The following is a 57,671-nucleotide window of genomic DNA, read 5'->3' on the forward strand; positions in this document are numbered from 1 at the left end:
AACGTACCTGCCGCCAACAACACATTGCCGGAAGCATCCAGCACCGACGCAGCCAATACAGTGCCAGACGGCAGCACCAGGTCTTGGGTCAGGGTCGAGCGCACCGGCAAGCGGGTACCGGCAGCCATGGTCATGCCCTTGATCGGCAGGTCGTAATTGAGCACCGTACCCGCCGGGAACGCAGTGCCGTCCGCCAGGGTTACACCATGACCCGGCACCACAATATCGCCGCCGGTAAAGTCGATACCCGGCAACAGCACCCAGCCTTTGTCATCAACGGTCTCGGGCGGTGGCGCGAAGCCATCGTTGATACTGCCGTAGATATTCAGGTCGCCACCGGCGCGCAAGGTCAAGCTGCCCGACTCACCGGAACCGTAAACATCGTCTGTCTTCTTGATGTGTGGGTTGAGGCTGGCATACCGGAAGCCAGAGAGATCGAGATCGCCCTGCACCACCAGATCACCGTCCGGCGTTTTGCTAACGATTTCCACCCCTGGCCGCAAGTGGAAGGCATCGGCGTAGGTCGCGTTATTCAGACCGGCGAGTTTGTTTTGCCGCAGATTATTGTTGAGCAGTGCAGCGTCGATAAACTTGACGCTCAAATCATGCTTTTTCTCCAGGTAGTTCTGATCGATCACCTGGTATGGCCGACCGCTGGCGGTAGGGTCGGTTTTCACCTCGGCATCGTCATAGCTGATCATGCCGTTGAGGGTGATCGAGCGGGCGCCCTGGATATTTAGCTGGCCATGTGCGTCGATGGCGATGTCATTGCTGGTGCCATCGGGGTTGATCAGCCGTGGCGCATTCAGCTCCAGGGTGCCGCGATTGCGACCGTCGTGACCCTTCACCACGTCGGTGCCGTGGCGCAGGTCGATGCGTACACCGTCGGCCAAGGTCAACAGGCCGGTGCCGGAGCCGAGGATTACCATCGCCCGGTTGGGTGAGTCGATGATTTTGCCGTAGCTGTCCACCCGCAACTTGCTGCCATGGGCGTCCAGTACCGCACTGCCATCCAGGGTCAGGCCATGTTTGCCCGCCAGGTTGATGCTGCCAACGCGCTCACCACTCGCGTCCACCCTGCCTGTAACCAACAGGCTGCCGTTGTCCACGGACACGTTGATGGTGCCGGCCTTGAGGCCGTTGCCGATGGTCAAGTCGCCCTGTTTGAGCTGGAAGCTGCGCGAGCCAAACACCTGGCCCTCGTTCAGGCGCTGGTTAAGGTCGGCGAACTGTTGGTCCAGGTTGTCGCCGCTGCCCAGACGTTGGGCCTGGATTTCCACGGTACCGGCCTGATAAGGCATCAAGGTGCCGCCGGCATCGTAATAGCCGCTGCTGCCGCCAAGGATCTTGCCTTGCAGGTCGACAATCCCCCCCGCCGCATCTACCGCCATAGCCCGCAGCTTGCCGGCCCGATTGTGTCTGGCCGACAGGTCGATGGTTGACCCCACCGCCTGGAAGATATTGTTGGTGCGACTGTCCAGCAGCACATCGCCGCCCCAGCTGTATTGGGTGACGTCGTTGAACGCGATGGCGCGACCGGCGACGTCGATCAAGGCGTCGCCGGTAAGGATCACGTCGCCACGGGCGCCCAGGCTGACCTTGCCGCTAGGCAGCACCACCGCAGTGGCCAGGCGAATGCTGTCACCTTGCAAGGACAGTTCGGCGCCCAGGCCGTTAACCGTGCCACGCACACCAGCCGAGGCTGCCACGTCAATCGCACCGCCCGCCGTGATGCGGTTCACCGAGCCGGCTTCACCGGTCATCAGCGGGGTGAGAATATTGAGGTTGCCACCGATGTACTGGAAGCCCTTGACCGGGTCATACCCAGCCTGGCGCTGATACACCGAGAGGCTGCCCTTGTGGTTCGCAGTGATGCGTTCACTGGCGTTGAGGTTGATGTTGGCAAAGCCCAGGGCCAGGCGGTCGAAGGTCTTGGTGGTGCTCTTCTGAGCGAAGGCACCATAGCCAAACTCAATACGCTCGGCGTTGATATCCAGACGCCCTCTACCGATACCGGCACCGCCGGCGATGACCGCTCCGGGTGCTGCCTCGGAGCCCTGCCAGATCAAATGGGCGGTGTGGATAGTGGCCACATCGTTGGCATCACCAGAACCATAAATCGCCGGGGTGGACAACAGAAAATTGTCCAGGCGCGACTTGCCAGTCTGTGGGTCGTAAGTGTCGAGAGTCGTGGTGCCGTAGAAGTTGAAGGCCTTGCTGGCCGACAGTTGCAGGGTTTCCAGGGTCGGCGCACCGAACTGGGTATCACCACGCAACAAGCGATCGAGCACATGCTGGTTGAGGGTTAGGCCGGCCGGCAACACGTTGCGTGCTGCGGCATCGGCCAGGCCCGTGGTGCTGCCGACGTTGATATTGCTCAAGGCCAGCGCCAGGTGACGAGTGCCATAGCGCACCTGGTCGCCCAGCTCCAAGGCTGTGTCGGTTGCCGCGACGATGCTGCCCTGCGAATAGAGCGAGGTTTGTCCCGAGCAACTGCCAGTGGCACAGACACCAATCTGAATACCGCCGGTCTTGATATTCCCCGCATTAACGTAGGGCAGCACATTGAGTAGGCCGTTGGACACCGCCAGCATGTTGGGCACGCCTTTGTAGACAAAACCATCACGGGCATCATAGGACGCCGCCCCCTGGCCGATGGTATTGATTGACGCGCCCTGCTCGATCAGGATATCGCCGCTACCGGCTACCAAAATCACCTCCGGCGCCGCCAGGGTCACACCTGCTCGCAGCAGGATCGAACCACCCGGGGCGTTTTCCCCCCGTGCAAATTCGACGGTGTTGCCACCCTGGCCATAAAGCACCATCGATAGGCCACCCACCAGCAGGCGCTTGGCCCCCAGGGCGTTGAGGCTTTGGGCATCCACGGTCAAGCCGGTGAACCCTGGATCAAGCGGTTTGCTGGCATCGACGATCTGCATATCGCCAAGTGACCGGTTGATCAGCGCCACCGTACCGCCAAAGCCTCCTGGCGCTGCATCAAAGCGGCCAATGCCCTTGAACGAAAACGTATCGCTGCCGCCCCCGACATTCATCGCCAGCTTGAGGGTCTTGGCATCCATCGGCAGCAAAGGTCGTGGCACACCGAGCTTGGCGGCATCGGCGATGGCGAATTGGGTGTAACCGGTTTCGTTGTACTGGGAATAACGTCGCAAGGTGTCGGCCGACGTCAGGATCACTTGGCTGACCAGGCCGTTCTGGATACCGGTGTTAATAATCGACAAACGCCCTACCGTGGACCATGAGCCGTTGCGCATTGGCGTGGCACCAGCGTCACTGCCCAGCCCGGCCAAGCCATTGATCTCAACACGGAACGCGCCCGGCATCAGCGCATAAGTGGATGGCATCAAGGTGTAAGTACCGGCCGGCAGCCCCGAAACCCCGGCACCGATGGTGATCTGCTGACCGACCAGTGGTGCCACCGCACCGCCCTCGGCGGCCACCGGCGCATACCCCGGCTGAGCGCCAGGCACGATGGCGTACACCGGGTTGGTGTTCAGCCCAGGCAGCGCAAACCCGCCATTGGCCCCGAACTGTACCAGCGGGTTGTAGCGCGCATCGGTGGAACCGCCGCGCCCGGAAATAAACCCGGCCCCTAACAGTTCACCACCGCCGGAAAGGTCCAGGACAGCCTCGGGCAATACCGCCACGGACTTGCCGCCCAGGATCACCCCGACCGTCAGGTCGCCGCTGCCAATCACCACCCCACCCTGCCCCACGAAATTCACAGTCTTGCCGTTGTAGCGATAGGTCTGGCCATCCACCGTACCGCCATACGGCAATACCAGGCCCCGGCCACTGACCGAGGTCAGACTGCCGGGTAACAGCTCGACCCTGGTACTGCCCAGGTTGCCGAGTTCGATCACCCCCAAGGGCGCACGCAGCACGCCGCCTTGCTTGATAGTAGCGGCGCCCAGTTGCAGGCGCCCGAACACCGAGTACGGCGCGACACCTGTATCGCTGCCAACTTTCTCAATAGTCAGGGTGCGCGCTGGGTCGAACTCTTTTTTCTGGTTATTGCCGCCCAGAGAGCCTACCAAGACCTGAGCGCTGATCCCGCTGCCAGGGTAGATTCGGGCCGCGCGCAAGGTCAGGTCGCCCGCCGATTCCAGTATCGTGCTGAAGCCTTCTGTCACCGCGCCATCGCGACCAGCGAGGAACCGCAGATCACCACGGCTGTTGAGGTGTACCTGATCAAAACCTGAATTGAGTGCGAAAAACACCTCACCACGAATATCCAGCAAGTCGCTGTCGAGCGTGAACAGGCCTTGGCCTGGTATCGCGGGCTTCTGCGCTGATGACGGCGAAATCAGAAAGTTTTCGTTTCTGAGCGGCGAGAGTATTCCGCTGAGCACTACATGGGGCGCATTAAGGCTAACCTGCGAGGTGTTCGAAGCTCCTAGGGCCAAGTCCATACCACCGGAATACAGTTCCAGGCTTTGTCCCATGTTAAGTGATACATCACCGGCGAATGACAGTGTTCGGCTCAACAAGGCGAGATTGTCGAAACCACCGGCTATCACTTGATCTGCCCCGAGCCGCCCATGACCATAAATCAGCGAGTCGGCAGCTGACTCGGCAGTATCGGGTAAGATATTGGCCCGGTGGACCTGGCTGAGAATCATCTCGCGGGGGGCCAGAACCCGATCGTTGGCATAGGCTCTTTGGTAATACACAGACTCCAGCGCCAGCGCCAGGCGCCCACCCGCGGCTCCCTTGCCACCGGCCTTGGCCACAATGCTGCCGTCCAGGTACAGGCCATTGTTGGAAGCAAAGGCAATACTGCCGCCATTGCTCGCCACCAGCGTGCGTCCCTGCCCCGGAATATCCAACAGCGCCTGAGTGCCGGAAGCATCCAGCCGCGCGCCTTCGCGTACCACTACAAACAAGTCGCTGGCCTTGGCGATGCCGGTGGCCGGGTTGATATCACCGCCGATGGTGATCTGGCCGCCGTTGCGCACTTGACCGTAAAGCCCGCCGCGATTGTTCACCGCGGTTACGGAGCGGGCTGCCACATCAATCAATGCCTGCTCGCCGATCCAAATCGAGCGACCGTGGCCGATGGCATCGACCTTTTCGGAGTCAGGCGTACTTATGCCCGCGAGGCTGACGCTACCACCCCAGGCGTTGAGCGTGCCATTGACGGTCAGTTGGCCGATGCTGCGCAGGTTGATCGCCTGGCCAGGATCGACACTAATCACTGCGCCCTGACCCACTGTCAGGGCGGTGGTCGCCATCTGCGCGGCCGTGGAGTCCTGATACCCGGCGGCCAGGTTCAGGCTGGCACCACGGCGTTGGGTCAGCACACCCTTGGTCGCATCTTCCTGATACAGCTGCGGGGTCCAGCGTTCCAGGGTCGTGGCAGGGTCGCTACCGCTCGGCGTAGTCGCCGCCTGTTCGCCTAAACGGTAGACCGGCATGCTGACGTCGACCTTCGCGCCATCGGCGACGATCAAACCTTCATTGCCGGTGATGTCATAGGCCGAGAAACCCTTATTGAAGAAGTCACCGGCCAGTTGCAAGGTACCGGCCTGCGGCACGCTGGGGTTATTACCAACCAGCACCTTTTGGGCTTGCAGGGCCAGAGTGCCGCCGCCACTGACGCCATAGCCGCGAATATCACCGCCCAACTCCAGTGCACCGAAGGCGCCCAGGGTAACGCTGCCGCCCTTGCCGCCGCTGACCGTACCGTCCAGGCCGATGGTTGCGCCGGAGGACACACTCACCAGGCTACCGGCCGCCAGTTTCACGTCACCGGTACTGCGCAGCGACACGTTGCCGCCGTTTATATAGGCCACACCGTCGGTGATCGAAGGCTCCAGCGCCAGGTTGTTCCAGCGCCCGGAGGCATCCAGCTTGACCCCATCGGCGACACTGACTCCCGCCAAGCCCGGCAGGATCACATCGGTGACAACGTTGTTGCCATTGAGATAAATCTGACTGAGCACGTTCCCGGCATTGATACTGCCACCGTGGGCAGTCAGGTTGGCGTTGACCTTGACCCCGGGTGCATACAGGGTGATATCGCCACCGTCCGCCACCTTGAGCGCACCGTTGACCTCAATCTGCTGCTTGGCCCCCACCTTGATGGCGCCCAACTGGTAGCCGTTGAGTTGGTCACTGTCGAGCACCAGCTTGCCCTGACGCTCGGCTGGTAACGCAGTACTCAGATCCAGGCCATCGGCAATCTTTTGCGAGTTGCCCTCGATCAGCACCTGGTTCGTGGTCGGGGTCAAGGCGTAACGCAAGGTGCCGGTGCTTTTATTGAAGATCGGCGTGTACTGGCCAATGATCAGCTGCGCGCGCTGGGCCATTGCCTTCTGCGACTGCTGATAACCATCGAGGTTGATATTAGGCGCCAGGGTCTGGCGATCACCCTGGAACACGTCGCTGATCAACTGCCCTTCCAGCACCGCATTGGTCGTGCCCACCACCAGTTTGCCGGCATCGCGGCCCACGGTATAACCGGCCTCATAGCGGCGTTGCGAGGCGATCAGCGGATTGAAATAAAGATCGGTGCGGCCCCAACGTGTACTGCTGTCTTCAAAGCCCTTGTAGAACCCGGTGTACAGAATGTCCCCCGGTGCTTTCGACAGTTCATAGAGCCGACCATCAGGGCCCTTGAGCCAGGTGTGCTGGATATAACCGGCCTGCACGTCGACGGTACCGCCCGACAGATTGATCTGGGCACCCTGCTGGGTCACCACGTCCTTGCCGGTAAAGGTCACGGTGCCGCCCTGGGCCATCCACTCGCCCACCGAGTGGCCTTGAGTGCCGAGGTAACCGCCCACTTCCAACAGACCGCCTGCGGTGTACCAACGATCCGTGGCATAGCCGTTGGTGCCCGCGGGGACGAACACCAGCTCCCGCAAGTCGACCCACACATCATTGTTGATCAACTTGCCACTTTCCCGGTTGACCGGCGCGTCGCGCTGCTCGTTGCCCTGGACGTTGATCTTGATGTTGTTGGATTCCATCGACACCTTGACGCCGATAGCACCAGACACATCGATCATCGCGCCATCGCGCACCAGGCTGCGCTGGCTGGCGCTGACTACCACCTGACCGCCGGTGGCCAGGGTAATCGAGCCTTTCTGGAAGTCCACGGTGCTGCCGCTGACGATCTCGATCCGCGACTGGTCGGTGCGATCGGCGACGCTGCTCAGATTATTGAACTGCCCGGTGATCAGGTTGGCCGCATGGCCGTCGAGCTTGATCAGGCCGTTGTCCTTCTGGCTGTTGAGGGCGGTGCTGCCACTGCTGTCCAGCAGAATCGCGCTGGTGCTGCCCTGGCCCAGGGTCACGCTACCGGTGCTGTCGCTGGCCGAGTTGAGCAGATGGATGGTACCGCGAGTGTCCACCGAGGTACTGGCCAGGACCACGCCGTTCTGCTCTACCTGGTGCCCGGTGAGGGTGATATCGCCGGTGGAGGCCATGATCAAGCCGCTGTTGCTGACCTTGCCCGAAGTACTGCCGGCCTTGAGGCTGGTGGCCACTTCATTGCCACGGGTGGTGGAACGGTCATTGCCCGCCGTGCCGACACCGCGCCGGATATAAAAACTGTCGCCCGCCGCCAGGGTGGCCTGGCCCTTGGCCGTAATGATGGTGCCGGCGTTTTCCACTTCCGAGCCCAGCAGCAAGGCGTAGCCGCCGGAGTCGGTGGACGTGGCCGGGGCATGAGTTTGGATCAACGCCCCGCGCTGCACCTCGACCTTGCCCGCCGCATCGGTAAAGGTTGGCTGGGTGCCATTGGCATCGACATAAATTCCGCGCAAGGTGAACTGGTCATCGGTGATGGTGGCCGCAGCCGCCACCAGGTTGCGCACGTTGACCTGGCTGCTGCCGCTGAAGACCACACCGTTACGGTTCATGATCATCACCGTGCCGGCACCCTTGATCTGGCCCTGGATCTCACTGGGGCGAGCATTAGGGTCATTGACCCGGTTGAGCAGCGCCCAGTTGGACTGCTGCTGGAAGTCGACGGTGGTGTTGCGCCCGACGTTGAAGGTCTCCCAGTTGAGGATCGCCTTGTCAGCGGTCTGCTCGATGGCCACCGTGGTCTTGCCGCCGGCCTGGCTCTGGGTCGGGCCCTTGGCATTGATCCAGCCCTGAGTCAGGCTGTTATCGACCTGCAACCCGCCCTTGCCAAGACCATCGGGGATGGTCGAGATTTGCCCCATCGCTGCCTGCCGCCCCGCTGCCTGGGCTGCCTGTTGCGCGGCAATCGCCGCGACGCTGGTGTTGAGGGTGCTCAGGGAGCGCTGCAACTGCTGGTTGACGCGGGCCTGCTGGGACAACGGCGGCGGCATCCCCGGTACCTGCGCCCCGGGACGCGCCGCCGTCGCCGCCTGGGACGCGCCCTTGTCGGCGAACCAGCCGGAACTGAAGGCCGTGGCACCATGGGCACTGCCCGCCACCAGCAGCAAGGCAATGGCATGGGCCAGGGGCTTGAGGCGCAGGATCGTCTGGCCGTTGCCAGGGCCTTGGGCATTCACGTTAACCGGTGGTTTGCAGCGGACCATCTGGAATCATCCTTCTTTGTTATTGCTCATGGGCGACTGGCGACGCGCGTCACGTATGGGAGTTAGGCGGTTGGCGAGGGGCGGGACTGAACATCTGTCATCGAAAATTCATATAAGGCTGATACTTGACGCAGGATTTCACGGAGGTCCGTCAATCGACTGTGGGAGTCCTAGATCTTTGAAGGCAAACCCTGGCTACGGAAAATAAAGAGCCACCCGCAAAAAAATCAGCAACGGCGCAGGCCGTTGCTGATTGGGTGTTGCGGGTCGGAGAAAGCGTGGGTTACAGCGGACGACCGATGGCGTTGCAGGTGTTGGACTTGCCAATGCTCAGGTCGCTGGCAGCAGTGATGAAAGTTTCACGAATTGCATCTTTCCAAACCTTCGGCAGTGGCACGAAGCGATTGTTGTTGATGGCGGCGTCGTTGTTGACCGCGTTGCCGTAGTGACGGGTGAAGAACGCGCGCACTTGCGAGGTCTGAGTGGCGTCGGCGTAGCACTGGCTGAACACCAGGTTGGTGAAGCCGAGGATTGGATAGCCGCTGTCTGGATAGGCCACTACGCTTGGATCAGTAGTGCTGGTGGTAGCAGCGAACACCGGTACCCAGGCGTTCGGGTTGGCGCGGTTGATTACGGCAGGTACTGCTACTACAGAGATAGCGGTAGAAACGTTACCTGGAGCAGGCGAAACACCGGCAACGGTAGCGACTTTGGTAGCGTCATCAAGGCCAGCCAAGGTAGGCGCAGCGTAATCAGGGCTCATGTACGTGATTCGGCCTTCGGCGAAATTCAGCGTGCTCATCACACCTTCGCTGGTGTCTTTATAGGTTTCTGGTGGAGTGGTAGTGCTGCCCGGAATCGGCTGTTGCAGGGGGTTGAGGGCAGTCGTCGGCAGACCGCCGGAGAAGCTGCTGCCGAACGCCTGAGTCACAGCGAAGGTGCCGCCTTCCAGGGATGGTTTGCACTTGGCGTTGAGGAAGCGAGTGAACAGTTCAGTGGTACCGCTGTTCTCTTTGCGATAAACCAGGGTGATTGGGCCGGTACGACCGGCACCGCTGATCTGGCTCCAGTCGGTCCGACGCCCCGAGAACACACCGCACAAATCGTCAACGCTGAGGTTGACCGCATTGGCGCCAGACTTGTTGAAGGCAATGGCAACCGAAGTAGCCACCGAGGGCACCTGAATCAGCGGGCCCCAGGTAGGTTGCTTGTTAGTGCCATAGGTGGTCAGTTCAGCAGCTGTCAGCTTGGAATCGCTACCCGCCCAGTGCACGTTTTTATTGGTAACACCGGCTACGAACTTGCGGTAGTCGTTGGTCAGGAACGCTGCCTTGCCGTTGCCGCTGCCCACACCGATGTAGGGGGCGAAACCGGCAGTCAGTACGCCAGAAGTCTGGTACAGCGGTTGTGGCAAGGTAGCACCGCCGCCGTTGATGTCAGCCAGTGCAGCCTGGGCCGAGCAGAGGGCCGCGAGGGTCATGGATACCGCGAGAACGTTGCGCTTAAACATGAAGAAGCTCCTTTCATCGTGTTTGTACGTTGGGTAGTGGGTTCTTGCATGACGCCATGGCGCTCGGGTTTCAAGCCTTGATCCAGAGGGCTCTAGGGGTGAGGCCATAGCGAAGAAGTTCGCAGTTTCCGATGACAGATGTAGGAAAAAACCTCGGGAGGAAAGGCTTGATTTTTAAAAAGATTCTCGGGTGTTTTGGCAACAATTCCGGGCTGTTTCAACCCAGGTGACAGCGAGGTTTCAAGAGGGTTTTTCGGCCCTGGGCTGGAGGCAGCGCGGGCCGTGTCGAGGGGTAGGCAGATGACAGAATGAGGAACCCGAGGTTGGGTACTCGGTATCGAGGGCTTGAGGGTGGTAGTGCGGCCGACGCAGCCTCGCTGTGGCTCGACAACGGCTATGTGACCAATTGGTTGATCTCGATGATGGGCAACAGCACCGCCATGACGATCACCAGCACCACCGCCCCCATCACCACGATCATCAGCGGTTCAAGCAAGGCCGTCATGCCCATGGCCCGCCGTTCAATATCCCGCGACAGGGTTTGCGCGGCACGCTCCAGCATCGGCGGCAAGGACCCTGTTTTCTCACCGCTGGCAATCAAGTGGATCAGCACCGGCGGGAACACCTTCTCCACTGCCAGCGCAGTGGCCAGGTTGACGCCTTCGCGAACCTTGGCGGTGGCGTCTGTGACGCACAGGCTCAAGCGGTCGTTGGACAGGGTCTGGCGCGCCGCTTCCAACGCCCGCAACAGCGGCACACCGGCGCCACCGAGGATCGCCAGTGTCGAGGCAAACCGTGCGGTGTTAAGCCCCAGCACAAAGCGCCCGATCAGCGGCAGGCGCAGGACGCGACTGTGCCAGTTCAAGCGCGCCACGGGGTTACGCAGGTACAGGCGCCAGCTCCAGAAGCCTCCCACCAGACCGACAAAACACAGCCAGCCCCAGGCGCGAATAAAGTCACTGGCATTGAGCATCGCCAAGGTCAGCCCCGGCAGGTCCTGGCGCGCCTGGGAAAACGCGCTGACCACCTGCGGCACCACATAACTGAGCAGGAAAATCACGATGCCGATGGACACCAGCCCCACCACGCCCGGATAGATAAATGCAGTGAGAATCTTGCCCCGCAGGTTGTTGCGCTCTTCGATGTAGTCGGCCAGGCGCTCCATGACCTGGGCCAGGTCGCCAGACTCCTCCCCTGCCGCGATCAGCGCACGGTAGATCGACGGAAAGTCCCGGGGCCGCGCCGCCAGCGCATCGGCCAGACGCATACCACTGCGCACATCGGCGCGCACTGCGCTGAGGGTCTGGGCGATGTGCTTGCGCTCGGCCTGCTCCACCGTCGCACTGAGGGCCGCTTCCAACGGCAGGCTCGCACCGAGCAAGCTGGCCAACTGACGAGTGGCCCAGGCCAGGTCGTTATCCGAGAGTTTGGCGGTGAACAGACTGCTGCCGGCGGCGGCACTCTGGTTGCCCTCGACCTGCACCAGCAAGGCGGTCAGGCCACGGCTGCGCAGGTTGGCAAAGGCCGCGCTCTGGCTGTCGGCTTCCAGGTGCCCAGACTCCAGCTTGCCGGTGGCGTCGGCGGCTTCGTATCGGTATCGGTTCATCAGGCGTCCCGGGTTACACGCAGGATTTCTTCGGCCGCAGTGGCGCCGCTGCGCACCCAGCGCTCGCCGTCTTCGCGCATGCTCAACATCCCGGCGCAGCGTGCGGCGGCGCGCAGCTCCTGCTCGCCAGCGCCTTGGTGGATCAGGCCGCGCAGGTCATCGTCGATGCAGAATAATTCATGGATGCCAGTACGGCCGCTGTAGCCAATCTGGTTGCAGTGAGCACAACCCACAGGGCGCCATGTGCCGGGTGCCGACGGATCTTCTTGCTTGCAGTGCTGACACAGCCGCCGCACCAACCGCTGGGCCAGTACGCCGAGCAAGGATGAAGCCAGCAGGAACGGTTCAACGCCCATATCGATCAAGCGATTCACCGCTGACACCGCATCGTTGGTGTGCAGGGTCGCGAGCACCAGGTGCCCGGTCAGCGAGGCCTGCACAGCGATTTGTGCAGTCTCCAGGTCGCGGATCTCGCCGATCATGATGATGTCCGGGTCCTGGCGCAGAATCGCCCGCAGGGCCAGGGCGAAGGTCATGTCGATCTTGGCATTGACCTGGATCTGGCTGATGCCTGGCAGGTCGTATTCCACCGGGTCTTCGACAGTGAGGATATTGCTGGTGCTGGCGTCCAGCCGCGCCAGGGCCGCATAGAGGCTGGTGGTCTTGCCGCTGCCAGTCGGCCCGGTGACCAGTACGATACCGTGGGGCTGGCGGATCAGCGTGTCGAGGTGGGCCAGCAATTGCGGGGCCATGCCGAGGGTTTCCAGCTGCAGGCGCCCGGCCTGTTTGTCCAGCAAGCGCATCACCACCCGCTCGCCGTGGCCGGTGGGTACGGTGGACACGCGAATATCAATGGGCCGCCCGGCAACGCGCAGGGCGATGCGACCGTCCTGGGGCAAGCGCTTTTCAGCAATGTCGAGTTGGGCCATGATCTTGATACGCGACACCAGCGCGCCGTGCAGCGCCTTGCGTGGCGACACCACATCACGCAGGGTGCCGTCGACGCGGTAACGCACCACGGAATGGCTTTCGTAGGGTTCGATGTGGATGTCGCTGGCTTCGTCGCGAGCGGCCTGGGTCAGCAAGGCGTTGATCATGCGAATCACCGGGGCGCCGTCCTGGGTGTCGAGCAGGTCGGTGATTTCGGGGATGTCTTGCATGAGGCGGTCGAGGTCGACTTCGTTTTCGGCGGCGCCGACCACGGCGGCGGCGCTGCCGGTGTCGGCGTAGGCGCTGGCCAGGAGGCCGTCGAGTTGGTCGTCGCGGACCTGCTCCAGACGGGCTTGGCCAAACTGGCGGTGGACTTCGCCGATGGACCAGCCCGGGGTTGAGGGGCAGATGGTCAGGGTGGGGCCTTCTTCACCTGGGTGGAGGAGGATGCGTTGGGATTTGGCCCAGACGTAGGGAAGCAGGCTCATGGCCGCGCGCCCCCCTGAACCGGCACCGCCCGAATCACCGCCCGAGGCCCCTGCCCCAGCTCAGGAATCGCCTTGTGCACCGAAGGCAACTGCGGCGCCTGCACATCCGGCATCGCCCAACTACGCTCTGGCTGCAACTCACCCTGAGCCCTGCGCATAAACTCATAGCGATTGAGCGTAATACTGCGCCCCGCCCCACTGTCGCGAATAATGTAAGGCCGCAAAAACACCATCAAATTGGTCTTCGTCACACTGCGTTTCTCATTACGAAACAACGCCCCCAACCCCGGAATATCCGACAACCAAGGCACCGCATCATTACTCTGGCTATAGCCATCCTGCAGCAACCCACCCAGCACCATGATCTGCCCGTCATCGAGCAAAATACTGGTATCAATCGCCCGCTTGTTGGTCACCGTCCCTGCCGCCAGCGAAGCCCGCGCATCCACGCTGCTGACCTCCTGGTAAATATCCAGTTTCACCGTGCCGCCCTCGGAAATCTGCGGCCGCACATTGAGCTTGAGCCCCACCTCTTCGCGCTGCACCGTCTGGAACGGATTGTTACTGGTGCCACCACCTCCCGTCACATAACTGCCCGTGACAAACGGAATCGTCTGCCCGACAAAAATGCTCGCCGCCTCGTTATCCAGGGTCAACAGATTGGGCGTCGACAACACGTTGGTGCCGCCCTTGCTCTTCAACGCCCTGGCCAACACCTTGAGATCCAGCACCTTGCCGATCCCCGGAATATCCACCGTGCCGTCCACCAGCCCGATGTTCAAACCCTTGGGCAATACGTCGATGCTGGTCTTGCTGTCGGGCGTACCGTTAAGCCCACTACCGCCGAGGTTGACCCCGCCAAAACCACCCTTGCCCCCCAGATTCCCGGCCTGCCACTGCACACCGAACTCACTGGCGTCGTCCTCACCGACTTCGACGATCAGGCTTTCAATCACCACCTGGGCGCGGCGCTGATCAAGCATATCGATGACTTCCCGCAGGTTGCGGTACAGCGGTTCGGGCGCAGAGATCAGCAAGGTGTTGGTGGTGGCGTCCGCCTGGATCGTCACGCCGCCAGCGCTGAAGGCAGTGCTCTGATCGCTGGGCGAATGGCTGGCGCTGCTGGTGGAACCGGCATCCTGGCCGTAACCAACATTGGCGGATTGAACGCCACTGCCGGTGGGCGTGCCGCTGCTGTTCTGGGTGCTGCCTTGGCCGTTCTGGCCCGAGCCGCCCATGGTGCTCAACTTAGAACGGGCGTTATCGCTGGTGCCGCTCTCACTCTCACCAGTGAGCAAACCGCGCAGGGACTGCGCCAACTTCCCCGCCTGGGCGTTGCGCAGGTACACCACGTGCATATTGCTGGGGTTGCTCTGGGCGTTGTCCAGTTTGTAGATCAGGTTGCGCGCCAGTTCAGTACGTTCTGGGCTACCGGCGCGGATGATGATCGAGTTGGAGCGCGGGTCGCCGATCACGTTGATCTTCTGGGTCTGGTCGCTGCCCTGGGTTTCCAAAAGCTGCGAGACCATCGCCGCAATGTCCACGGCAATGCCGTTTTGCACCGCCACCACGTCAGTGTCGATGGCGCTCGGGGTGTCGATGCCATCGATGATCTGCGCCACCCGCGCCAGGTTTTCTGCGTAGTCGGTGATGACGATGCTGTTGTTGCCGGGGTAGGCGTTGATCGGGTTGTTGGGTGAAACGATCGGCCGCAGCACCGGGATCAGGTTCACCGCGTTTTCGTATTGCAGGCGAAAGGTGCGCGTCTGCATGCCGTTGCCGCCTGGGTTGCTGGCGTTGTAGATCGGCCCGCCCAACAGCTTGGCATCGGCTTCGGGCACCACCTGGGCGACGCCGCCGACGTCCACCACGCTGAAGCCTTGCATGCGCAATGCCGCCAGGAGCATGTCGTAGGCCTGGTGCGCCGGCACCTGGCCTTCGCTGACCAGGGTCAGGTTGCCCTTGACCCGAGGGTCCACCAGAAACTGCTGGCCAGTGGCACGGGACAAGGCACGCACCACCGCCTGGATATCGGCGTCGACAAAGTTCAGTTGCACCGGCTGATCGCCCAAGGGGTTGCGGCCTTTGGCAGGCGCGGCGGCATGGCTACGGGCACTGTTGGTCACCGGGTGTTGCACGCGGGGCCGCTGTGCCGGCTCGCGCTGGCGGTCCAGCAGTGCATCGCCGCTGCGCCGGGTGTCAGCCAGCGGCTGGCCGAGTTCGCTGTCCACCAGTAACGGTGGCGGAGTAGGCGATTGGGTGTTGCTGCACGCACTCAGCGCCAGCAACAACAAGGGCGCGACCTTGCGATAAGGCGCCGAATTGGGGACTGACCACTTCATGAAGCTTCCTTAGCGCCAAGCGCCTGATCCATGCGAACGGTCCCGGACAACGTGCCGGACGGGTTTTCGGTGGCGTCGCCTGCACGTTGCAAGCGCGCCTCGGACACTTCCAGGGAAAATGACCGGATACTGCCCAGCAACCAACCCACCACGGTATCCGCCGGGGCGTCTTGAAAGGTCAGGCGCCAACTGCCAGGGGCAGTGTTTTCCAATTGATAACGGCCCTGGAGCCCAGCGCTATCGAGGGCCTGGCGCAAGGCCAAATCCAGATCCTGCCCGGCGCCAGGCGCTGGGGCGAGGCCCTGCAACAGCACTTGCAAGGTCTCGGCTTGAGCTCGCAGCCTGGGGGTTTCGGCTTGCCAGTAATCAATCTTCTTCAGCGGCGGCTGAATCAACATCAGCCAGATCAACAGCCCCGAGAGCACCAGAGCGGCCCCGCCGAGCAGGCGTTTTTCCCGCAGGGCCAGGCCGTTCCAGAACACTTCGCTCTGGCTGCGCAGGTGCTGCCAGCGGGCAATCAGGGGATTACTCATCGTCGCCTCCCGTGCCGGTTTCGGGAGTAGTCGGCTCAGCGAGCGGACCCAGGGTCCAGCCATGGTCATCGCGACGGGCAGTGAAACCGGCCTTGGCCAGCACCGCTTGCCAGTCACCTTCGGCGCCAGGGTTGCGGCTGTCGGCGAGCAGGTTCAGGTGCAGGCGGCCTTGCTCGAAGACCAGGGAATCGACGCTGGCAACCATGAACGGCATGCTGCTGCCGGCCAGTTGCAACAGGCTGTTAAAACGCTGGCCTGGGTCGCTGCCGTTCTGACGGGCAGCCAATTGCTGGCGGGCCTGTTGCAACGGGTTGAGGATCACCGGTAGCTCGGGAAAAGCCTGGCGCACCTGCTGACTCATCCGCGCCTTGAGCTGTTGACCCGCGTCCACTTGACGCGCCGCGTACAGGTTCAAGCCCAGGGTCCAGATCGCCACGGCCACCGCCGTAAAACCCAGCGCCCTGCCCCAGCCGGCCGTTCCGTTGGCCCGTTTGAGCCGACCGTGCAAGCCCCAGCTCGGGGTTGCGCCGCTCCAGCGTTGCGGCGCGTCTTCACTGATACGGCTCAGGTCGACACCGCTGCCCAGCAGATCATCCAGCGCCTGCTGCCCGAGGGGATGCACCGCGCCCTGCTGCAGGCTGTGGCGCAACAGCAACTGGCCGTAGGCAAACGCCGCTGTCAGTTGTCCCGCAGCCGGTACCGGCAAGGCATAGGGCGCCGGGTACAGGCCGCGTACTTTCAGTTGTACTTGGTTCATTACCTGGCTCAACTGCTCCAGGTGGGCCTTGGGCAACCAGCCCACCTGCACCAGGCCATTGCTCTCCCGTGGGCCGTGGGCGACGTGTATCTGTTCCACCGGGCCAAGTATCAGCGCCTGGGCTGCGCAGGCCACTGCCGCCGCCACCTTGGCGGCTGGCAATTGCGGCAGCTCCAGGCTGGTCAGCAGGCTGTCCCGAGGATGCAGGAAGCACTGGGCCGCCGCCGTTTTATGAGCCAGCCCCAACTGCGCCAGGCTACTCTGGCCCTGGCGGCTGACCTGCCCGGCGCGGTCGAGCCAGGCGAACTGCACCGGGCTCTCGGCGCTCAGTTGATCCAGCGGCGGCAAGGCAATACGCAGGCGGCTCATGCGCCCACCCGCGACCAGATTATCTGGGGCTGGCGGTCTTCAGGCCGGAACAGCAGCGCCTCTATCGTCACCCGACGCTGTTCGCGGCGGGCCTGGCCGTGCAGGCGAAACCACTCACTGGTAATCCCCACCTGCACCGTGTCCACCGCCACCTGTGGCATGCGCAGGCGATTGACGAAATCACCACGATTGATAAACCAGCGGCCACCGTCACGCTCGGCCACCAGCGCCTGTGCCCGTGGCAAGCCCAGCCCCGGCACAACCGCGCTGAGCACTTCGGCACTGGCGGTATTGCCGTTGACCCAAGTGTTGCCGGGCAGCACGCTGACATACACCGCCATACGCCGAAGCAGGCGCGGCTCAAGGCCCTCGATGCCCGCCAGATCGTCCAGGCTGCGCAACATCGCACGCTTGGCCGGCCGCAGGTCGCTCACTGCGCCAGGCGAGATGTCACGGCCGCTGTTAAAACCCGTGCTCGATGACGATGCCGCCAACCGTTGATCATAGGAAGCGATCACCCGCTGGCTGATGCGCCGGCTCACCGCGGGGTCGACGCCGATCAACTGGCACAGCCGCTCGAAGCTCTGCAGTTGCGCGGCATCCGGCTGCTGATGGGCCACCAGGTTGCGCAGGTTGAACTTGCCCTGTTCGTCTTCCAGTTGCCCCTCAAAGGCTCCCCCCAACGGCCGCGCCCAGGGCTGGTCGAGTCGAGTCAGCACATCTTTCTGACGCGCCTCCCATAGCAACTGGCGACTGACTTCCAGCCCACCCTGTAACGCCCACTGACCCTGGACGCGCAGTTGCTCGGCTTCCAGGCTGCGGGTGAAGACAGTTTGTCGGGTCAACATAGCGCCGGCGATCACCGCCACCACGGCGGCGATCAATAAGGCGCTGATAATCGCCATGCCGCACTGCTTCGCCGCTGTGGGCAAATGCCTGTTCATGACGGGACTTATAGCTGCCAGGAGCCGATATCGGCATTGACGCCGTCGCCGTCCGGTTGCCCATCGGCGCCCAGGGAGAAAATATCGACTTCACCGTTGGCACCCGGATTGAGGTAGTTGTAAGGGTGGCCCCACGGGTCGTTGGGCAAGCGCTCAAGATAGGCGCGCCAGTTGCTGTTTTTCGCATCCGCCGGGCGCTCCACCAACACCTTCAGGCCCTGGGTCATGTTCGGATAGGTGCCGTGGTCCAGGCGATAGAGTTTGAGTGCCTGCATCAGCCCACCGATGTCCTGTTTGGCGGCCGTGGCTCGCGCCTGATCCGGGCGATCGAGCACCTTGGGCACTACCATCGCCGCCAGAATCCCGAGGATCACCACCACCACCATGATCTCGATCAGGGTGAAGCCACGCTGGCCGCGAGGGCCTGGCGATGCGGATTTTAAGTGTGCGATATCCATCTCGACATTCCTTGGCTTGAGTGCATTTCGGCCCGCAGTGTTGCAAGAACACATGTCAGTCGTATTGAAAATCCTCGGGAGCTTTGGTCGCCAATCGGTCAACTCCACGGGCTAGTCTGCGGGCCTGTTTCCAGGCTTTGAGTACGCCATGCGCGGCCCTCGCAACGAGCAAGGTTTTACCCTGATTGAAGTGCTGGTGGCGCTGGCGATCATCGCCGTGGCCATGGCGGCCGCCGTGCGCGTGGCCGGGCTGATGACCCAGAGCAATGGCCTGCTGCGGGACAAATCCATGGCCTTGCTGGCCGCCCAGAGTCGCCTGACCGAGTTGCGTCTGGAGGGTCGCTTGAGTCCGGGGCGCAAAACCTTTGAATGCGACCAGGGCCGACTGAAACTGCGTTGCGAGCAAGTCATCAGCAAAGGCCCCGATGGGCCGTTGTTCAAGGTCAGCGTGCAGGTGTTGGACGCCGCCCGTGAAGCGCCGCCCCTGGCCCGACTGGAGACTTTATTGGGGCGACCGCAACGACTCAAGAAGCCGGTTACTGTCGAGTGAGAATCGGCAAGGCCGGCGCGACGGGCAATTTGTCGAGGGCCACGCGGACCTTTTCACCGCCGCGCTCGATCACCACGCCATCGCCTTCGATGGCTGCAAGACGCACACCGGGGCTGAGGCGTTCACCGAGCAGAAAGCTGCGGGGCGGGCCGTCGTTGAGGCTGAGGATCGCCACCGCGCCACGAGCCCCGGCCAGTACCCCAGAGACCTTGACCTGCAACTCAGCCGGGACGTTGGAAAACCATTGCAGGGCCGGGTTGTCACTGTGGGCGGCGAGCACCTGGGGCGGGGCTTGCGGGGTGTGCGACTCGGCGGACGTCAGCAGCAACGGCGTCCAGGTGGCGACCCCGGCCAGCGCCGCCAGCAAGGCCAGTGCCTGGATACCTTGGGCGGGTGAAATGCGATCGACGAATGCCATGGGCGGGACCTCCTGTTTGTCCGTCTCGACAGGCTACAGGGCAATTCTCACGGTTTTATTTCACAGGATCGATTCAACACCAGAGAGCACACCCATGAAACAGCAGGGTTTCACCTTGATAGAACTGATGGTGGTACTGGTGATCATCGGCATCGCCAGCGCGGCCATCAGCCTGAGCATCAAACCGGACCCGCTGCACCTGTTGCGCAAGGACGCCGAACGCTTGAGCCAGGTGTTGCAAGTGGCCCAGGCCGAAGCCCGCGCCGACGGCCGGGCGATCACCTGGCGGGCCGATGCCAAGGGCTTTCGCTTCAGCCGCCGCAGCGACGACGGCCTGAGCCTGGAATTATTCGAGCGCGACCCGCAACTGCGCCCGCGCCCCTGGGACAGTTCGCCGATGCAGGTGCGCATCGAACCGAGGCAAACCCTGGTGCTCGACGCCGAATGGATCAACCCGCCGTTGCAGGTTGTACTGTCCGATGGGCAACACAGCCTCAGCCTGCAACGTAATGCGGCCGGCTTGCTGCGCGTGGTGAACCGGCCATGAGCAATGACCAGAAAGGTTTTACCCTGATCGAGGTGATGGTGGCGATCATGCTGATGGCAGTGGTCAGCCTGATTGCCTGGCGCGGCCTGGACAGCGTCACCCGTGCCGACGCCCACTTGCAGGCCAGTACCGAACAGACCGAAGTCCTGCTTCGTGCGTTGAACCAGTTGCAACTGGACGTCAGCCTGCGCGCCGGTGTGGAGCTGGCGCCACCGGCGACCGAAGATCAGCCTACGCCACCGGGCACGCTGGCCGCACTGAGCGTGCGCAGCTCCGACAGCAAGGGCTTTCGCCTGGAGGTAATTCGCCGCTCAGCGGTTCCCGGCGACGGGTTGCAACGGGTGCACTGGTGGCTCAAGGGCGACACCTTGTACCGCGCCGCAGCGCCCGCGCGCGATCGGTATCCGTTACCCGCGCCAAAGGACCCGGTGGCGGTGCTTACCCAGGTCAGCGACCTGCAATTACGGGTGTGGGATGCGGACAAGGGGTGGCGGCAATTGAGCGGTAATCGCCAGGAGAATCCGCTGGGGGTCGAGATCAGCCTGGAGCGCCAGACACCCCAAGGCATTGAGCACTATCGCCAGGTCTTGGGGCCTTTGAACTGAACGTCAAGCGCCCCCGCTAACTCAACAACACCACTCCACCCGGCAACTCCGTGCAGGTGGCCCCATAGGCATCGCGAATCAGCAACGCCACGCCCGCCAACTGGTGCAAGCTGAACCGTGCCTGCACCCGGCGCTTGCCCAGCTCGCTGTTGAGCAGCACCAGCATTCCCGGACGATAACGGTTGATCTCGTCGATCACGGTATTGAGGGTGGCGTTGTTGAATACCAAGACCTGTTCGCGCCAGGCGATTACCGCCTGGGTGTCCACCGCCAGCGGCACGCCCAGTCCTGCGGCGTCGTAGGTCAGTTGGCGGCCGCTGTCCAGGCGGACACTGCGCCCGCCCACGGCTACCGTTAGCGACCCCTCGATGCAGGTCACGCAGACGCTGTGGTCGGTATTGCGCACATTGAAACGCGCCTGGGCCGCGCTCAGCCAACCTTTACCTGCCTGGATCTTGAGCGGTTGCACCGCGTTCGCCAGGACTTCGACCTCCCCCTCCAGCAACTCGATGCCCCCTTCGCGGCGGCTGATGCGGGTCTGGGTGTTGAGTTCCAGGCGGATGCCGTCCCGCAGTTCGATCCGGCGCTGTTCGCCGACCTCGGTGCGGTAGTCCGCCGTCAGTCCGGAAAAACCTCCGGGTATCGTGGCCCGCACCATAAACAACGCGGCCGACGCGGCAATCGCCCCGCCCAGGAACGCCCGGCGCCCGAAGTGCCGGGGTTGCTGCAGTTGCTCGACGGCAGGTACCAGTTGGTGCCACAGCGTCTTGGCCTGCTCGAAAGCCTGGGCATGCTCCGGGCTCTGGGCGCACCACAGGCGCAAGGCATTGGCATCGGCGACGGTGGCCTGGCCCGAGGTCAGCAGCACCAGCCAGTCGCGGGCTTCGCTGCGCAGTCGGCTGTCTGGCGTATCCCGGGCAGTGGAGAGGCTAAAAATGTTCAAGCGCGCAGGTACTCACGGATTTATCAGGGACTCAATCATTAAGACGGTTTTCCGGCGCCGGGACCGAACCGCTGAATCACTTTTCTTTCAAGGCGCAAGGCGCAGTGGCCGAGGGCGGCCTTGATTTCCTTTTCGACCATGCGCGTGGAAATGCCGAAACGCTGGGAGATTTCCAGGTGCGGCGCCTCCTCCAGGCGCGCGGCGATAAGGATCTTGCGCCGCCGCGCCGGCAGTTCGTAGAGGGCCTTGAGCAAGGACTGGATTTCTTTCTGGCCGCCGACGACACGGGACGGGTCCTGGGCTTCGTCGACGGTTTGCAACAGCTCTTCAACTTCGCTGCCGGTCAACAGCCGGGCATCGGCCTCGCGCCGGTCGGCGGCGATGTTCAGTGCGATGCGGTACAGGTAGGCATTGGGTTGCAGCAGGTTCGGCGGCACTTCCATGCGGTCGACCCGCAGGTAGGTTTCATGCAGGACATCGTTGGCCAGGTCCTCCGAGCCCAGCCGTTTGCGCAAGCGCACCTTGAAGTCCTCGTAGGACGCCAGGAACAAACTGACCATCGGACTGTGTCCGGTATTTTTCATGCCCCCCGAGCTCCTTCCCGTGCTGTGCATTCCATGCGTTTTCCTGTGGTGTCGGGCATTAACAGTAAGGTCACCGGCAAGCGCAACGAACTGGGCGCCGGACGTTCCACCCGGGTGCTGGCCAGGCTTTGTACCAGCGCTTCATCGCGCTGTTCATCGCCGGTGGAACTGACCAGGCGGCTGTGCTCGATCAGCCCCTCCCGATTGACCCAGAGCTGCACCAGCGCGCGAAAACTGCCGGGGCGGGTCAGCGGTGAACGGCACAGGCTGGCTTCAATCGCCTGCTGCAAGGCTGTCGCGTAACTGCTGTTGATCCGCGCAACGCCACGCGCCTTGGCCCCACGAGCCGTGGGCGGTTGGCTGACTTCGGGCACTTGCAGGGTGAATGCATCGCTGCGTGCGTAACGCGCCATCAAGCCACTCCCTGTCAGCAGCAAGCTCAGGGCCTGCTGCGCGCTGTAACGACCGCGTACTCCAATCGAACGCCGCCCGCGGGTCAGTTCACGGTCCACCAGCACCGCCATTCCAGTTGAGCGACTGAAAGCTTCCAGTGCCTGGGCCAGGTTCTGTGCCGGCAGATCCAAAAGCAGCAACGGCGACGCCGACGAATCAGCCCGCACCGGGTTCGACAACATCAAGCCCAACAGCAAAGCCAGGCAACAGTACGCGTGCCTCCAGGCCCACCGTTCGCCATCTGCTCTGCATCGCTGCACGGCTGACGTATCCTGCGAAAACCGTCATCCTGAGGCCAGTTTATGAACCTGATGTTACGGTGATGGCAAAAAAAACATCACGGCTTCGCAGCAAGCGCTGGGCTAGACTTTGCAACCACAATGGCCCGCTTTTTCGGGCCAGGCAGGAGGCACTGATGAAACTGTTCCTGATGCTGCTGTTGTTCGCGGGTTTGCCATCGACGGTCCTGGGTGGGGAAGCTGCAAGTGGTTGCGTCGACGTGAATATTGACGGCTATAAAGCGCCTGACTATGGGTGTCTGAGCCAGCAGATGGGCAACAACCCGGACGCGGCCAAGGCGGCGCAGAAGAACCTTGAAGCGCAGAAAAAGTCCATAGACAAGCGGGCTCCGAACCAGATCGGGTTGTCTACGCCGGCGGCTACCCGTGTGCGGATGGGGAATACGTTTGGGAGTTCGGTGAAGCCGCAGCGGCCTTGATGGGGGGGCGTGAGTGGTGAAAAGCAAGAGCGGATCTACTGCCCACTGACTGTAGGAGCGAGCTTGCTCGCGATGGTCGTTAACGATGACGCTGGCTTACTGAATCACCGCGGTGCCCTCAGGTTTTTCGCGTGCAGGCACTAGGCGTCCCCCTCGCTGCCACAGAAAAGCGGATTGGCGCTGGCTTTTGATCTGGCTTTTGATCTGGTTTTTGATTTGCCTGCCCCATCAACCGGAGCAAGGGCCGATCCGTGGAGTAAGCGTTTGTTGGTTACTTTCTTAGGCGTTCCAGCCGAAAAATATCGTGCCCTGGGCCCGATTGAATGTGGCGCACCTGGATGACCCGGTATTCTGCAAAATCATCCGAGAGATGAGGTGATAAGACGCAGCGGGTAGGAATGTTCCCTGGCTTTTGTCAGAATGCACAATATAGAACCATTCGCATTCGCAGGAAGTTCCCATGCTGCTCCCCCACTCGCCTCCCGCTCACGGCCGAATCCTGGCCGTTGAGGATGACCCGGTGCTCGCCGCTCACCTTGGCAATCACCTTAGCCAGCGGGGTTTCGAGGTCACGTTGCGCCATGACGGTGGCGAGATCGTCGACCTGGTGCGCAACCAGGATTTCGACCTGATTCTGATGGACATCATGCTGCCCGGCAGCAGCGGCCTTGAGGTGTTGGCCCAACTGCGTCGCCATCAACGGGTGCCGGTGATCCTGATGTCGGCCCTGGGCGCCGAACAGGATCGCATCACCGGCTTCAGCCAGGGTGCGGATGACTACCTGCCCAAGCCATTCAGCATGCTGGAGATGGATGTGCGCATCGACGCCATCCTGCGCCGGGTGGCCTACGAGCATGAGGTGCCAGGCGGGGTGCGCCACGACCCGCAGTTGCTGTTTGACGAACAGCGCGCCGATGTCAGCCAGGACGGCCAATGGGCCGACTTGACCACCACCGAATACCGGGTGCTGGAAACCCTGGTGGCTCACGTCGACGAAGTGCTGAGCAAGGCCTTCCTCTATCAGCAGGTGATGCACCGCGCTTACTCCCAACATGATCGCAGCCTGGACATGCATGTCAGCCGCATTCGGCGCAAGTTGCAGGCCATCGGCTATACCGCCGGGCGTGTGGAAACGGTCAGGAGTACGGGCTATATGCTGACGCGGCTGGCGGCATGAAGCTGCCCAACCGGCACTCATTGCTGTGGAAGTTGACCGGGGTGCTGGCGGTGCTGTGCCTGTTGGTGGTCACCTTGCAGATCGATCTGAGCAAGCGCCTCTACGAGGCCACCGCACACTTGCCGGGGCCCACCCAGCAGATCCTCAATGACTATGCACGCCAGGCCGAAACTGCCTGGCGTGAGCGTGGCACGGCGGGCGTCGATGAGTTTTTGCAAGATCTACGCGAGCGCGAGCAGGTCTGGGCGGTGGTGGTTGATGGGAGTCAGAACTCGCTGTCTTCGCGGCCATTGAGAGGCCGCGAGCGGCGCAAGCTGGATTTCGTGCGCGACGTCGGCTGGTCGGTGGGACGCCCCGGTGGCCGGCCGACGTTCGTCATGCCGTTCAGCGACGACCAATCCCGGCTGGTGATGGAGCTGCCACTGCGCCTTGATCCGCGCAAGGACCATGACCTGTGGAATGTCGTGCTGCAGCACGGGCTGCCGGCCTCCCTGGCGCTGTTGTTCGGCGCGCTGCTGTACCGGGTACTGATTGCGCCCATGGTGATTCTGCGGCGTCAGGCTAACGCCTTGAGCGCTGGCGATCTGGCCGCGCGGGTCGGCCCTCCAGTGACGCATCGACGCGATGAGCTGGGTGAACTGGGCCGGGCCTTCGACCATATGGCCGAGCGCCTGGAAAGTACGGTAGTACTACAGCGACGCTTGCTGCAGGACTTGTCCCACGAGCTGCGCACACCCTTGAGCCGGCTAAGGGTGGCCGGTGAGCGCGAGCCGGATTCGGTCGCCATGCGCCAGCGCCTGGACCGCGAAGTGCAAGGCATGGAGCGGCTGATCGGCAACACCCTGGAGCTGGTCTGGCTGGACACCGAGCGCCCGCTGATGCCCCTGGAAGCAGTGGAGATGGAACAGCTCTGGGAAGTGCTGCGCGAGGACGCCTGCTTCGAAAGCGGCTGGCCCAGCGAACGCCTGCCCTGCCAACTGCCGCAAGACTGCTGTGTGCTGGGCAACCTCAACGGCCTGGCCCAGGCCCTGGAAAACATCTTGCGCAACGCGATCCGCCATTCGCCCGAAGACGGTGCCGTACGTTTGCTCGGTGCCCTGGATGGTGATTATTGGCACCTGCAGATTGAAGACCAAGGCCCCGGCGTCGATCCGCAGAGGCTCGAACAGATCTTCCAGCCCTTCACTCGTCTTAACGCCGCGCGACCGGGAGGCGATGGTTTTGGCCTGGGCCTGTCGATTGCCCGCAGCATCGTGCAGTTGCAAGGCGGTGAACTGTGGGCAGAAAACGCCGCACCCGGCCTGCGCCTGCATCTGCGGCTGAAAGTGTATAAATTGTAAATTACATTTACTCTTATTTGAGAATCACTAGCATTCGCGCCAATCCATGGAGGTCATGGGTGAGCCGATACGCACCGCAGGTCCGACGACGCTCACGCTCTCCTCTGTTTCACACTGCAACAGGAGTGTTGTCGATGCACCCGCGATTCAAGCTCAGTCACCTTGTCCTGGCCCTGATGGCCTGTTCGCCAGCCACGCTTTTGGCCGAAACGGCCGAGGGCAATCGGGAGGCGGGAAAAGACGCGCTGCAACTGGGTGAAACCCATGTCGTGGCCACGGCTGAAGAAGAGTTGAAACAGGCCTCCGGCGTGTCGCTGATCACTGCCGAAGACATCAAGAAGCGGCCTCCGGTCAATGACCTCTCCGAGATCGTGCGCAAGATGCCCGGCGTCAACCTGACCGGCAACAGCGCCAGCGGCACCCGTGGTAACAATCGCCAGATCGACCTGCGCGGCATGGGCCCGGAGAACACCCTGATCCTAATCGACGGCAAACCCGTGACCTCTCGCAACGCCGTACGCTACACCCGCTCCGGTGAGCGTGACACCCGTGGCGACAGCAACTGGGTGCCGGCCAATGAAGTCGAGCGCATCGAAGTGCTGCGCGGCCCGGCGGCGGCCCGCTACGGCTCTGGCTCCATGGGTGGCGTGGTCAACATCATCACCAAGCGCCCTACCGACAAGTTGAGCGGTTCGCTGTCAGCCTTCACCAACCTGCCCGAAGACGACGCCGAAGGCATGACCAAGCGCACCACCTTCAGCCTCTCCGGCCCGCTGACCGATGCCCTGACCTTTCGCGTCTACGGCAACCTGAACAAGACCGATGCCGACGACGCCGACATCAACGCCGGCAACACCGACACTGCCAACGGCGCCTCCCTGGCCGCGGGCCGCGAAGGTGTGCGCAACAAGGATCTCAATGGCCTGTTGAGCTGGGCACTGGATGATCGGCAGACCGTCGACCTGGAAGCCGGCTTCAGCCGCCAGGGCAACATCTACACCGGCGACGTCGGCACCGGCGGCACCGACTCCCTGGTACCGGGCAGCACCATCAACGGCTGGCTGGGGCGCGAAACCAACACCATGTACCGCCAGACCTTCTCCGCCACCCATCGCGGCGACTGGTCGTTCGGTAGCTCCAAGCTCTTGGCCCAGTACGAGAAAACCCGCAACAACCGTTTGCTGGAAGGCAATGCCGGCTCGGCAGACGGCGATATCAGCGCCAATGCCAGCAAGACCACCAGCACCTATGACAGCTACCTGGTCCAGGGCCAGCTGGACATCCCGCTGCAAGTGCTGCTGCCGCAGATGCTGACGGTGGGCGCCGAATGGAACCGCCAGACCCTCGACGACCCGAGCACCATGAACCGCGCCATCGGCACCACCCTGCCCAACTCGGCAGCCGGCGCCCGCCCCACCGACATGGACACGACCATCATGGCGCTGTTTGCCGAGGACAACATCGAGTTGACCCCGGACTGGTTCCTCACGCCCGGCCTGCGCCTGGACCATCAGGATCAGTTTGGCGCCAACTGGAGCCCAAGCCTTAATACCTCCTACAAGCTGACCGAAGACATCACCCTCAAGGGCGGTATCGCCAGGGCGTTCAAGGCGCCGAACCTGTACCAGTCCAACCCAAATTACCTGTACTACAGCAGGGGCAACGGCTGCGCGCCGAGCCTCAATGCCAATGGCTGCTACGTGCTGGGTAACGAGAACCTCGACCCCGAGATCAGCATCAACAAGGAACTGGGCATCGCCTTTGCCCGTGATGGCTGGACTGCAGGCGCGACGTATTTTCGCAACGATTATGAAAGCAAGATCGTCTCCTCCAATGACTTGATCAGCAAAACCGTGAACAACGAAGCCGTATTGCAGTGGGATAACGCCAAGGACGCGGTGGTCAAGGGCTGGGAAGGCAACCTCGGTATCCCGCTGCTGGGTACCCATGGCGAGACGCTGAGCTGGAACACCAACTTCACTTACATGCAGGAAAACAAAGACGGCGACGGCAACCCGCTGTCAGTGGTGCCCAAGTACACGGTCAACAGCATGCTCGACTGGCAGGTCAACGAGGCCCTGGCCGTGAGCCTGACCGGCACCTGGTACGGCAAGCAGGAACCACGGGTACTGAACCCGTCTCGCGACTCGCCGGTCACTGCAGCCAATGAGCAAAAGACCCTCGACCCGTACCATATCTGGGGCATGGGCGGCACTTATGAGGTGAACAAGAACCTGTCGCTGGGAGCTGGTATCAACAACCTATTCGACAAGCGCGTGTACCGCGAAGGCGCCGGCACCAGCGCCGGGGCAAGCACTTACAACGAGCCGGGACGGTCGTTCTACGCGTCGATCACCACCTCGTTCTGATTGAGCCAAGGCCCTGAGGCCTGTTGTGGCAAGGGGGCTTGCCACAACAGTCTCAGCCGACTGGCATTGCCTTCAGGCCACTGATGAGTCCCCCCATGAAAACAAGATCCCTTGCCTGGCCGATAATCTCCCGTATCGCCGCCGCACTGCTTGGTGGCTACCTGTTCACCTACGCCTTTACCGCTGCCCTGGCGCGTTTGCTGCCAATGGACAAGGTCGATGCAATGGTGACTGCCAGCCTGCTCTCCTTCCTCATCTATACCCTGGCGATTACCTGGGTCTTCGCGTGCCGCAACACTCGACGCGCGTGGGCGGGCATGGCATTGGCGCTGCCCCTGGCGGCCATCGGCTTTTGGCCACAATGGCTGGAGGCCCTGGGATGAAACACAAGACCCTGACCCAGGCGATGGCCTGGCTGCACACCTGGAGCGGCCTGGTCTTTGGCTGGCTGCTGTTTGCGATTTTCCTCACCGGCACCCTGGCGATGTTCGACAAGGAAATTGATGGCTGGATGCGCCCGGAGATACCGGCCGCCACCCTCGATCAGAGCGCCGCCGCACAACATGCCCTCGACTATTTGCAGGCCCATCACCCGCAAGCCCACACCTGGAACATCGGCTTGCCCGGCGAACGCTCAGACAATCTTACGGTGTCCGCCGGGGAGCAACGCCGTGGCGGTGGTACTCCACTCGACCCGAACACGGGCGAGGCGCTGCAGGTACGCGAAACCGCAGGCGGCGGCTTCTTCTTTCGCTTCCACTTCACCCTCAACCTGCCGCGCAACCTCGGCATCTGGGTCGTCGGCCTGGCGGCCATAGTGATGCTGGTGGCGCTGCTCAGCGGTATCGTCATTCACAAGAAATTCTTCAAGGAGTTCTTCACCTTCCGTCCCGCCAAGGGCCAGCGCTCCTGGCTCGACGCCCACAACGCGACGGCCGTGCTGGTGCTGCCGTTTCACCTGATGATCACCTACACCGGGCTGGTGATTTTCTACCTGATTTATATGCCGGCAGCGGTGGACGCACTGTTCCATGGTGACCGCGAAAGCGTCGGCCGGGCGATCCGTGGCACGCCTGCCGAGCAACCGGTTCGGGGCGAGCGGCCACATCGCGGCGAGCCGAGCCAACCGGCTGCATTGACGGCATTGGGGCCGCTGCTGGCCGAGGCTGAACGGGCGATGGGGCCCGTCGCCGGGCTGTCGATCCAGAACCCTGGCCGCAGTGACGCGCGCATCGAAGCCCGCCCGGTGCTGGGCAATCGCATCGAACTGACCAAGGGCCAGAGCATGCTGTTCGATGGCGTCAGCGGCAAAGTCCTGCGTCCCCCCCCTGTGAGTCGACCGAGCCTGCTGACGCAGAAGGTCATGGCCGGCCTGCACTTCGCCCAGTTCGGCGGCTACCCGATGCGCTGGTTGTACTTCGTTTGCGGCCTGGCCAGTTGCGCGATGCTTGCCACTGGCGTGGTGCTGTTCACCGTCAAGCGCCGCCGTCGCCACGACAGCGAAGGTGCCATCGGCGCCCTGCTGTACCACAGCGCCGAACGCCTCAACATCGCCGTGGTAGCTGGGCTGATGGTGGCCTGCGCCGCCCTTCTTTGGGCCAACCGCTTGCTGCCAGCGGAACTGGCCCAGCGTGGCGGCTGGGAGGTGCGGGTGTTCTTCCTAGTCTGGTTGCTGAGCCTGGGCCACGCCATCGTGCGCCCGTGGCGAGCTGCCTGGCGTGAACAACTGGGGCTGGCCGCGCTGCTGTGCATCGGCCTGCCGGCGCTGAACCTGCTGGGTGTCAGCCGCGGTGATTATTTCTACCTGCACCTCACAACGGTAGGCCTCGGCGTACTGCTGGCATGGCCCTGCTGGAAACTCTCGCGACCGCCCAAGCAAGCTGCACCCCGCCGTGCCGCCAAACTTGCCGCTTTGGAGGTCAATTGAAATGGCGCTGATTGCTGCGTTACTGCTGGCCTACAGTGGGATGCTCGGCCTGTGCCTGGGACTCGAACGGCATTACAAGCAGGTCTGGCACCGACCGCCCTCACGCGCTGGCCGGCACACGCTGCGAGTCATGGGCTGGCTGATGCTGGTGGCCAGTTTCGCCGTCAGCGTGCAGGTCTGGGGCTTGGCCATGGGACCGGTGGGCTGGTTCGGGCTGATCTCCATGGCGGCACTGACGCTGGCCCTGCTGTTGCCCTATATTCAACGTTCGCAGAAAAAGCCATTGTAATGCCATGAACGCCGATGTTATGTTTCTAACACAATGGACAAGCATGAAACATAAATAACATCGGCGCCCGCCTTGAGAACGTCATGGATAAAAATAGCTTCCAACTGACGCTGGAACAACAGTTCCCCACGCTGACGCCCACCGGCAAGCGTATCGCCACCTATTTGCTGGGCAACCTGCAACAGCTGCCGTTCGAAACCGCCGACAGCATCGCCCAACAAGCCGGCACCACCGGCATTTCGGTGGGCCGCTTCTTGCGTACCCTCGGCTATCGCAACCTCGATGACGTCAAGCAAGGGCTGCGGGGCGATGACCAACCCTCCTGGCTGATCACCGACCGGCTCAGCGCCTTTCGCAATGAAAATGACCAGGAAGACGCCCTCGACCGCTCTCTGAACCGCGAAATCGAAGCCATCCAGCACGTCTATGGCCTGGCCCGCAGCAAGACCTTCTCCGATATCGTGCGGCACATCGTCGAAGCCGATGCCGTGTTCATCCTCGGCATCCAGTCCACTCGCGGCATCCTCAACGCCTTCCACAGCCACCTGGAATATATCCGGCCCAAGGTCTATTACGTCGACGGCCTATCGGGGATCTACGCCGAGACCCTGAACTCGGGTTTCGAAAAGCCCTACGCGATTATTTCCGACTTTCGCGCCTACTCCAGCGTCACCCCGACCTTTTGCGAAGCCGCGAACGCCCACGATCTGCCGCTGGCGCTGATCACCGACCTGCAATGCCCCTGGGCCCGAGACTACGACCTGGACCTGCTGCAACTGAAAACCGATGTCGGCCAGTTCTGGGATTCTCTGGCCCCCCTGGCCTGCCTGTTCAACCTCATAGTGTCCGCCGTCGCCGAGCAGTACGGCGATCGCCTGGACGCCCGCCTAGCGAAAAACCGTGCCCTGCAACAGGCGTTCGGCCAGTTCGAATCTTGAGAGGATGTGCTTGAGTGAACAACCACCCATTGATAGAAATCGACCCTCAGGCGTACGGGGTGCAAATCGACATGATCTACGCCAGTGCCGACAACCTGACAGGCACCGTGATCTATCGCAATAACCGCTGCCTGCTGCACAGCGAAGCCGCCGCCTGCCTGCACAAGGCCAGCCGCGCCGCACGCCAGGCAGGCCTGACCTTGCGCCTCTACGACGCCTATCGCCCCGTGTATGCCCAGCAATTGCTGTGGCAGGCGCTGCCCAACCCGGACTATGTGCGCGACCCGCACCTGGGCTCCCACCACACCCGTGGCGTGGCCGTCGACCTGACGCTGATCGATGAGCACGGCGAGCCGCTGGACATGGGCACGGCCTTCGACGCCATGGAAGCCAAGTCCCACCCGTTCTACGCCGACCTGCCGCCGCAGGTGCAACGCAATCGCCTGCTGTTGTTGGGCATCATGCTCAGCGCCGGCTTCCAGAGCATCGACACCGAATGGTGGCACTACGAACTGCCCAGTGCCGAGCAGTACCCATTGATCGAGGAGCCCCGCTGATCCTTCACCACCACACCCATAACAATAAGCTGCACGTTTTAGATCCAACTGCCCGGTTATAGATTTAATAAAAAACTGACGACCTTCCCTTCATATAATGATCAAGGAAACCGGCATGACCCTTAAAACCGTGAACACCCTCGCGCTGTCCCTGCTCTGCGCCGCCCTTAGCCTCGGCGCCTGGCAATCGGCAAGTGCCGCCGCGCCCAAGGACACCCTGATGATCGGCAAGGCTGCCGACCCGCAGACCCTCGACCCCGCCGTAACCATCGACAATAACGATTGGGCGGTGACCTACCCGGCCTATCAGAAACTGGTGGCCTACAAGGTCGAGAACGGCAAGGGCAGCACCGACGTCCAGGGCGACCTGGCCGACAGCTGGAGTATTTCGGCCGACAGCCTGGTCTGGGACTTCAAGCTCAAACCCGGCAACAAGTTCGACGACGGCGCCACCGTGGACGCCAATGCGGTGAAGTTCTCCTTCGACCGTATGATGAAGCTCAAGCAAGGCCCGTCCGGCGCCTTCCCGGATGACATGACGGTGAGCGTGGTCGACCCGCTGACCGTGCGTTTCACCCTGACCAAACCCTACGCGCCGTTCCTGTTCACCCTCGCCCACAACGGCGCCGGGATCATCAACCCGGACGTGGTGAACAAGGGCGAAGACGTCAACGCCTACCTCTCCACCCACACGGCAGGCTCCGGCGCGTTTCGCCTGAGCAACTGGCAGAAAGGCCAGTCCCTGACCCTGGAGCCCAACACCTACTATGCAGGCCCCAAGCCGAGCCTGAACAAGGTGGTGATCAAGATCATCAGCGAGGCTTCCGTGCGCCGTCTGCAACTGGAACGCGGCGACCTGGACATCATCGAAGACATGCCCGAAGACCAGCTCACCACCCTGGCCAGCAAGTCCGGAATCGTGGTCGAGAAGTTCCCGTCGCTGCGGGTGACGTACCTGTACCTGAACAACAAAAAGGCCCCGCTGGATAACCAGAACGCCCGCCAGGCCATCATCGACGCTATCGACTATCAAGGCATTGTCGACGGCATCCTCAAGGGCCAGGCCAAGTTGATGAATGGGCCGATTCCCGATGGCATGTGGGCGCATGACTCCAGCCTGCCGATGATGAAACAGGACCTGGACGCCGCTGGCGCCAACCTCAAGAAAGTCCCGCAAAAAATCAGCAACCTGAACTTTGTCTACTCGGACAAGGACGCCAACTGGGAATCCATCGGCCTGACCCTGCAAGCCGGCCTGGCGCCGCTGGGTATCAACCTGAAGATGGAAAAACTGGCCAACGCCACGATGCGCGAACGCCTGGGCAAGGGTGATTTCGACGTGGCCATCGGTTCCTGGAGCCCGGACTTCGCCGACCCCTACATGTTCATGAACTTCTGGTTCGACTCCAACCTGCAAGGCCTGGCAGGCAACCGCTCGTTCTACAGCAACCCGCAAGTGGACACGCTGATCCGCGATGCCGCCGCCAACAACGACACCGCCAAGCGCATCGAACTGTACCAGCAGGCGCAGAAGATCGTGCTCAAGGACAGCGTCTACGCCTACCTGTACCAGAAGAACTACAGCCTGCCGATGCGTGATTCGGTGAAGGGCTACGTGTTCCATCCGATGCTGGAACAGGTGTTCAACGTGGCGGAGATCAGCAAGTAGTCGCCACCTGATCGCAACCCCATGTAGGAGTGAGCTTGCTCGCGATGGTCGCTAACGATAATGCTGGCATCCTGAATGAACGCGGCGCCTTCAAGTCCATCGCGAGCAAGCTCGCTCCTACAGTTGAACATCGTTCGTCCTGTGTTACCGAGGAGCCCCCATGGCCTTCCTGAATATGTTGCGCAAACGCCTGTTCGGCCTGTTATTGGTCGTGGTCGGGGTTTCGCTGATTACCTTTTGCATCTCCCATCTGATCCCGGGTGACCCGGCACGGCTGATTGCCGGTGACCGGGCCAGCGACGCCATCGTCGAGAACATCCGTCACCAACTGGGCCTCGACCTGCCGTTGTACCAGCAGTACGGCCGTTATATGAGCGACCTGCTCCACGGCGATCTCGGCACCTCGATCCGCACCAGCCGCCCGGTGCTGGAAGACCTGCAAGCGTTCTTCCCAGCTACCCTGGAACTGGCCATCGCCGCGCTGCTGCTGTCGGTGCTGGTGGGCGTACCGCTGGGGGTGTTGTCGGCGGTCTATCACAACCGCGCCATCGACCAGATCGCCCGCACCCTGGCGGTCACCGGCATTTCCACTCCGGCGTTCTGGCTTGGCCTGGGGTTGATCGTGTTGTTCTACGGGCAACTCGGCTGGTTGCCCGGCAGCGGTCGGCTGGACGAAGGCCTGGAACCACCGCGCACCATTACCGGGTTCTACCTGGTGGACTCATTGCTGGCCGGTGATATCCCGCTGTTCCTCAATGCCCTGCAACACCTGATCCTGCCGGCGATCACCCTGGGCTTCGTCAACCTGGGCGTGGTGGCCCGACAGATTCGCTCGGCGATGCTCGATCAACTGGGCGAGGACTACATCCGCACCGCCCGCGCCTATGGCCTGTCGCGCTGGGCGGTGATCCTGCGCCACGCCCTGCCCAACGCGCTGATCCCTTCGGTCACCGTGCTCGGCCTGACCCTGGGCGACTTGCTCTACGGCGCGGTGCTCACCGAAACCGTGTTCGCCTGGCCGGGCATGGGCGCCTATGTGGTCAAGTCGATCCAGTCCCTGGATTTCCCGGCGGTGATGGGTTTCGCGATCCTGGTGTCGTTTATTTATGTGCTGCTCAACATGGCGATCGACCTGCTGTACCGGGTCATCGATCCACGTATCGGCAAGGTGAACTGAGATGACTGCTCCGCTGACAATGCCTTTGCCGGTGCCCTTGGCCCAACGCCCAACCTTGCGTGCGCGCCTGGCCTATCTGGGTTATCAGGTGCGACGCAGCCCGCTGACCATCGCCGGCCTGACCATCACGTTGGTGGTGCTGATTTGCATGGCCTTCGCCCCGTGGCTGGCCAGCCACGACCCCAATGCGCTGAACCTGGCCCAACGCCTGGCAGCACCGTCGGCCGCTCATTGGTTTGGCACCGATGAAGTGGGCCGCGACCTGTTCAGCCGGGTGCTGTATGGCAGTCGCCAATCGGTGGGCGTCGGCCTGTTCGTGGCGTTTTCTTCGTGCTTGGCCGGTGGCGTGCTGGGCTGCCTGTCGGGGATCATCGGCGGGCGTTTTGACGGTTTAATCATGCGGTTGATGGACATCATGCTCTCGGTGCCATCGCTGGTGCTGATCATGGCCCTGGCCGCCGCGCTGGGCCCCAGCCTGTTCAACGCGATGCTGGCGATTACCGTGGTGCGCATTCCGTTCTACGTGCGTCTGGCCCGCGGGCAAGCCCTGACCATTCGCCAGATGGGTTACGTCAAGGCGGCCCAGACCTTTGGCGCCGGGCGCTGGCATATCGTCTCCTGGCACGTGGGCCGCAATGCCATGCCGCCGTTGCTGGTGCAACTGAGCCTGGACATCGGCAGCGCGATCCTCATGGCCTCGGCCCTGGGTTTTATCGGCCTGGGGGCGCAACAGCCCACTGCCGAATGGGGCGCGATGGTCGCCACCGGGCGCAATTTCATTCTCGACAACTGGTGGTACTCGACCTTTCCGGGGCTGGCGATCCTGATCACCGCCACCGGTTTCAACCTACTGGGTGACGGTGTCCGTGACCTGCTCGACCCACGGCAACAGGGGAAATGACCATGTCCAGCCCAGCGGTGCTCGCCATCGACAACCTGAGCCTGGAATTCCCGGCTTATCGCAACAATGTCCAGGCTCTCAACGGCGTGTCGCTGCATGTCAATCCGGGAGAAATCGTTGGTGTAGTAGGCGAGTCAGGCTCCGGAAAATCCGTCACCGCCATGCTCAGCCTGCGCCTGCTGCCCGAGCGCAGTTACCGGATCACCAACGGCAGCTTGCACATGCTCGGCCGTGACATGCTCGGTGCTAGCGAAAAAGAGCTGCTGCAGATTCGTGGCCGTGACGCGGCGATGATCTTCCAGGAGCCCATGACCGCCCTCAACCCAACTCGGCGTATCGGCCGACAGATGCTCGATGTGATCATCCACCACCAACACTTGAGCAAGGCCGAGGCAAAGGCCAAGGCCCTCGCCCTGTTGCGGGACATGCATATTGCCGACCCCGAGCAGATCCTCGACAGCTACCCTTTCGAGCTGTCCGGCGGCATGCGTCAGCGGGTGATGATCGCCCTGGCATTTTCCTGCGATCCGCAACTGCTGATCGCCGACGAACCGACCACCGCCCTCGACGTCACCGTGCAGCGCCAGGTGCTGTTGCTGCTGCGGGAAAAGGCTCGCCAGCGCGGCACCGCGATTTTGTTGATCACCCACGACATGGCGGTGGTCTCGCAGTTCTGCGACCGGGTCTACGTGATGTACACCGGCGCGGTGGTGGAGGAAGGGCCAACAGCCTTGGTGATGGGCGATCCGCGCCACCCTTACACCCAAGGCTTGCTCAGCGGCCTGCCCGAACAGGTAGAGCCCGGCGAGGACTTGCTGACCATTGCAGGGCAAGTGCCGAACCTGTCCGCCCTGCCCGCTGGCTGCACCTTTCGCGAACGCTGCCCCCAGGCCATGAACCAATGTGCCGAGCGGCCGCGCCTTAACCTGATCGACCCGACCAGCCAACGTAAAAGCGCATGTTGGCTATCCGTTGCGGAGCCTGTGTAATGACTGTTTCCCAAGATCCATTACTGACCCTCAGGGACGTGCAGGTAAAGTTCCCGGTGCGCAACGACTGGCTGGGCCGTCCCCAGGGTTTTGCCCACGCGCTCAACGGCATCGACTTGCAGGTCCGCCCCGGAGAAACCCTGGGCATCGTCGGCGAATCCGGCTGCGGCAAAAGCACCCTCGCCCAACTGCTGATGGGCCTGGTGGCGCCCAGCGCCGGTGATGTGCGCTGGGTCTACAGCAGCGCAAAGGAGCGCCATGCCAATGTGCAGATTGTGTTCCAGGACCCGCAATCGTCCCTCGATCCACGCTTGCCAATCTGGAAGATCATCACCGAACCGCTGTTCGCCCTCGGCGGCACACCCCGCAACCAGATGCGCGGCATCGCCGCCAAGGTCGCCGAGCAAGTGGGCATTCGCGCCGAATACCTGGACCGTTTTCCCCACCAATTCTCCGGCGGCCAACGGCAACGCATCGCCATCGCCCGCGCCCTGGCGTCCAACCCGAGCATCCTGGTGCTGGATGAGCCAACCTCGGCCCTGGACATCTCGGTCCAGGCGCAGATCCTCAATCTGCTGGCCGAACTACAACGGCGCCTGGGCCTGACCTATATCCTGATCTCCCACAACGTCTCGGTGGTGCGGCACATGGCCGACCGGGTAGCGGTGATGTACCTGGGGCAGATCGTCGAGTTGGGTTGTGCCAAGCAGGTGCTGGAGCAGCCGCGCCATCCGTACACGCGCCTGTTGCTGGACGCAGTACCACGGCTGGGGGTGCCGCTGGACAATGAATACATCAGCGCGCCCACGGAGCTACCGGGTAATCGGGTACTGCCCAGCGGCTGTTTTTTTCTCGAACGCTGCCCGCGCCGCGCCGAAGGCTGCGAGCAGCCACAACGGTTGGCGGGCAGTGTGCACCAGCAAGTGCGGTGTCACCTGGAACATCCGTGAGATTGGCGAGGGCTGCGTCCTCGGACGCAGCCTCGTTCCACTCGACTGCTATGCCGCAGTAACGAGATCAGGCTGCGTGGCTTTCCTGCTTGAGGCTGTCCATGTCGATCACAAATCGATACTTCACATCGCCCTTGAGCATGCGCTCGTAGGATTCATTGATGTTCTGGATATCGATCATCTCGATATCCGAGACAATCCCGTGTTTGGCGCAGAAATCCAGCATGTCCTGGGTTTCCTGGATACCGCCAATCAACGACCCCGCCAGGCTGCGGCGCTTGAAGATCAGGTTGAACACCGAAGGCGATGGATGCGGGCTGTCCGGCGCACCGACCAACGTCATGGTGCCGTCGCGCTTGAGCAGGTTGAGGAAAGCGTCCAGGTTATGGGGCGCAGCCACGGTGTTGAGGATGAAGTTCAGGCTATTGGCAAACTTGGCCATTTCATCCGGGTTCTTTGATACCACCACTTCATCAGCGCCCAGGCGCAAGCCATCTTCACGCTTACTGGGCGAGGTGGTGAACAGCACCACATACGCGCCCATGGCATGGGCAATCTTGACCGCCATATGGCCCAGGCCACCCAGGCCGACTACCCCGACTTTCTGACCGGGGCCAACCTTCCAGTGATGCAGCGGCGAATAAGTGGTGATGCCCGCACACAGCAAAGGAGCGACAGCCGCCAGTTGGGCTTCGTCGTGGGAGATGCGCAGGACGAACTTCTCCTTGACCACTATGCTGTCCGAGTAACCGCCGAAGGTGTTCTCGCCGCCAAACACCGGGCCGTTGTAGGTGCCGGTGAAACCGTTCTCGCAGTACTGCTCTTCACCCTCGGCGCAGGACGCACACTTCTGGCAGCTGTCGACCATACAGCCGACACCGGCCAGGTCGCCAACTTTGAATTTACTGACATTGGCCCCCACCGCCGTGACCCGGCCGACGATTTCATGACCAGGGACCGAAGGATAAAGGGTGTTGTTCCACTCGTTGCGCACGGTGTGCAGGTCCGAGTGGCAAACGCCGCAATAGAGGATGTCGATCTGCACGTCGTCCGCTCCCGGTGCACGACGTTCGAAGGTGAAGGGCTTGAGCGAGTCCTTGGAGTCACGGGCGGCGTAACTGTAAGTCTTGACCATTTCGTTCACCTCATTTAAGACATTGAAGATCAGTTGACCAGCATAGCGGCTGAACCGTTCAATCGAGCACATCCGTACAAGTCCATCGCCTGGTTTCCAGCAATAGTGAGCCTTGCCACTCTTGACCCACAACCCAAGGAGTTTCCATGAGCACGTTCGCCACCCAAGACGGTACTCAAATCTATTTCAAGGACTGGGGTACCGGTAAACCGGTGCTGTTCAGCCACGGTTGGCCGCTGGATGCCGACATGTGGGAATACCAGATGGAGTACCTGAGCAGCCGCGGCTACCGCACCATTGCCTTCGACCGGCGTGGCTTCGGGCGGTCCGACCAGCCGTGGACCGGCAACAACTACGACACCTTCGCCGATGACATCGCAGGTTTGATCAACCACCTGGACTTGCAGGAAGTCACCCTGGTGGGCTTTTCCATGGGCGGTGGCGATGTAAGCCGCTATATCGCCCGCCACGGCAGCAAGCGTGTCGCAGGCCTGGTGCTGCTGGGCGCGGTGACACCGCTGCTCGGTAAAAAGCCCGATTACCCGCAAGGTGTCGACAGTGCCGTGTTCGATGGCATCAAGGCGAGTTTGCTGAAGGATCGAGCGCAATTTATCGCTGACTTCAGCACCCCTTTCTATGGTCTCAATCAAGGCCAGAAGGTGTCGGACGGTGTGCTGGCGCAGACGCTGAACATCGCCCTGCTGGCGTCCCTCAAGGCTACCGTGGACTGCGTCACCGCCTTCTCGGAAACTGACTTGCGCCCAGACATGGCCAAGATCGATGTGCCGACCCTGGTGATCCATGGCGATGCCGACCAGGTCGTGCCGTTTGAAACCACCGGCAAGGTTGCCGCCTCGCTGATCAAGGGCGCCGAGCTGAAGGTCTATCCGGGCGCGCCCCACGGTTTTGCCGCTACCCATGCCCAGACCTTGAATGAAGACTTGCTGGCGTTTCTCAGTCGCTGAGTCTTTGCCCCTCCTTGCATCACAAGGCGCGGCTCGCTCGCCGCGCCTTTATCACCGACCCGTCCGGGTGCCTACTTGGACGGGTATCACGCCTTGCCGCTCATCATCGCCGCCCTAGCCCTGGAAGGCCGCCTGGTGATGCTCGGTTTTCTTGGCGGCCATCGACCTGCTGGCGCCCCTCAGTGCTGGATCTGCACCCGCATAATTCGCAACAAATGCTCGACGATCTGGCCTGCCGACACGTCCGACGCAGCTCTCGACTTGTCCGAGTTCTTCGGTCGAATGTCACGGTAGAAGGTGTCTTGCAAGCCGAGCAACTGCTGCTGTTGGCGGTGATTTCGGGCGGGCATGCACGGTGCTGTCCAGGCAAGTAACAGGCAGAGAATCACTGTTTCACGCAAGGTACCACGTGGCCGACTGTCGCCGGACCTGGCCAGAGTCTCGAACAGTTTGTGCAGGTAGCATGACAAGTGCAGCAACTCGCCCTCGCCCAGGCCGGGGGTTTTACTGACGGCAACTTCTACGCGGCAATTGAAACGGGTTTGCTGATCGATGGCGTCCAGCGCCTGCCAAGGGCGCACACGCGCGCTGGCCGCATCGAGCATATCGGCCTGAACGTCTTTGACCTCAAAACTGAAGCGCTCCTGATCGTAGGGATCACCCTCAAGCGGTTGACCGCGATGCAGCGTTACCGGCGCAGGAACAGGCGTTTTATCCGAGGCATCCTGCAACTTCACGTTGATAAAAAAGCCCAGGTGATCCAATGACGACAATGCGTCCAGGATAATCTCCAGGAGAAGCTGGCGGTAATCCCTGTTGGAGTGCCCCTGGTACTCGTGGATTGGCCCTTCAATGTCCTTGATGTCCCACAAGATGACTTGCAAACGTTCAGTCGCATCGCCGTACCAATAGCGCAAGCGCCCCGAAGCATCACTCTCCAGCGCAGCAGCCTCCTGATGCGTCAGCACGCGCAACTGATCCTGCAACTGCTGGATGTGTTGCTGGTGGCCCTTGATTGGCGCAGTCAGTAGCTTGTCGCGCGCCTTGAGGGACTTGGCCAGGTCAAGACCGAGCGCCAGCGTGCTGATGCGGGTTTGCCCGGTCACTGCGTCATCGAAACGTGCCACCGGCACACGCCGGCCCAGGCCCAGCATCTCATCGCACCAGCCCGCGAAAGTCATGGCCTGCGCGGCGCCTATCGCTACCTTGCCCTTGAGGATGCGGTCCAGCACGGCTTCTTCCTCACCGGAAAAATCGGCGAGTACGTCATACCTGCTCAGCACACTGAGTTGTGCTGCCTTGGCCTTTTTTTCTAAACCCACGTTGCTCTCCATGACCACGTCTGCCAGAGCAGCGTCCACTGCCCAAATGGGCGAGAGCATGCCAGCACGTAAGGCAAAGTGCCAGCAACCAAAAACCGCCCCTCAATGCACTGCTCGCGTCACCAGGAAACTCAACAATTGCGGCTCATCATCCAGCTCGATGGCCTGCACCGGCCGTGGCAGGTTATCCAGCACCGTGCGCCAGAACGCTTGTGAGGCTTCATCCTGGTCATAAAAGCGCACCAGCCAGTCGGCCTCGCCGCTGGTCAGTACCTGGGTGGCCAGGGCGCGGCCGATACCCTGGCGCCGATAGCGTTTCAAGATAAACAGGTCTGCCAGCTCCAGGGCATTGAGCCCCGGCAATTCGCTCTGCTCAATCAGCAGGAAGCCGGCGATAAAACCGTCGACCAACAGCAGGTTGGCGCTCCATTGAGGGTCTTGCCAGTAGCGGGCCAGATGCTCTTCATGGATATAGAAACGGCCATCGACTTCGACGTCTTCCTCCTCCCAGTCCGAGGATTCATAGGCATAGAACTGGTAGAGGTTGCGGATCAGTTGAGCCTGCTCCGGGCCGGTTTGTATCAGCTCGATCGTAGTATCGCTCATGGCTGAACCTCGGTCTGAAGTGGGCGAGGCAAAAAGGTATTGGGGATCAGAACAGACATGGGCATCTCGGTAGAAAACAAATAGCGACGGCGCCCCTGGAGACAGGCGCGTTGGGATATGCCGCTATTGTTTACAAAACCGCTCGCCAACGCTATCAGGCTGACGAAATAGCCCTCGGTCGGTAGTCGTTGCCGCTTGTCGGCGTAACAGGCATCAGGCGGTGGATGCACAATCGTGCAATACGCGTGGGCATGGCGGGATTAACGTCAGGCTTCGACTTCTTGAACACCCGAGAGACCGCCATGCCTGACTCATCCGCTATCCCCCCATACACCGCGATCAACTTTTCACAAAAGTACGCCCTGTTCAGCGAACAGTGGACGCCCAAGGTCATCGCCCAGATGAACGACTACCAATTCAAGGCTGTGAAAATCGAAGGCGATTTCATCTGGCACAGTCATGCCGATACGGATGAAACCTTTATCGTCCTGGAGGGCAGGTTACGCATCGATTTTCGCGATGGTGCGGTGCTGATCAATCAAGGCGAAATGTATGTGGTGCCCAAAGGGGTTGAGCACAAACCTTATGCTGAAGGAGAGGTCAAGCTGCTGTTGATAGAGCCCTGTGGAGTGCTGAACACCGGCGATCAAGGGGGAGAACGGACGATGATGAATGACGTCTGGATCTAGTACACAGCTAACGCCCTGGGTCTTTTCGTTTCTGCGCCGCTTTTGCATTGCTGTGCGACAGATACTACTTCTGGGGCTCCCCTACCGCTCCCTCATGGTGTTAGCTTGGAAATGTTTCGTCTCATCTATCAGATATTTCTCACTTTCAACCTGCAAAGGAATGTCCCCAGCAATGGATTTCTCACTCAAGCACCTGGCTGCGACCACCCTGATCCTGGCCAGCCTTTCGTCGCTCACCACGGTTGCGCAGGCCAACATCACCCCGCAACAGAGCGCGACCATCCTCAAGACCTTCAGTGACACATCGGTCACGGATTTCAGGCAGTTCCTGGACCGCCTGGCCAAGAGCGACCTGGCCAAAACTGCCGATATCGGCCCGGCAATCAGTGCCTTCCTCGGTAACAAGACCCTTTCCCCTGAACAGCAGAACGAGATCCATCGTCTGCTTGGCCTCTATGCACGGGTGAAATACGGCAGCGCGGCCACCGAGACCCTTCGTGAGCTGGTGGCCATCCCAACCTTTCGCGTAGACGGCGTTGACCAGCACAACAATCCCGAATTCATCAAGATCGCCGACAAGATCAAAGGCCTTGCCCAGGCCTTCAACCTGAACTTTCGCAACATCGACAATCGCGTCTATGAAATCTCCCTGGAAGGCAGTGGCGATGAAGTCGTGGGCATTCACGCTCATGCCGATGTAGTGCCCGTGACGCCTGAGAACTGGGTCCTGGAAGACGGCACCCACCTCGATCCGTTCAAGGTCACCCTGGTGGGCGACCGCATGTATGGCCGGGGCACCGAGGATGACAAGAACGGCATCGTGGTGACGCTCTACGCCATGAAGATCATCAAGGAAGAGAAGCTGGCGCTGGCGAGAAATTTCAAGCTGCTGGTGGACACTACTGAGGAAACCACCGGCGACGCCATCCCCTATTACTTCGAACGCAACCCGACACCTAACTACAACCTGGCGCTGGATGGCGGCTACCCGGTAGTGATCGCCGAGAAAGGCTACGGCACCGTCATGGCGAACTTTTCCCGGCGTAAGGCAGAAGGCACTGGCGCCGAGATCACCTCGATGACGGGCGGCCTGGCAACCAACCAGATTCCATCGACCTCGGTCGCCACTCTTGTGAGTGACAAGCCCGCTGAATTGGCCGCCAGCCTGCAAAAGGCCGGTACCGACTATGCCAAGCGCAATGGCGGCAACTTCGGCGTGACCGCCAAGGTCGTCGGCAAGGACGTCAAGCTGACGGTTACCGGTGTTTCCGCCCACTCCTCCGAGCCCGAGTCAGGCGTCAATCCAGTGGCAAGGATGCTGGACTTCATCAATAGCCTCGACGGCAAGGTCGCGCTCAAGCACAACCACATCACCGACGCCGCCCGCTACGCCGCCGACAACTGGGGCCTGGACTACCTGGGTGGCAAATTGGGGGTTGGCTTTTCCGACAAGTTCATGGGACCGCTGACCGCTTCCCTGACCTATGTCGGGATGGATGACAAAGCCTTCAAGCTCGCGGTCAACCTGCGGGTGCCGGTCGGCAAGTCCCCGGAAACGCTCAAGAAAGAAATCGCCGATAAGCTTGGCGCCTGGAGCAAGAAGAGCCACATTGCGGTGGCCTTCGACTACTCGATCGCCGAGCCGATGTACCGCAACCCTGAGGGTGAGTGGGTCAAGGCCCTGCTGGCCGTGGCCAGCGAAAACCTGGGCCTGGAACACAAGTACGGCACCTCCGCCGGCGCCACCTCAGTACATGAACTGCCTAATGGCGTGCAATTCGGCCTGGCGATGCCGAACGTCAAGTACACCGGCCACACCGACAACGAGTTCAAGACCGTCAACCAGTTCCTGCTGGACCTGCAGGTCGTGACCGAAATGATGGGCCGTATTGGGCAGTTGCCGAAGCTCTGACTCCCCGTTCAGACCCGCCACTCTGGCGGGTCTACCCTCCCCAGCATCAGTGCACCGAGTGCTTGCCGAGAAAACTGGCATACGCCATTTTGGCATCTACAATTCACTCACGCGCGCCTTGGACAATGTAACGAAGCCATTTGCTCACCAGAACAAGCTGTTCGATTCGTAGCATCCTCAGCGCATATCAGCCAAGCCGGCAACGTCTTGGCAAGCTTAGGAACCGCATACAAAAGGAACATTCGAATGCCAAGACTTATTCTGGGACACACTACGGGCACTTCCGCCAAGATCTGGGTCAGAGCGTCAGCCCGCTGGCCAGTTGCCTTCGTTCAGTTAATCAACCCAGCCAGCAACAAGAAATTGGATGAATTCCCTATCCTAACCCAGGAATCCGAGTTCTTTACCGCTGTTCATGAGTTCACCGGATTGACTGCCAACACTGATTACAAGGTGAAGGTAGCCTTTGGGAAAAGACTCGAAGACCCAACTGATGCACGCATAAGGGATGCCTACGCCGAAGGCCGATTCAAGACTTTCCCGAAAACCAGCAAGCAACCATTCACCTTTTTGCTCGGCTCCTGCAACCTGCACTCACTTGGCATCCTGGAACGGCCAGACCAGTCTTGGGTAACTATCTCCAGAGTCGCAGCAAAAACCCAGGCGCGCTTCATGATCCATGCAGGCGACCAGATATATGCCGATATTCCGCTCAAGCCTGAGGCCAGCCTGGAACATTATCGGGACAAGTATCTGGACGCCTGGGATGACTGCATCCCGGCCAAGAAAGTACTGACCGAACTGCCGCATTACATGATCCTGGATGACCACGAGATCATTAATAATTACGAAAATGGTCGCGGTGGACTCGGGAGTACCTTGCCGCGCATAGCACTCAAAGCCTACTGGGAATTCCAACACTCTCACAACCCCATCACACTGGGCGCCCCCGACCAGTACTACTACACCTTCAGCTATGGCGACGTTCAATTCTTCGTGCTTGATACGCGCACTTCACGCATATCCGGGCTTGGGCAAATGATCGACGACAAGCAACTCCAAAACTTGCTCGCCTGGATGGGTCAGTACAAGAACAACACCAAGTTCATCGTTACCAGCGTTCCCTTCGTGGGAGCAGTGAAGAACCCGGAGCAGGATAAATGGTGTGATCCAGCCTTCAAGGTTCAACGAGAAAAGATCCTGGAATACATCCTGAAGAATGGCATCAGTAATGTTGTATTCCTGACCGGCGACATGCACACCTCGTACTGCGCCGACATGGAAATATCTGATAGCGCAGGAAACAAGACCGTTATCCACGAACTCATGTCTAGTCCGATCAACCAATTCACACCCAGTCTGCCTCTGGAGTTCCATTACGAGTCGCCCAAGACAGAGACGAGGGATGGACTTCAATACAAGTCCACGATCAGGAAAAACACTTTCTATGGCGCCCACTCGAACGTCATGAGCATCACTGTCGCCAGCGGTCAGCCCATCGAGTTCAGCATCTTCAGAACTACGGCGGATTCGATCAAGCCTGCGCTCAAGGGGAAGGTCTGAGTCAGGTTCTAGGATGGCTTAATGTTCCGCAGCGTCCAGGTATTTCCCGCGAGAGGAAACACCTCATCTCCCCATCCAAGGGCTGACACCATGACGATATTCAGGCTCAATCCAAAACTGATGGCGATCGGCGACTCGCTACCCCAAGGCTGCAGGAGCCTGACAGTAAAGGCGGAGTACTGTGCGCAGTCCTGGCCAGCCAGAATGGCTGCCGAACAGGGCTGGAGCTTCGTATCCCCCGATCATCCACGGCCGGTGTTATTCGACCTTGAAGAAGAGCTCAGGCGCCTGGATCCCGTACTGCTCTCCCCCAAGACGCTCGCCTTGGCAGCCGGCCTGCCAGCGCGACTGACAAACAACCTCAAACAGTGGCGCACGCAAGCGCCGGACTCAAGGAGCCAGTCCTTCGATAACCTTGCCATCGCCGGAAGCGAGGTTCACGACCTGTATAGTTGCTCGGCCAGGCGTTATGAAAGCGACATAAGCGATCGCACCCAAGGCAATATACTGGAGCACCTCGACAGCATTCCCGATCTGCACGTCGCAATCAACGGCAAGTACGTACTGAACCCGCAAAACCATCCCGACTTCAATGACTTTTCCCCGCTGGACTGGGTTGAGGCTCGGCAGCCGGAAACCCTACTGATCCAATCAGGACACAACCACGGGCTGTTCGAGTTCGGCTTCCAAGGGAAACCTGGACTTGGCATTACCCAAGGGGAAGACCCAGAAGGCCGCGGTTACTTCGAACAATGGGAAGTGGTGGCGCAGCGCATCGCAAAGTTACCCGCAGGCGTACACCAGGTAGTGATCGTGCTACTGCCGAAGGTTAGCGCAGTAGCTGCCCTGCTGCCGACGTCCAACGACCGCCAGGACGGCTATGCCGAAGCTTATCTTGCCCGGCTGCAGCCTAGCGCCGCCAGGCTTCCCGGCACCTTGGTAGCCAGCGTCGACCGGAATGTGGCGGAGGTTAACCAGCGCATCCGGCAGACCTTCATTCAGGCCGCGGCCGCGACCCACAGCGAGAACCGACTGCACTTTATAGACAGCTACAAACAGCTGGACGAGATCGACTACAAGAATCATCTGGACCCGCACCTGCGCCTACGGGCAACCCCTGAGCAACTCGTCGACAACCGTTACCTGGACGGCAAGCTGGACTTTTCCTCACCACAGCTGACTCGCCTGAAGGCCGGCGGTTACCTGAGCGTGGACGGCATGCACCCAAGCGGTTTGGGATATGCCGATATCGCTTCCAAGGTTATGACCGAGCTCAACTTACCCCATGACCGTGAGCGACTCTTGGCCAGAGCGTTCAGGGAAGACAAACTGCTCAGTAACTACCCCCTGGAACTGGATGCAGTGACCCGCTATATCGACATGCTCAGGTCTTTCAGTCTGGCCAACTGGTTTGTCCCCGAGATTACTCCCACACTGCGTGACGACACCCATTTGATCCAGACCCTTGACCTGTTCTCCAGGCCCTTCTTCAGATAACGCCGCGCCCCCCGACACAAGCCACTTGCGTTTGGTTGTTTACGGTACTCATAGGGGTTGATGCCTTGGGCAGCCAAGGCACACGCCTCATCACGTCGCGCCTGGGCTTCTCTGAGGCTGACTTGCGGATAACTCTACCCAGGGGCCAGATGCTCATCTCGCTACCCAAGCTGCCCCAGCAACCGTCCGGCCCATTGAAATTTAAGGGGTTTATTTTCTTGCCGAAGCAGGAAAAGACTCAATTCTGGACTTGTTTGCACTCAATCGAACAGATTGAAGCCCACAAAGAAGTCATGTGGTTGTGACCTATTCGATCGAAGGGCTATGCAATAGGCAGGTTTTGCCGGTTTTGTTCTCAAAGCTTGTTAGGATAAAGGCACTTACATCTCGTTTTACCATAGGAACAGCGGGGATAATGACAACTGCACGTTAAGACGTGCCAACAATAAGGAGATTCTCATGGTTGAAAAGCCTACGGATGATCGGCCTAACACCCCTCACGTCGCCAGTGAGGACGGTATTCCTGCTCCTAGTGGAGCTGCCAATCTGATCGACACTGACTATGTCATTGGTCAAGACAATATCAAGGGAGAGTTTTCGTTCTCGCTCGATATCCACGGCAAAGTCTTCATCATTTCAGCGGCCACCATTTTACTGTTCGTGATTTTGACACTGGCCTTGCAGAATGAAGTAGAACCACTCTTCAGCGCCATTCGAAACTGGTTGACCAGCCATCTCGCCTGGCTCTTCATGAGCATTGCGAATGTTTTTGTCGTGCTGTGCATTGCGCTGATTTTCTCCCCGCTGGGAAAGGTGCGTTTGGGCGGCAGAGATGCCAAACCAGACCACTCCTACGTCGGATGGTTTTCAATGCTGTTTGCCGCGGGCATGGGCATTGGGTTGATGTTTTACGGCGTAGCCGAACCCATGTCGCATTACGCGGCGTCCATGGGAGGCGTGACAGTCGATGCGAGCGGAGTGCGTACGGACTGGGCGCCCCTGGGAGGTGCCGCGGGTGATATGAAGGCGTCCGCCGACTTAGCGATGGCCGCTACGATCTTTCACTGGGGGCTTCATCCCTGGGCGATATATGCGATTGTTGCGTTGTCCCTAGCGTTGTTTTCTTACAACAAGGGCTTACCGCTTTCGATACGCTCAATTTTCTATCCGTTACTGGGTGAGCGCGTTTGGGGATGGCCAGGGCATATCATCGATATTCTGGCGGTATTCGCCACACTATTCGGGTTGGCGACTTCTCTGGGCATTGGGGCAGAACAGGCTGCTGCGGGGATTGAATATCTCTTCGGAATACAATCGACGAATCTGAGCAAGGTCGTGCTGATCGTTGGCATCACCTTAATCGCTCTGTGGTCAGTCCTTGCGGGCCTGGATAAGGGCGTCAAGATGCTTTCCCAGATCAATATGGGACTCGCATTGCTCTTGCTGGTGTTTATCATCGTCGTGGGGCCGACCTTGGCGATCTTCACGGGTTTCTTCAAGAACCTGGTGACGTATGTTGAATACCTGCCGGCGCTGTCAAATCCATTCGGCCGCACTGACACTCAATTCACCCAAGGCTGGACGGCCTTCTACTGGGCGTGGTGGATCAGTTGGTCGCCGTTTGTAGGCATGTTTATCGCGCGTGTCAGTCGTGGTCGAACGGTCAGAGAGTTTCTGATCTCGGTCCTGCTTGTGCCGTCAGTGGTTTCTGTGCTGTGGATGACAACGTTCGGCGGAACGGCCATTGATCAAGCGACCTTACAGGGCCTGATGGGTGTCAAGGACGCGGTGCTGGAACTGAAGTTGTTCGCCATGCTGGGAGAGTTGCCGCTTAAAGAGATCTCCTCACTCCTGGGCATCGTTCTGGTCATTGTGTTTTTTATTACCTCCTCGGACTCAGGCTCCCTGGTAATCGACACGATCACCGCCGGGGGCAAGGTGGATGCGCCGGTGCCTCAACGTGTGTTCTGGGCGATCATTGAGGGCGTGATTGCGATTGCCCTTCTATTGGGTGGAGGTCTGGTGGCACTGCAGGCGATGGCCGTCTCAACAGGGTTGCCGTTCGCTATCGTTCTCATGCTTGGGTGTATATCCCTCGTGAAAGGACTGATGTCTGAGCCTCGTTAGTGAACAGGGGCTAAGGCATACGTAACTTTCGCTTCTAGCTTCAAGGTGCAACACGCCAATACGATTGCACCTTGAAGTTTGTTGGCGCCCCCCACCAGCCTTTACTGGGTCAGCTTTGGGTCAGCGGCAACACATTGCCCACCTGTAGCAAATCGCTGCCACACCGAGGCCATCGAATGGTGCTAGCCTCGCGTATTAAACCCTGAACCTCAGCAACTGACTCAGTTCCACAACTTGCCAACCGACGTGGATGTCGAATAGTGAGTCGCTATCTGCGCCTGCAACAATTCAGCTGTCGCGAGGGCATCGGTTAATGCGTGGTGGGCGTGATACGCCGGGAGCCCTAGCCGCGTGCGACTATCCGCCAACCGTATGGACTGCTGTGAGCGCCCCATGAGTCGGGCGAACCAACCCAGTTTCTGCCGATGCAATCGAGCCTCTAGCTGCATCGTATCGATGACCGGAAATTCCAGCCCCTCCCCTAGATGCCTACGCACTGCCTGATCCAAAAAGGCCCGCTCAATATTCCGATAATGGACGACCATCACCTTGCCTGCCATGGCCTCCAGCAACGGGGCTAGCACCTGCTCAAAGGTGGGAGCATCTGAAATTTCAGCATGGGTTATGTGATGAAACGTCACTGACTTTTCATTCAGCTCGGACGATGGTTTTATCACCCAGTAAAGCGAGCTCCCACAATAAATGCGCTGCAGCGTGAACGGCATTACCCCGATGCTCACAATGCTGTCAGCCTGTGCATCAAGGCCGGTGGTTTCCACGTCCATGGCCAGCAGTTGCACGCTGTCAATGGATGCCTGTGCCGAGACCGCGCCGGCTTGATAGAACTGTCGCAAGCGGCTGTTAACGGCATTTTCTGCCAGGGTCTCGAACCTGGCAGACCACTCGAGCATTTTATGATTGGGCTGCGCTTTCACGTGCTTCATCACGAGAGGCGACCCTTGGGCGGATAACGAAAGCGCAAGAAATTCTGGCCATTACTCAAGACCTGAAACGCCTCTTTTAGGTTATATCGCTCACTGCTGGAAAAGCGCTCCGGTTCGATGTAGTTATTGAGCGCAGCCCCCTGCTCCAGTGCGTCCACCTGGTGTCGAATTCGCACCATCGACAGGAACTCCAGCGCATATCGAAGTTGCTTTAATGCTTCAGGCGGAATGACGTTGCTGCTCGCTATGGCATCCATGCGGTCAAATGAATTCTGCGCGGTACTGCCACAGGCGAGCGCATGGATGCGGATCAGGTCGGTCAGCGGTGCAGTGCCTCGCCCCTTGAGGTTGATAATCCGTTTGTGCTGCCCATCTGTCTCAACGACAAAAGTACGGAAGAAGCCCAGTGGCGGCGTCCGGTTAAGGGCAATCCGCGCCATGGCGCTCAGAAAAACAGGGTGTGCGCTGGATTTTCGAGCACACAGAACCTTAAGTTCCTGTACAAGCTCGAGCTCGCCAAACACACCATCAAGATCGAAAAAAATACAACTGTTCAGCAACGTCGTCGGGTTAGGCTTTTCGATCCACTGATCAAAATAACTTCGCCATACCCTCAATGGCTGACGCCACTGATCGTTCGTGGCCATGATCCCGCCCTTGCAATAGCTGTAGCCGCACGCGGCCAGGCCATCACTGACAAAAGTTGCCAACGCGCGGAAGTAAGCATCGTGCTGGATCGGATCGAAGCTGTCGTCGAGCACCAGGGCATTATCCTGGTCCGTCACCAATAACTGCTCATCACGCGCCATGGAACCCAGCACCATGAAGCAGTAAGGCACCGGAGGCGGCCCCAGTTTTTTCTCTGCCAGTTCCAGTAAACGCTGGGTAAAGGCCCGGCCAATACCGGAAATCGCGCTGCCAATCATGTGCGCCGTCGCACCGTCACGCACCATGCGGATGTAGGTTCCGCGCAGGTCACGTAAAAGCGATTTCAAACCGTCGACCGAAGTCTGGTTAGAGATTCTGTTTACCAGGTGCAAACTGCTGTGTGACTCGTAGCGGATGATATCCGACAGGTTGATCAGTCCGATCGGATGGCCATGATGGACCACAGGCAGGTGGTGAATATTACGGCGCAACATCACCAGCATCGCTTCAAACACTGAGTCGTCTGCGCCTATCGCTACCGGCTCGACCGTCATTATGTCTCGGACAGACGTTTCGTCAGCGTTTCGGCCTGCCGCGACAACGCGTGTGCGAAGGTCCCTATCGGTCACAATCCCTTCTATTTCAGCCGCCTGCAAGCCCGCTGATGACATCACCAGAACGCAAGAAACGCTTTGTTCTGTCATGATTTTTGCCGCGGCGCCGACGCAGGTATCCGACGTAACCCACACCAAGGGCCGGGAGATAAGGGCTCGGCATTTGAGCTGAATAAGCTCACTCGCACGCCCCTGCGCCTCAACGGCAGTCTTGAGCCTGGAGTGCCCCTCAGCTTCGACGAAGTCGGCGAAAGCATCATGCTGCGCGCACAGGTCAGCGAAGACGTCGGCGGGTATGTAATAGATCAGGCTATCTTCCAAGGCTCTGGCGGGAAAACGCACCTTGTTACTGCGCAACAAACCGGCCTGACCGAAGAGGTCGCCTTCGACAAGTCGGTTGTAGAGTTCGCCATTGCGCCGGTAAATCTCCACCGCACCGCTACGTACATAGTGCAAGTCATGAATGATTGCGCCCGCTTCAAGGATGTCACTGCCGGCCTTGAAATAACTCACTTCTACCCGCCGAGCGATGGCGTCTACCGATTCCTTTGGCAGCGTATCAAATGGAGCGAAACGATAGAGGTGGTCGCTAATCTCCTGTAACTCGATTTGCATGAAACCTCGAAATGCTGAAAAGAATTAAAGTTGCGAGCGCCCTACATGGCGAAGGGAAGTCGTCTTTCTGTGTAGCCCACCACATCACATCCCGATACGAGGATCAAGCGCCACGTCTGATCTACGCTATGAGTTGCAACAACTGCTGCGCAACGGCTGGCCGTAATATGTGCAATTTCGGCAAGAGCGGCATTCACTGAATGCTCAATCGGCGCTACGTAGGCCTGCCATCCGCCATCGGTGTGATGGGCATTGCCTCGGGCCTGTCACTGTTGAATATGGCATCCGATGCGCTGGGTTTTCATGCCTTGTATACCCTTGAGCAATCGCTGGTGGAGTCCATCGACTTTTCCGAACTGCTGATGCAAGGCATGCCATTTCCCCTGGGCCCAGATGTAGGTGATAGCGCCGCACCAGACCTGATCCTGGCGCCGATCCTTTTTCCGATTGCCATGAAGCTGGGTATCGACCCGACTCATCTTGGGATCATCATGGTGGTCAATCTGGAGATCGGCTTGATCATACCTCCGGTCGGTCTGAACTTGTTCGTGACGTCCGCGGTGACAGGCATGTCAGTGCCTGCCACCATCAGGTGCTCTTGCTACTGTTCCTGGTGCTGATTACCGATGTACCCTGGATTACCTTGGCACTGCCCAATTGGCTGGGCATGAATTAATGCCCGCCCTCCCCAATCAGTCATCCTCCTCAGAGCCCCCTAAAAGGAAATCGCTATGATCGATATGAGCCACTTCACGCCGCTGAGTGCATGGGTCGGTGGCCTATTGATCGGCACGGGCGCCGTGCTGTTGATACTGTTCAACGGACGCATCGCCGGCATCAGCGGCATCGTCGGCGGTCTGCTACGCCCGGTGACCGGGGATGTCGCCTGGCGAGCGACATTTGTGCTGGGACTGTTGATGGCACCAGTGGTTTACCAACTTGTCGCGCCATTGCCTGCGGTGCAGATCGACGCCGGTTATCCACTCTTGATCCTTGCCGGCCTGCTGGTCGGTATTGGCACACGCTATGGGGCTGGCTGTACCAGCGGTCATGGTGTGTGTGGCCTGTCGCGTTTATCCCTGCGCTCCGCGGTCGCCACACTCGTGTTCATGAGCGCGGGTTTCATGACCGTTTTTGTCGTTGGCCATCTCCTGGGAGGCCTTTGAGCATGCCGCTTTTTTATGCGTGGGTTGCCGGTTTGGTGTTCGGTATCGGCTTGCTGGTTTCCGGAATGACAAACCCGGCCAAAGTCATAGGTTTCCTCGACGTGAGCGGACGCTGGGATCCCTCACTGGCCTTTGTCATGGGCGGCGCCATTGCGGTGGCGGCAGCAGGTTTCAAGTTCGCAAGAACGCGAACCCAATCGCTACTGGGGCTGCCGATGAACCTGCCCACCGCTCGAAATATCGATCGGCGCCTGGTCATGGGTAGCCTTCTGTTCGGCGTCGGTTGGGGCGTGGCGGGTATTTGTCCGGGGCCCGCTGTGGTGCTGCTAGGCTCGGGCATTCCTGAAGGTGTTGTTTTTGTCATCGCCATGTTAGCCGGCATGGGACTCTTTGAATGGCTCGAGCGACGCAAACGTCGTGGAACGTCGATCAGCGCCTGCGTGGATAAACCCACCTGAATCAGGTTCGCCAGCGAACAGACGTTGAGCAACAGCAGGGTGCACCGTGTCCTTGGGAAAGTCGAATAATCGGCCAGCAGCGTTTCCTTGTGCCGAGAACATCAATCGGTGCTCACCAAAGGACAGTCCTATGTTACCAAGCATGCAAGACCTGGAGGATTACACCATTGCGGCGACCGATGGCGATATCGGCGAAGTGAAAGACTTCTATTTCGATAATGAGGCGTGGGTGATCCGTTACTTCATCGTCGAGGCAGGAGCCTGGGTGTCAGCGGGATTCAATTTCGCGAGCCACTGCCGCGCCAGCACTGCCCATCAACCCGAAAGACGACACGCCGGCCGCGACCGACAGCCGGTCAGCCTCCACCCTCTGTCGCACTGTTAACAAGTGCGGTCTGGCTACTCAGCTCAGATTCGCAATTCAACCTGCTCATGCTTTTTCACTCTCTTAAACAGCACCAAAATCAATGACCACGCGCGATGGAACATCGCCGTGCTCAAGGCGCTCGAAAATCTGGTTGATCGCCGACCAAGCATTGGCAGGACGTCTTTTTTGAAGACTCTCAGGATTTGCGAGAGCGTGCTCTGGCGACCTTCCTCCAGGCTCAGCCTGCGGAACGCAACCCATTGATCAAACACCGCTTCAAAGGTGTGCTCTGCCGCATTACGAACAGAGCGACGCTGCTGTTTACGATGCTCATAAGGATTGATGCCTTGAGCAACCAAGGCGCGCGCCTCATCACGGCGTCCACGCGCAACTGCCCAGAGACATGCGCTTCTGCTGGCCGAACGGTGGTATCCGAGAGTGCTATAGCGAGCTCCTGATCAGAGTCAGGGCCAGATGCTCATCTCGCTATCCAAGCTGCTCCAGCAACAAACCGATTCAGTGCGCGTCCGAATTCAAGACCCTCATTCGGGACTCAACTCAGGACTTAAACTCACTGGATGGTGCTGGATTTCAGTGGTTCCCGCCGGAACGAAAAAAGGACCCGAAGGTCCTTTTTTCAATCGCTGCAGAGCTCAGTAGAACTCTGCAGCGCAATGTTTGGAGCGGGAAACGAGACTCGAACTCGCGACCCCGACCTTGGCAAGGTCGTGCTCTACCAACTGAGCTATTCCCGCAAATGGCGTCCCCTAGGGGACTCGAACCCCTGTTACCGCCGTGAAAGGGCGGTGTCCTAGGCCACTAGACGAAGGGGACACGCTAACTGAAACACATGGTGTGTATTCCAGTGTCCAGACCCTAGCTCGAAAGCTTGGCCCTGGTTTCACTCAGTGCCACCCGAAGGCAACACTGCTTAAAAATGGAGCGGGAAACGAGACTCGAACTCGCGACCCCGACCTTGGCAAGGTCGTGCTCTACCAACTGAGCTATTCCCGCGTCTTGGTGGTGCGCATTCTATAGAATCCACATCACCCGTCAACCCCTTGATTCAAAAAAGTTTTATTTCTTTTCAACGGTGGTCCGCAGATGAGGCCAGGCGGCGCGCAGGTATTGGATCATGGACCACAGGGTCAGGCCTGCGGCAATCAGCAGCAAAGCATAGCCCAGCAGCACCCAGAAGGTGAAGTTCGACGGATTAGCCAGCAGGATCACCAGGGCGAGCATTTGCGCCGCGGTTTTCCATTTGCCCATATTGGAGACCGCCACGTGGGCGCGTGCGCCGATTTCGGCCATCCATTCGCGCAAGGCAGAGACGACTATCTCACGACCGATGATCACGGCGGCTGGCAGGGTCAGCCAGAGATTGCCGTGTTCCTGCACCAGCAGCACCAGGGCAACCGCCACCATCAGCTTGTCGGCCACGGGATCGAGAAACGCGCCAAACGGCGTGCTCTGCTCCAGGCGACGGGCCAGGTAGCCGTCCAGCCAGTCGGTCGCCGCCGCAAAGGCGAAGACCGAACTGGAGGCCATGTAACTCCATTCGTACGGCAGGTAAAACAGCAAAATGAAAATCGGAATGAGCAGGACGCGTAGTACGGTGATCAGATTAGGGATATTCATCGGCACAACTGGCTACGAGGTGAGTTAGGCATTCTACTCGCTGTGCAGGTTTGCATAAATCAACTCAGCGAGCTTTTTACTGATACCAGGGGCTTTGGCTATTTCGTCGATGCTGGCACGCGATAGTTCCTGCAAGCCACCAAAATGTTTTAACAGTTCCCGCCGACGCTTGGGCCCCACGCCTGCGATCCCTTCCAGGGTTGAGGTACGCCGGGTTTTGCCGCGTCGGGCACGGTGGCCGGTAATGGCAAAACGGTGAGCTTCATCGCGGATCTGCTGAATCAAGTGCAGCGCCGGCGAGTCTCCCCGCAAAGTGAACTCATGAGCCGCATCATTCAAGTACAACGTTTCAAAACCGGCCTTGCGGGTAGCACCCTTGGCCACGCCGAGCAGGATCAGATCAGGCACCGCCAGCTCATTGAGCACATCGCGGGCCATGGACAGCTGGCCCTTGCCGCCGTCCACCAGCAGGATATCCGGCAGCTTACCCTCGCCATCCTTCAATTTGCTGAAGCGCCGGGTCAAGGCCTGATGCATGGCCGCGTAGTCATCGCCAGCGGTGATACCTTCGATGTTGTAGCGTCGATAATCGGACTTGATCGGTCCTTCCGGCCCAAATACCACGCAGGACGCCACCGTCGCCTCGCCGCTGGAGTGGCTGATGTCGTAGCACTCCAGGCGCTGGGGCGGCTCATCGAGCTTGAGGACCTCGGCCAAGGCTTCAAAACGCGCGGCGACGTGCTGTCGATTCGCCAGGCGCGCGCTCAAGGCCTGTTCGGCGTTGGTCACGGCAAGCTGCTGCCAGCGGGCACGGGTACCACGTACCCGGTGACTGATGTCCAGTTCGCGGCCGCGCAGTTTGTAAATCGCCTCGATCAGCACAGGAAAGTCTTCATGGACCACGTTGACGATCAGTTCGCCAGGCAAGTCGCGCTCGGGACTGCTGACGTAGTATTGGCCCAGGAACGCCGCCATGACCTCGGCGACCTCTTCTTGTATACCGGTTTGCGGGAAGAAATTCTTGCTGCCCAATACCCGCCCGCCACGCACGCTGATCAAGTGCACACAGGCACCGCCCGGGTTGACGAAGGCGGCGATGACATCGACGTCGCCGGTGCCACCTTCCATACTTTGCTGGTCCTGGACCCGACGCAGAAACGACACCTGGTCACGCAGTTCGGCGGCGCGCTCGAAATCCAGGGTGCTGGCCGCCTGCTCCATGGCGCCGGACAGCTCGTCGGCCAGGGCATTGCTGCGCCCTTCGAGGAACATCACCGAGTGACGCACGTCCTCGGCATATTCCTGGGGCTCGACCAGGCCTACGCATGGCGCCTTGCAGCGCTTGATCTGGTATTGCAGACACGGGCGAGTACGGTTCTTGTAGAAGCTGTCTTCGCACTGGCGCACGAAGAAAGCCTTTTGCAGCAGGCTCAAGCTTTCGCGGATCGCGCCGGCGCTGGGGTAAGGTCCAAAGTACTTGCCCTTCTGCTTCTTCGCGCCACGATGGATGCTCAGGCGCGGAAAGTCACCGTCCGATAAAAATACATACGGGTAGGATTTATCGTCACGCAGCAGGATGTTGTAGGGCGGCCGCCATTCCTTGATCAGCGTCTGCTCAAGCAGCAGCGCCTCGGTTTCGTTGGCAGTGATGGTGGTTTCCACCTGGGCAATACGCCCCACTAGCGCAGCGGTTTTCGGCGCCAGGCCGGACTTGCGAAAGTAACTCGCCAAGCGGCTCTTCAGGTTTTTGGCTTTACCGACGTAAAGCAGGCGCGCATCACTGTCGAACATGCGATACACGCCGGGACGGCCACTGCAGGTTGCGAG

Annotated in this window: 46 protein-coding genes, 3 tRNA genes and 3 pseudogenes (2 of these 52 cut by a window edge); 27 read left to right on the top strand and 25 right to left on the bottom strand. The window is 60.5% G+C overall.

All coding sequences use genetic code 11. The features are described from left to right. The 9 genes from ACZRJ6_RS15995 to gspG all read right to left on the bottom strand — a co-directional run. Positions 1-8,540, bottom strand: partial view of a filamentous haemagglutinin family protein gene (locus tag ACZRJ6_RS15995; protein ID WP_463969572.1) — the 5' portion only. Its footprint begins 4,024 nt before the window's first position; the window shows 8,540 of its 12,564 coding nt (coding positions 1-8,540); its start codon is at positions 8,538-8,540; its stop codon lies beyond the left edge, outside the window. Positions 8,541-8,823: 283 nt separating this feature from the next. Then, the gene (locus tag ACZRJ6_RS16000) at positions 8,824-10,050 is read right to left on the bottom strand and encodes a substrate-binding domain-containing protein (protein ID WP_463969571.1); all 1,227 of its coding nucleotides are present in this window, start codon (positions 10,048-10,050) and stop codon (positions 8,824-8,826) included. A 394-nt stretch (positions 10,051-10,444) separates the two neighbouring features. Then, on the bottom strand, positions 10,445-11,656 hold the full coding sequence (gspF, locus tag ACZRJ6_RS16005; RefSeq protein WP_463969570.1) for a type II secretion system inner membrane protein GspF: 1,212 nt from the start codon (positions 11,654-11,656) through the stop codon (positions 10,445-10,447). Next, a complete protein-coding gene (gene gspE / locus ACZRJ6_RS16010) occupies positions 11,656-13,074 on the bottom strand; it encodes a type II secretion system ATPase GspE (RefSeq protein WP_463969569.1) in 1,419 nt (472 codons plus the stop codon). Before gspE ends, gspF begins: the two co-directional genes overlap by 1 nt. Then, positions 13,071-15,416 carry a type II secretion system secretin GspD gene (gene gspD / locus ACZRJ6_RS16015; protein WP_463969568.1) on the bottom strand — a complete coding sequence of 782 codons (2,346 nt, stop codon included), beginning with the start codon at positions 15,414-15,416 and terminating at the stop codon, positions 13,071-13,073. The genes gspE and gspD overlap by 4 nt, the downstream gene beginning before the upstream one ends. Then, on the bottom strand, positions 15,413-15,949 hold the full coding sequence (gene gspM, locus ACZRJ6_RS16020; protein ID WP_463969567.1) for a type II secretion system protein GspM: 537 nt from the start codon (positions 15,947-15,949) through the stop codon (positions 15,413-15,415). The genes gspD and gspM overlap by 4 nt, the downstream gene beginning before the upstream one ends. Then, entirely contained in the window at positions 15,942-17,075 is a 1,134-nt protein-coding gene (gene gspL / locus ACZRJ6_RS16025; RefSeq protein WP_463969566.1) for a type II secretion system protein GspL, read from the bottom strand. The genes gspM and gspL overlap by 8 nt, the downstream gene beginning before the upstream one ends. After that, positions 17,072-18,019, bottom strand: a complete 948-nt coding sequence (gene gspK / locus ACZRJ6_RS16030) for a type II secretion system minor pseudopilin GspK (RefSeq protein ID WP_463969565.1) — start codon at positions 18,017-18,019, stop codon at positions 17,072-17,074. Before gspK ends, gspL begins: the two co-directional genes overlap by 4 nt. 8 nt (positions 18,020-18,027) lie before the next feature. Then, positions 18,028-18,477 carry a type II secretion system major pseudopilin GspG gene (gene gspG, locus ACZRJ6_RS16035; RefSeq protein ID WP_463969564.1) on the bottom strand — a complete coding sequence of 150 codons (450 nt, stop codon included), beginning with the start codon at positions 18,475-18,477 and terminating at the stop codon, positions 18,028-18,030. Between the two features lie 148 nt (positions 18,478-18,625). On the opposite strand from gspG, the gene gspI reads away from it, so the two are divergent. After that, positions 18,626-19,027 carry a type II secretion system minor pseudopilin GspI gene (gene gspI / locus ACZRJ6_RS16040; protein ID WP_463969563.1) on the top strand — a complete coding sequence of 134 codons (402 nt, stop codon included), beginning with the start codon at positions 18,626-18,628 and terminating at the stop codon, positions 19,025-19,027. Here gspI and ACZRJ6_RS16045 read toward each other — a convergent pair. Next, positions 19,014-19,445 (bottom strand): type II secretion system protein N, encoded by a 432-nt coding sequence (locus ACZRJ6_RS16045; RefSeq protein WP_463969562.1) that lies wholly within the window; start codon positions 19,443-19,445, stop codon positions 19,014-19,016. The two genes, gspI and ACZRJ6_RS16045, sit on opposite strands and share 14 nt — an antisense overlap. Before the next feature lie 94 nt (positions 19,446-19,539). Here ACZRJ6_RS16045 and gspH point away from each other — a divergent pair, with 94 nt between their 5' ends. Beyond that, entirely contained in the window at positions 19,540-19,992 is a 453-nt protein-coding gene (gene gspH, locus ACZRJ6_RS16050) for a type II secretion system minor pseudopilin GspH (protein ID WP_463969561.1), read from the top strand. After that, positions 19,989-20,597 (top strand): type II secretion system protein GspJ, encoded by a 609-nt coding sequence (locus tag ACZRJ6_RS16055; RefSeq protein ID WP_463969560.1) that lies wholly within the window; start codon positions 19,989-19,991, stop codon positions 20,595-20,597. The genes gspH and ACZRJ6_RS16055 overlap by 4 nt, the downstream gene beginning before the upstream one ends. 16 nt (positions 20,598-20,613) lie before the next feature. On the opposite strand, the gene ACZRJ6_RS16060 is transcribed toward ACZRJ6_RS16055, so the two are convergent. From ACZRJ6_RS16060 to ACZRJ6_RS16070, 3 genes are read right to left on the bottom strand one after another with little or no spacing between them, the layout of a single operon-like run. Then, positions 20,614-21,540, bottom strand: a complete 927-nt coding sequence (locus ACZRJ6_RS16060; protein ID WP_463969559.1) for a FecR family protein — start codon at positions 21,538-21,540, stop codon at positions 20,614-20,616. Between the two features lie 38 nt (positions 21,541-21,578). After that, positions 21,579-22,124 carry an RNA polymerase sigma factor gene (locus tag ACZRJ6_RS16065; protein WP_463969558.1) on the bottom strand — a complete coding sequence of 182 codons (546 nt, stop codon included), beginning with the start codon at positions 22,122-22,124 and terminating at the stop codon, positions 21,579-21,581. Beyond that, entirely contained in the window at positions 22,121-22,759 is a 639-nt protein-coding gene (locus ACZRJ6_RS16070; protein ID WP_463969557.1) for a secretin and TonB N-terminal domain-containing protein, read from the bottom strand. The genes ACZRJ6_RS16065 and ACZRJ6_RS16070 overlap by 4 nt, the downstream gene beginning before the upstream one ends. Positions 22,760-23,007: 248 nt before the next feature. Here ACZRJ6_RS16070 and ACZRJ6_RS16075 point away from each other — a divergent pair, with 248 nt between their 5' ends. From ACZRJ6_RS16075 to ACZRJ6_RS16140, 14 genes are all read left to right on the top strand, one after another. Then, positions 23,008-23,295, top strand: coding sequence for a hypothetical protein (locus tag ACZRJ6_RS16075; protein WP_463969600.1), 288 nt, complete (start codon positions 23,008-23,010; stop codon positions 23,293-23,295). 460 nt (positions 23,296-23,755) lie between these two features. Then, positions 23,756-24,472 (top strand): response regulator transcription factor, encoded by a 717-nt coding sequence (locus tag ACZRJ6_RS16080; RefSeq protein WP_463969556.1) that lies wholly within the window; start codon positions 23,756-23,758, stop codon positions 24,470-24,472. Then, complete coding sequence (locus ACZRJ6_RS16085) at positions 24,469-25,812, top strand: sensor histidine kinase (RefSeq protein WP_463969555.1); 1,344 nt, start codon at positions 24,469-24,471, stop codon at positions 25,810-25,812. Before ACZRJ6_RS16080 ends, ACZRJ6_RS16085 begins: the two co-directional genes overlap by 4 nt. A 134-nt stretch (positions 25,813-25,946) precedes the next feature. After that, the gene (locus ACZRJ6_RS16090) at positions 25,947-28,181 is read left to right on the top strand and encodes a FepA family TonB-dependent siderophore receptor (protein ID WP_463969554.1); all 2,235 of its coding nucleotides are present in this window, start codon (positions 25,947-25,949) and stop codon (positions 28,179-28,181) included. Between the two features lie 95 nt (positions 28,182-28,276). Beyond that, complete coding sequence (locus ACZRJ6_RS16095; RefSeq protein WP_463969553.1) at positions 28,277-28,564, top strand: DUF3649 domain-containing protein; 288 nt, start codon at positions 28,277-28,279, stop codon at positions 28,562-28,564. Further along, on the top strand, positions 28,561-30,108 hold the full coding sequence (locus ACZRJ6_RS16100) for a PepSY-associated TM helix domain-containing protein (protein WP_463993549.1): 1,548 nt from the start codon (positions 28,561-28,563) through the stop codon (positions 30,106-30,108). Before ACZRJ6_RS16095 ends, ACZRJ6_RS16100 begins: the two co-directional genes overlap by 4 nt. 1 nt (position 30,109) lies before the next feature. Further along, positions 30,110-30,397, top strand: a complete 288-nt coding sequence (locus ACZRJ6_RS16105) for a DUF3325 domain-containing protein (protein ID WP_463969552.1) — start codon at positions 30,110-30,112, stop codon at positions 30,395-30,397. 83 nt (positions 30,398-30,480) lie between these two features. Continuing rightward, a complete protein-coding gene (locus tag ACZRJ6_RS16110; RefSeq protein WP_463969551.1) occupies positions 30,481-31,335 on the top strand; it encodes a MurR/RpiR family transcriptional regulator in 855 nt (284 codons plus the stop codon). Positions 31,336-31,349: 14 nt separating this feature from the next. Beyond that, entirely contained in the window at positions 31,350-31,892 is a 543-nt protein-coding gene (ddpX, locus tag ACZRJ6_RS16115) for a D-alanyl-D-alanine dipeptidase (protein WP_463969550.1), read from the top strand. A 97-nt stretch (positions 31,893-31,989) separates the two neighbouring features. Further along, the gene (locus ACZRJ6_RS16120) at positions 31,990-33,561 is read left to right on the top strand and encodes an ABC transporter substrate-binding protein (protein WP_463969549.1); all 1,572 of its coding nucleotides are present in this window, start codon (positions 31,990-31,992) and stop codon (positions 33,559-33,561) included. A 160-nt stretch (positions 33,562-33,721) separates the two neighbouring features. After that, positions 33,722-34,738, top strand: coding sequence for an ABC transporter permease (locus tag ACZRJ6_RS16125; protein ID WP_463969548.1), 1,017 nt, complete (start codon positions 33,722-33,724; stop codon positions 34,736-34,738). 19 nt (positions 34,739-34,757) lie between these two features. Next, entirely contained in the window at positions 34,758-35,639 is an 882-nt protein-coding gene (gene ddpC / locus ACZRJ6_RS16130) for a D,D-dipeptide ABC transporter permease (RefSeq protein WP_463969598.1), read from the top strand. After that, positions 35,636-36,628 (top strand): ABC transporter ATP-binding protein, encoded by a 993-nt coding sequence (locus ACZRJ6_RS16135; RefSeq protein ID WP_463969547.1) that lies wholly within the window; start codon positions 35,636-35,638, stop codon positions 36,626-36,628. The genes ddpC and ACZRJ6_RS16135 overlap by 4 nt, the downstream gene beginning before the upstream one ends. Next, the gene (locus tag ACZRJ6_RS16140; protein ID WP_463969546.1) at positions 36,628-37,578 is read left to right on the top strand and encodes an oligopeptide/dipeptide ABC transporter ATP-binding protein; all 951 of its coding nucleotides are present in this window, start codon (positions 36,628-36,630) and stop codon (positions 37,576-37,578) included. Before ACZRJ6_RS16135 ends, ACZRJ6_RS16140 begins: the two co-directional genes overlap by 1 nt. Positions 37,579-37,645: 67 nt before the next feature. Here the strand turns inward: ACZRJ6_RS16140 and ACZRJ6_RS16145 are convergent, their stop codons facing one another. Next, positions 37,646-38,713, bottom strand: coding sequence for an NAD(P)-dependent alcohol dehydrogenase (locus ACZRJ6_RS16145; protein ID WP_463969545.1), 1,068 nt, complete (start codon positions 38,711-38,713; stop codon positions 37,646-37,648). A 146-nt stretch (positions 38,714-38,859) separates the two neighbouring features. Here ACZRJ6_RS16145 and ACZRJ6_RS16150 point away from each other — a divergent pair, with 146 nt between their 5' ends. After that, on the top strand, positions 38,860-39,678 hold the full coding sequence (locus tag ACZRJ6_RS16150; protein ID WP_463969544.1) for an alpha/beta fold hydrolase: 819 nt from the start codon (positions 38,860-38,862) through the stop codon (positions 39,676-39,678). Positions 39,679-39,857: 179 nt separating this feature from the next. On the opposite strand, the gene ACZRJ6_RS16155 is transcribed toward ACZRJ6_RS16150, so the two are convergent. Together ACZRJ6_RS16155 and ACZRJ6_RS16160 are read right to left on the bottom strand one after the other, a co-directional pair. Continuing rightward, complete coding sequence (locus tag ACZRJ6_RS16155; RefSeq protein ID WP_463969543.1) at positions 39,858-41,000, bottom strand: hypothetical protein; 1,143 nt, start codon at positions 40,998-41,000, stop codon at positions 39,858-39,860. A gap of 102 nt (positions 41,001-41,102) precedes the next feature. Further along, positions 41,103-41,606, bottom strand: coding sequence for a GNAT family N-acetyltransferase (locus ACZRJ6_RS16160; protein ID WP_463969542.1), 504 nt, complete (start codon positions 41,604-41,606; stop codon positions 41,103-41,105). A gap of 302 nt (positions 41,607-41,908) precedes the next feature. Between ACZRJ6_RS16160 and ACZRJ6_RS16165 the strand changes: the two genes are divergently transcribed. From ACZRJ6_RS16165 to ACZRJ6_RS16180, 4 genes are all read left to right on the top strand, one after another. Further along, positions 41,909-42,295: a cupin domain-containing protein gene (locus ACZRJ6_RS16165; RefSeq protein ID WP_463969541.1), complete on the top strand. Its 387-nt coding sequence runs from the start codon at positions 41,909-41,911 to the stop codon at positions 42,293-42,295. Between the two features lie 172 nt (positions 42,296-42,467). Next, complete coding sequence (locus ACZRJ6_RS16170) at positions 42,468-44,207, top strand: dipeptidase (protein WP_463969540.1); 1,740 nt, start codon at positions 42,468-42,470, stop codon at positions 44,205-44,207. Positions 44,208-44,453: 246 nt separating this feature from the next. Next, on the top strand, positions 44,454-45,770 hold the full coding sequence (locus ACZRJ6_RS16175; protein WP_463969539.1) for an alkaline phosphatase D family protein: 1,317 nt from the start codon (positions 44,454-44,456) through the stop codon (positions 45,768-45,770). A gap of 204 nt (positions 45,771-45,974) precedes the next feature. After that, on the top strand, positions 45,975-47,267 hold the full coding sequence (locus ACZRJ6_RS16180) for a hypothetical protein (RefSeq protein ID WP_463969538.1): 1,293 nt from the start codon (positions 45,975-45,977) through the stop codon (positions 47,265-47,267). A 47-nt stretch (positions 47,268-47,314) separates the two neighbouring features. Here ACZRJ6_RS16180 and ACZRJ6_RS16185 read toward each other — a convergent pair. Next, positions 47,315-47,389, bottom strand: a pseudogene (locus ACZRJ6_RS16185) (integrase); the annotation flags it as partial. Positions 47,390-47,726: 337 nt separating this feature from the next. Here ACZRJ6_RS16185 and ACZRJ6_RS16190 point away from each other — a divergent pair. Further along, a complete protein-coding gene (locus tag ACZRJ6_RS16190) occupies positions 47,727-49,394 on the top strand; it encodes a BCCT family transporter (protein WP_463969537.1) in 1,668 nt (555 codons plus the stop codon). A gap of 221 nt (positions 49,395-49,615) precedes the next feature. Here ACZRJ6_RS16190 and ACZRJ6_RS16195 read toward each other — a convergent pair whose 3' ends face one another. Both ACZRJ6_RS16195 and ACZRJ6_RS16200 read right to left on the bottom strand, forming a co-directional pair. Then, positions 49,616-50,338 carry a 3'-5' exonuclease gene (locus tag ACZRJ6_RS16195; RefSeq protein ID WP_463969536.1) on the bottom strand — a complete coding sequence of 241 codons (723 nt, stop codon included), beginning with the start codon at positions 50,336-50,338 and terminating at the stop codon, positions 49,616-49,618. Next, positions 50,338-52,215, bottom strand: a complete 1,878-nt coding sequence (locus tag ACZRJ6_RS16200; protein WP_463969535.1) for a DUF294 nucleotidyltransferase-like domain-containing protein — start codon at positions 52,213-52,215, stop codon at positions 50,338-50,340. The genes ACZRJ6_RS16195 and ACZRJ6_RS16200 overlap by 1 nt, the downstream gene beginning before the upstream one ends. A 419-nt stretch (positions 52,216-52,634) precedes the next feature. Here ACZRJ6_RS16200 and ACZRJ6_RS16205 point away from each other — a divergent pair. The 4 genes and pseudogenes from ACZRJ6_RS16205 to ACZRJ6_RS16220 form a co-directional block, all read left to right on the top strand. Continuing rightward, positions 52,635-52,891: pseudogene (locus tag ACZRJ6_RS16205) on the top strand (TRAP transporter large permease subunit); the annotation flags it as partial. A gap of 55 nt (positions 52,892-52,946) precedes the next feature. Next, positions 52,947-53,381 carry a YeeE/YedE family protein gene (locus tag ACZRJ6_RS16210; protein ID WP_463969534.1) on the top strand — a complete coding sequence of 145 codons (435 nt, stop codon included), beginning with the start codon at positions 52,947-52,949 and terminating at the stop codon, positions 53,379-53,381. Between the two features lie 2 nt (positions 53,382-53,383). Continuing rightward, on the top strand, positions 53,384-53,839 hold the full coding sequence (locus tag ACZRJ6_RS16215) for a DUF6691 family protein (protein WP_463969533.1): 456 nt from the start codon (positions 53,384-53,386) through the stop codon (positions 53,837-53,839). Between the two features lie 142 nt (positions 53,840-53,981). Further along, positions 53,982-54,224, top strand: coding sequence for a hypothetical protein (locus tag ACZRJ6_RS16220; protein WP_463969532.1), 243 nt, complete (start codon positions 53,982-53,984; stop codon positions 54,222-54,224). 134 nt (positions 54,225-54,358) lie between these two features. On the opposite strand, the pseudogene ACZRJ6_RS16225 reads toward ACZRJ6_RS16220, so the two are convergent. From ACZRJ6_RS16225 to uvrC, 6 genes and pseudogenes are all read right to left on the bottom strand, one after another. Beyond that, a pseudogene (locus ACZRJ6_RS16225) lies at positions 54,359-54,626 on the bottom strand (tyrosine-type recombinase/integrase); the annotation flags it as partial. A gap of 259 nt (positions 54,627-54,885) precedes the next feature. Next, positions 54,886-54,961 (bottom strand) — tRNA-Gly (locus ACZRJ6_RS16230). Between the two features lie 3 nt (positions 54,962-54,964). Beyond that, positions 54,965-55,040 (bottom strand) — tRNA-Glu (locus tag ACZRJ6_RS16235). Between the two features lie 104 nt (positions 55,041-55,144). After that, positions 55,145-55,220: transfer RNA gene (locus tag ACZRJ6_RS16240), tRNA-Gly, on the bottom strand. A gap of 63 nt (positions 55,221-55,283) precedes the next feature. Beyond that, a complete protein-coding gene (gene pgsA, locus ACZRJ6_RS16245; RefSeq protein ID WP_133100138.1) occupies positions 55,284-55,844 on the bottom strand; it encodes a CDP-diacylglycerol--glycerol-3-phosphate 3-phosphatidyltransferase in 561 nt (186 codons plus the stop codon). A 33-nt stretch (positions 55,845-55,877) separates the two neighbouring features. Beyond that, on the bottom strand, positions 55,878-57,671 hold the 3' portion of the coding sequence (gene uvrC, locus ACZRJ6_RS16250; RefSeq protein ID WP_463969531.1) for an excinuclease ABC subunit UvrC. It continues 75 nt past the right edge of the window; the window shows 1,794 of its 1,869 coding nt (coding positions 76-1,869); its start codon lies beyond the right edge, outside the window — the gene reads right to left on this strand; the stop codon is at positions 55,878-55,880.

It is taken from the genome of Pseudomonas sp. C321 (assembly GCF_055407105.1).

Coding starts and splice junctions, on each gene's coding strand:
- ACZRJ6_RS16000 (WP_463969571.1), bottom strand. CDS start 10,050: ATGTTTAAGCGCAACGTTCTCGCGGTATCCATGACCCTCGCGGCCCTC.
- gspF (WP_463969570.1), bottom strand. CDS start 11,656: ATGAACCGATACCGATACGAAGCCGCCGACGCCACCGGCAAGCTGGAG.
- gspE (WP_463969569.1), bottom strand. CDS start 13,074: ATGAGCCTGCTTCCCTACGTCTGGGCCAAATCCCAACGCATCCTCCTC.
- gspD (WP_463969568.1), bottom strand. CDS start 15,416: ATGAAGTGGTCAGTCCCCAATTCGGCGCCTTATCGCAAGGTCGCGCCC.
- gspM (WP_463969567.1), bottom strand. CDS start 15,949: ATGAGTAATCCCCTGATTGCCCGCTGGCAGCACCTGCGCAGCCAGAGC.
- gspL (WP_463969566.1), bottom strand. CDS start 17,075: ATGAGCCGCCTGCGTATTGCCTTGCCGCCGCTGGATCAACTGAGCGCC.
- gspK (WP_463969565.1), bottom strand. CDS start 18,019: ATGAACAGGCATTTGCCCACAGCGGCGAAGCAGTGCGGCATGGCGATT.
- gspG (WP_463969564.1), bottom strand. CDS start 18,477: ATGGATATCGCACACTTAAAATCCGCATCGCCAGGCCCTCGCGGCCAG.
- gspI (WP_463969563.1), top strand. CDS start 18,626: ATGCGCGGCCCTCGCAACGAGCAAGGTTTTACCCTGATTGAAGTGCTG.
- ACZRJ6_RS16045 (WP_463969562.1), bottom strand. CDS start 19,445: ATGGCATTCGTCGATCGCATTTCACCCGCCCAAGGTATCCAGGCACTG.
- gspH (WP_463969561.1), top strand. CDS start 19,540: ATGAAACAGCAGGGTTTCACCTTGATAGAACTGATGGTGGTACTGGTG.
- ACZRJ6_RS16055 (WP_463969560.1), top strand. CDS start 19,989: ATGAGCAATGACCAGAAAGGTTTTACCCTGATCGAGGTGATGGTGGCG.
- ACZRJ6_RS16065 (WP_463969558.1), bottom strand. CDS start 22,124: ATGAAAAATACCGGACACAGTCCGATGGTCAGTTTGTTCCTGGCGTCC.
- ACZRJ6_RS16070 (WP_463969557.1), bottom strand. CDS start 22,759: ATGTTGTCGAACCCGGTGCGGGCTGATTCGTCGGCGTCGCCGTTGCTG.
- ACZRJ6_RS16075 (WP_463969600.1), top strand. CDS start 23,008: ATGCTGCTGTTGTTCGCGGGTTTGCCATCGACGGTCCTGGGTGGGGAA.
- ACZRJ6_RS16080 (WP_463969556.1), top strand. CDS start 23,756: ATGCTGCTCCCCCACTCGCCTCCCGCTCACGGCCGAATCCTGGCCGTT.
- ACZRJ6_RS16085 (WP_463969555.1), top strand. CDS start 24,469: ATGAAGCTGCCCAACCGGCACTCATTGCTGTGGAAGTTGACCGGGGTG.
- ACZRJ6_RS16090 (WP_463969554.1), top strand. CDS start 25,947: ATGCACCCGCGATTCAAGCTCAGTCACCTTGTCCTGGCCCTGATGGCC.
- ACZRJ6_RS16095 (WP_463969553.1), top strand. CDS start 28,277: ATGAAAACAAGATCCCTTGCCTGGCCGATAATCTCCCGTATCGCCGCC.
- ACZRJ6_RS16100 (WP_463993549.1), top strand. CDS start 28,561: ATGAAACACAAGACCCTGACCCAGGCGATGGCCTGGCTGCACACCTGG.
- ACZRJ6_RS16105 (WP_463969552.1), top strand. CDS start 30,110: ATGGCGCTGATTGCTGCGTTACTGCTGGCCTACAGTGGGATGCTCGGC.
- ACZRJ6_RS16110 (WP_463969551.1), top strand. CDS start 30,481: ATGGATAAAAATAGCTTCCAACTGACGCTGGAACAACAGTTCCCCACG.
- ACZRJ6_RS16120 (WP_463969549.1), top strand. CDS start 31,990: ATGATCAAGGAAACCGGCATGACCCTTAAAACCGTGAACACCCTCGCG.
- ACZRJ6_RS16125 (WP_463969548.1), top strand. CDS start 33,722: ATGGCCTTCCTGAATATGTTGCGCAAACGCCTGTTCGGCCTGTTATTG.
- ddpC (WP_463969598.1), top strand. CDS start 34,758: ATGCCTTTGCCGGTGCCCTTGGCCCAACGCCCAACCTTGCGTGCGCGC.
- ACZRJ6_RS16135 (WP_463969547.1), top strand. CDS start 35,636: ATGACCATGTCCAGCCCAGCGGTGCTCGCCATCGACAACCTGAGCCTG.
- ACZRJ6_RS16140 (WP_463969546.1), top strand. CDS start 36,628: ATGACTGTTTCCCAAGATCCATTACTGACCCTCAGGGACGTGCAGGTA.
- ACZRJ6_RS16145 (WP_463969545.1), bottom strand. CDS start 38,713: ATGGTCAAGACTTACAGTTACGCCGCCCGTGACTCCAAGGACTCGCTC.
- ACZRJ6_RS16150 (WP_463969544.1), top strand. CDS start 38,860: ATGAGCACGTTCGCCACCCAAGACGGTACTCAAATCTATTTCAAGGAC.
- ACZRJ6_RS16160 (WP_463969542.1), bottom strand. CDS start 41,606: ATGAGCGATACTACGATCGAGCTGATACAAACCGGCCCGGAGCAGGCT.
- ACZRJ6_RS16165 (WP_463969541.1), top strand. CDS start 41,909: ATGCCTGACTCATCCGCTATCCCCCCATACACCGCGATCAACTTTTCA.
- ACZRJ6_RS16170 (WP_463969540.1), top strand. CDS start 42,468: ATGGATTTCTCACTCAAGCACCTGGCTGCGACCACCCTGATCCTGGCC.
- ACZRJ6_RS16175 (WP_463969539.1), top strand. CDS start 44,454: ATGCCAAGACTTATTCTGGGACACACTACGGGCACTTCCGCCAAGATC.
- ACZRJ6_RS16180 (WP_463969538.1), top strand. CDS start 45,975: ATGGCTGCCGAACAGGGCTGGAGCTTCGTATCCCCCGATCATCCACGG.
- ACZRJ6_RS16190 (WP_463969537.1), top strand. CDS start 47,727: ATGGTTGAAAAGCCTACGGATGATCGGCCTAACACCCCTCACGTCGCC.
- ACZRJ6_RS16195 (WP_463969536.1), bottom strand. CDS start 50,338: ATGAAGCACGTGAAAGCGCAGCCCAATCATAAAATGCTCGAGTGGTCT.
- ACZRJ6_RS16200 (WP_463969535.1), bottom strand. CDS start 52,215: ATGCAAATCGAGTTACAGGAGATTAGCGACCACCTCTATCGTTTCGCT.
- ACZRJ6_RS16210 (WP_463969534.1), top strand. CDS start 52,947: ATGATCGATATGAGCCACTTCACGCCGCTGAGTGCATGGGTCGGTGGC.
- ACZRJ6_RS16215 (WP_463969533.1), top strand. CDS start 53,384: ATGCCGCTTTTTTATGCGTGGGTTGCCGGTTTGGTGTTCGGTATCGGC.
- ACZRJ6_RS16220 (WP_463969532.1), top strand. CDS start 53,982: ATGCAAGACCTGGAGGATTACACCATTGCGGCGACCGATGGCGATATC.
- pgsA (WP_133100138.1), bottom strand. CDS start 55,844: ATGAATATCCCTAATCTGATCACCGTACTACGCGTCCTGCTCATTCCG.